Genomic DNA, 57,671 nt, shown 5'->3' with positions numbered 1-57,671 from the left:
CCGTCCTTTCTTCCAGCTCTTCGATTCTTTTCAGTACCGGCTCAAGATTTGCCCTAATAATTTCATCTCCGAAAAACTCTGTCTCGCTACTCTGAATCAAACCGAATATCTCGAGGTAATTTCTTACCGTGAAGTTCGAAAATGTCAGCTTGTTTGGATCATAATCGGCTTTTAATGATACATGAATCATGAAATAAAACGGAATTAGAATAAAAAAGCACAAAAGAAGGATCCCAAAAATAAACATTCCTCTCTTGAAGGGTGATTTTCTCTTTACCATTTCAACACCTTCTTGACGTACACGGTTATCAAGAAAAGCATTATTACCATCAGAATCGTTGCTATCGCAGCGGCTACTCCGTACTCCGGCGAAGTAGTGCCTATTACCCTTTCATAGATGAAGATTGGTAGTGTTCCCGCCCTCTTGCTTATCAGATAGACTTCATCGAATTTGTAGAAATTCCAGATCCCTCTCATTAGTGCTACCGCTCCCATCACAAAGTAGAGCTCTGGAAGTGTTATATTAGTGAACTGCTTCCAAGACGTTGCCCCATCAATTTCAGCAGCTTCATAGTAATCGTCAGGTATCGACTGAAGCCTTGATAGGAGCATCAAATAGACAAAAGGAAAGTTTCGCCAAATATTGAAGACAGAGGCCACCAAGAACGCGTTGTTCGAATTGTTCAGAAGATCGAGTTGAGGGGAAACCCACCCAAGAGTTTGACTGAACAGCTGCATAAATGGCCCATAGCTAGGATCGAAGATATACTTCCAGGAGAAGACAATTGAAATGAGCGGTGTTATGTATGGAAGCAGCACAATCGTCCTAACAATAGCTCTCCCCTTGAACTCCTTGTTGAGCATTAATGCTACAACGAGTCCCAGGAGAATGCTTCCAATCACAGTCATAAGCGTGAAACCTACAGTAATGAAGAATGACTTCCAGAAGGCGCTGTCTTTGAAGACGCGAACATAATTTTCCAGTCCTACAAATGTGGAGCTGGTTATTCCATAATCGAAGAACGAGATATAAATATTGTAACCGACTGGATAGAGTATAAGTATCATTAACAGTATTACAGTTGGTGAAACCAGTTTCCAACCCAGACTGTTTTCTTTCTTCAACATGGAAGAGGCTGCTCTCTGCATGAGATCTCCCTCCAAAAAATGAAGGCCCCGGCTCCGGGGCCTCCAATGCTAGATGATTATCTTCCTATAAGCTTCCTAATATCCTCTCTCCAGAAAGTGAGAACTTGATCTGGAGTTGCGTCGTTATCAAACATCATGACAATTCCATTTCCTATTGTGAAGGCCCCGGATATCTTGCCCATTTCAGGGAAGACCCTCCCTTCAACGTAACCGAACTTCTCGATGTTCTCCATTCCATAGATGATTGACTTGATCTTTTCAGCACCGTACCTCCTGTAAATCCCTTTTGGATCATTCAGGAATTCTTCACTTTCGGCGATAGAGGAGCGCGTTGGAAGCATACCACCAGGAGCCATATGGATGTACTTGATGTAGTTGTCCGGTTCGAAAACAAAATCCAGAAACTTGAGAACGTCAAGTTTATTCTCGGAAGACTTTATTACTGCAAGCGACAAAACCTGTCCAAAGGATGAAGATCTGCTATGAGTCATCATTGGAGCAAACTCCGTGTTCTCAACCAGTTCAGGATCAAAATTGCTGATGTATTGAGTCTGAATCTCCGCAAGGGCAAGGTCATCCATAATGTAAGTAGAGTAGAACATCATCGGTGTTTTACCTGCAAGGAAGAGCTCTCTTGCTTGCTGCCAGTAGGTATGCCCGGGGGCCGAGTACTCTCCAAGATCTTTATAGTATTGGAGTACTTCCTTCATCTCCGGAGAATTTACGATCACGTTTCCTTCCTTATCAAATATCCTGGCTCCATTTGACAAAGCGAAAATCGTGAACACCTGTTCTGCATAAGCATCGTTTGCCTTTCCCAGAACGATCCCGTACATTCCGTTCTGAGGATCATGGAAATACTTCGCAGCTTCCATGATCGCTTCCCATGTGGTCGGCTCGGCCAATCCGGCTTTTTCAAACCAATCTTTTCTGTACCAGATACCCTGAACCCATCCATGGTATGGGACCGCAAAGTATTCGTCCCCGGTTGGCGTAATAACGAATCTCGTGGCGCCGTTGTAGAAATCCCCTCCATTCTTAATGAATCTCGTTGGAATTGCAGTGTCAAGCAAACCATCCGCGCCAAGACCCAGAATGGTTTCCGCGCCAGCTTCAATCAGATCCGGAAGCGTTTCGGCAGCGGAAGCGGCCGCCAGCCGTGAAAACATCTCATTCTCTTCGATCGCGACTACGTCGACTTCGATTCCCGTTTCAATCGTGAACGACTCGATTATCTGTGCAATTACCTGCTGTCTTGATTCCTCCTCTTGAGTATGCCAGTAGACAAGTTTTGCAGTCACTGTCACTGAAAGCATCAATACGAGGAATACCACAAAGAAAATTTTTTTCACTGTCATCACCTCCGAAGGAAATTTTTTTCATCTCTATAATACCAAACTTTACATCTTTGAAAAAGAACAATCAAGATCAACCACGTGCGATCAGGCTCATTCTAGATTGTCTATAGTTAATTACGCGCAGAAAACATCGAATACCTAGAGACAATTATTCTGCCCGTCTTTCAAAAGATTTGTGGTTTAAGCTCGGGATTCTATGTTTGAGGCGGCAAGCAAAAAAAGAAGAGGTCGGTTGTCCCGACCTCTATCCGTTAAATTTATTTCATGATCGCTGTGTCAAAGGCTCTTGTGGCAGAACCACCAGTCGTAGCAACCTTCCTTGCCCTTTCTCTCTGCTGCAGTCTTGACGTCTGCTGCAGGGGGAATAATTACGTGATCGCCGATGATTTCGTTGTTTGGCCAATCGGCAGGAATCGCGACTCCGTTCTTGTCGGCAACCTGGAAGCCCTTGACCATTCTAAGTATTTCGTCCATGTTTCTTCCAAGCTCCTGCGGATAATAGAGTATTGCCCTTATTTTTCCCTTCGGATCAACAATGAATACGGCCCTGACCGTGTTTGTACCCTTCGCAGGATGGATCAAACCGAGAGTCATACCAACTTCACCCATTTCATCGGCGATTATTGGGAACTCAATCTTCACTCCCAGAGTTTCTTCTATCCATTCGGCCCACTTTATGTGAGAGAAGACTTGATCGACGCTGAGACCTATGAGTTCACAGTTGAGCTCTCTGAACTTCTGGTATCTCTTCTGAAATCCCACAAACTCAGTTGTACAAACCGGTGTAAAATCGCCCGGATGGCTGAACAAAACAAACCATTTGCCCTTATATTCTTCTGGAAGGTTGAGTACACCGTGAGTTGTCTTCACTTTCATTTCAGGAAAATCTTCACCGATCAAAGGAATTCTTTTCTCCATAAAACACCTCCTTATTTAGAACCATTCTAAGTATCAACATTTTGATTATAGTGGAGTGTTTTTATCCTGTCAACCGTACAAAAAAAAGAGGGCCCGCGGCCCTCTTTTTATGGCTTCAACAGAGTAGATAGGGTGTTTCTTCTCCATCTAGATAGATGTATGAACTAACTACTCTGTAATCTGGAAAACTCGTTTCCAGCGCTCTTGAGATCAATGATAGGTACTCGTTGATCCTTGGCACTACTTCTTCGAAAGAACACGAACCTTTGAGAGCCATGATCTGAACTTCAATCGTGTCTTCCGTCTCGGCTCTCATATTAAGCGTGTCACCTTGGGCTCCCAGAAGCAACTTTTTTGAGAGCGTCTCAAGTATCATTTTCAAAGCCTCCGTGGATCTACTTTCAGAAACAGCATACGTCAAATCACACACAATATACATGGCGCTCCCTCCTTCGTTTGGTGTCTTTGATTTTGTTCATAACTAACATAGGAAGGTACCAGATGTAGATCCTGATTTCTGGAAAAGCCGTTTTTGAAAGACCATTTGTAACTGCAACTGCAAAGTGATCAGCCCGTTCAAACAATTATACCTCAAGGACTGTCAACCTTAATTAGATCCGATATAGCATATTCTCGAGAATCACTGGTTGACATACAGAGAATGAAATGTAAATCTAACTCAAAGGGAGGTGTTCTTAATCTCCTTCATCTTGACTTCGAGTAGATTGTTTTGATGCATTAATAACATTCTCATGAGAAGATTTAATTATGATGATGAATTACGTGCTCATGGAAGTTTGCAATGTTTTACTAGCTACTTTCTTTCGAATCATTAATGTAAAATGTAAAGAACAGGGGTGAATAAGATGATTTACAGAACTTTGGGAAAGAATATGGGAGAAATTCCAGCCATAGGGCTTGGTACGTGGGAAATAGGTGGAAGAGATTTTCCCGATCTATCTAGAGACAAAGAGCACATCGATACAATATCCAGAGCAATTGAGATGGGTTATACGCACATAGACACGGCGGAATACTATGGTGGAGGCCATACCGAAGAAATAATAGGAGAGGCTATTTCGGTCTTCAGCAGAGAAGAGCTGTTCATTACTTCTAAGGTTTGGCCCATCCATCTGCGGAAGGAAGACCTTCACAGAGCTCTAGAAGGAACTCTGAGAAGACTCAGGACGGACTATCTTGATCTCTACCTTATACATTGGCCAAATCCCGATGTTCCTCTCGAAGAGACCCTGAACGCTATGAGTGAAGAAGTAGTGAATGGAAGAGTCAAGTTTATTGGCGTTTCTAACTTTGACACACCTTTATTGAAGAAGGCAGTTGCCGTTTCGAAACAACCAATAGTAAACAATCAAGTTCTCTTCAACATTGACGATAGACAGCCAATGGAAGAGCTTCTTCCTTACTGTCAGAGTCATGAAATAACTCTGACTGCCTATTCGCCGCTTAAAAGAAACTCTTTGAAACCCTCGACCGAGAAGCTGCTAAAGGATTTCGCCGTGAAGTACTCCGCAACTGTACAGCAAATAATGCTTGCTTGGTTGTTGGGCAAAGAAGGAGTTGTGGTAATTCCGAAGGCATCGAAGCTAGATCACCTGCGCCTAAATCTCGAAGCGGGGAGTATAGTCCTGGATGACGATGATACGAGGAGACTAGATTCTCTGGAATAAGGAGGTTACCTTGAACGAAATCAGAAGTAGTTTCATAGAGGCTCTAGATTCTCAGGACAAAAAGAGAGCCGTAGAAATCTGCATCGACGCCCTGGATTCTGGTAGCATTGAAGTGGTAGATCTATATCTGGAAATTCTCGGCCCTGCTCTCGGAAACTGGGAGTGCGACTATGAAAGTGACAGGATGTGCATCTGGAACGAACATATAAGAAGCTCAATCGTCAGGACCGTAATGGAATGTTGCTATCCCTACATCATAGGGAAAAGAGGCGGCAAAAGATCTGCCGAGAAAGAGGTTACCGTTGCAGTTCTCTGTCCACCGGAAGAGTATCATGAAATAGGTGCCAGGATGATCTCAGACATCTTCACGATTGCAGGATATAACTCGACGTTTGTAGGTGCAAATACCCCTCTCGACACCTTCCTCGAAGCGATGAAAGAGCTTAATCCATCCTATATTGCTATTAGTGTTTCTAATTACTACAACCTCATAAATACACGTAGGATGATTACCAAAATAAGGGAACACGGTGGAAAATCAAGAATAGTGGTTGGCGGAAAGGCCTTCGAGAAGAACCCCAATTACTGGAAGGAAGTGGGAGCCGATATTTTCCTGAAAGATCCGAGAGAAATCTTCTCATTCGGGGAGGGTGATAAGAAATGAAACTGGCATTTTCAATCGCAATGCGTTTCCTATCATCCAGCAAGGTACAGACTCTTCTCATAGTTCTAGGGATTGCAATAGGGGTATCCGTCCAGGTATTTATCGGCTCGCTCATTCAGGGACTGCAAAAGGACCTGGTCGACACCACAATCGGAAGTTCTTCACAAGTTACCATTACTTCATCGGAAGAAGACAATAGAGTAGCAGACTGGGAGAGTATAATTTCGGAGATCGATTCTCTAGATCTTCCAACGGAACTAAAGGCTCTTTCGGCGAGCGCGGATCTTCCAGTATTTATCGACAGCGGCAACAGAACCTTATCGGTTCTTCTTCGGGGTCTTCAGTTTCCCGAATCAAATGCAATATATAAGATCGATACACGTCTAGTAGATGGTAAAATCCCGGAGAATTATAGAGAGATCTTGATCGGCAAGGGTTTAAAAGAGGATCTGGAAGTGAAAATCGGTGAAAAAATAACGATATTCACTCCAGACAGAACAGTCGAAACCCTCGAAGTCGTCGGCATTTTTGATCTGGGAGTTGCAAGTCTCAATAGGAACTGGCTGATCTCAACGATCGATACTGCTCAATCCGTGGGGGATCTGGGCGATGCGGTCACTTCGATCGAAATGCAGGTGAGCGAGGTTTTCAGAGCCGATGAAAACGCTTCACTAATTTCGGAAGCTCTTCGGAATCCTAGTCTACAAGTTACAGATTGGAAGTCCCAGAATGAGGACCTCCTTTCCGGGCTGAACGGACAGAGTATTTCAAGTATAATGATTCAAGTCTTCGTAATTATTGCCGTTTCGCTTGGAATAGCAAGTGTCCTGGCAGTAACTGTAGTCCAGAAATCGAGACAGATAGGAATACTAAAAGCAATGGGTTTGAGAGATTCTACAACAAGCTTCGTCTTCCTATTTCAGGGGCTCGCACTGGGAGTTGTGGGTGCTGTTGTTGGAATAGCCTTTGGCTTATTGCTTATAATAATGTTTTCTACCTTTGCCGTTGGACCAGACGGAGAACCAATATTAAGCATCTCTCTTAACTACGGATTTGTAATGCTTTCTGCGATCATAGCCATAAGTGCTTCGACCATTGCAGCCATGGTTCCTGCAAGAAGATCCTCCAAACTCAGTCCGGTTGAGGTGATAAGAAATGGCTGATATTATAAAGCTTGAAGAGATAAAGAAAGAATACGGAACCGTTGTCAAAACCGAAGTGCTGCATGGAATAAATCTTGCGATCGAAGAATCTTCTTTCATCTCGATAGTCGGCCAATCTGGAAGCGGAAAGTCTACACTGATGAATATTATTGGAACTCTTGATAAGCCATCTAGCGGAGAAGTAACGATTTCCGGCAGGAAGACAAACAAAATGAATAAGAATGAACTCGCAAAAGTAAGAAACGAAACAATAGGATTTATCTTCCAGTTTCATTACCTCCTTCCGGAATTCACTGCTTTTGAGAACGTAATTCTCCCGTACAGAATAAAGGGTCTCAAACCAACGAAAGAAGTAGTAGAAAGAGCGAGAGAGCTTATGGATATTGTTGAAATCAGCATGGTCAGGAACAATCTTGCGCCAAATATGTCCGGAGGTCAACAGCAGAGAACGGCAATCGCGAGGGCACTCATAAATAATCCGAAAATCATCCTCGCGGACGAGCCGACAGGTAATCTCGATTCAGATACTTCGTCAAAGGTCTTCAATCTCATGCGCAGCCTTAACAAGAAATACGGAACAACCTTCGTGATCATCACTCATGACAGAAGGATCGCAGAAGAAACTGACAGAATAATCGAAATAAAAGACGGTAACATCGTTAACGACATAACGAGATGAGGGCCGAACCCTTATCTCTTTCTCGTAGTAATCCATACAGAGGTCACTTCGATTTTCTTAAAGGCGATTCTCTTCTTATTCGCAATGTATCTCTTGGCAAGAAGACTCCTTCCCTAACCTTCCGGATATCTTCAACAGACATAAACGCCTTTGGTACGCATTCTTGAGCTATTCTTTCAAACTCTGAGACTTCCTTCCTGTTTATTATACTGTAGATTATGTAAGCCTTTCCGCGAGAGCCTTGCGCATCTATCTTTGTCACCCCAAATCCCGCCTGGCAGAGTTTATTAATCAGTTCAGTCGGTTCAACTGATGTGATTAACCTTATAGAGACAGTACCCATTGCCAGTCTCTCATCTATCAAGATCCCTATGTAGCTACCGGCAGCGAAACCGCCTGCATAAGCAAGAATGTAAAGTACGTTGTCAACACTCTGGATAACCTTGCTGGCAACGAGCAACCATACAATAACTTCAAAGAAACCGATCAGGCTGGCAATTTCCTTCTTCCCTCTAGAAACCATTATGATTCTCGTTGTCCCTAGAGAGACATCAACGATTCTTGCGAAGAAGATTATGAGGGGCATTATCACCCATTTAAAGAGATCTCCACTGAGAAATTCTTCCATTAGTAACCCTCCTACCGCATTTCAAAATAATTATCTGCCCGTCCGTGCCGATTATAAGATATTAGTCGAGATGTGGGGTGATTGAGAGATTGCCAAAGTTACGGTTAACCTCCATTAACTCTCATTATTACACATAAGTCAGGAAATTTAATCCCGCTAATTGGCTTTTTCTTGCGCGAATTTGTATTTGCGTACTAATGATCCTGTTTCTTTAATCCTCACATGAGGGAGCTCATCATTACCCTTGAGTCTGGGAGTTAAATTCCACTAATTTGCTGTTTCTTGCATGAGTTTGTTTTTTGCTCCGAATGATCCCCATCTTAAATCCACCTTTGAGGGAGCAGGGCCACGTAGTGGCGGAGGGTGTGAGTCCAGCTAAATCTGGCCAACTACATAGTTTGGAAGAAGCGCTTCCGAAGGCGGAAGTTACTTCCGGCATCGGAAGTATTTTCCAGGACCTTCGTGGTCTTTCTGGACTCCGTACTTTTGCGTTGATGTTCGATCCTGTTAACTTCTTGGCTTTGTAGACCGGTTGCAAGTTCTCGGTTCCAAGTTGCTGGCTGCGGCCATGAAACCGACACAATCTGTCATCTGAACTTGTTTCAGAATCAAGTTCCTAAGAGACGCTATACGCTGAAAGACCAGTTGCAAGTTCTCGGTTCCAAGTTGCAGGTTAAAGACCCGTAGGCAAAAACGCCACAGCCCGTCATTCTGAACTTGTTTCAGAATCTAGTTCCTAAGTGCCGCTGAGCACTGTGAAGAACCGTCTTTGGATAAGATCAAAACCAAGATCCCGAAACAAGTTCGGGATGACAAAGTGAGAGAAACGCGAGAAGGCAAGACTGAAAAGACGCGAGATTTTAGCTGATTCTGCAACGAAGGGACAACATCACTGAGCTCTAGAGAAGATGATATGGCTAATGATGAACCCATTAAAGGCGAAAAGACACTAAATCTAGATCTTTGAACCTAGAACGCCTTCAGGAATCGGCTACTCTTTTCTTTCTGTTATGGTGTCTCCTGCGTCTAGATGACTACAGAGAATCGGAGACTTTGAATCGTACCTCCCGTAATTTCTATAGATCATCTTCTGGCTGAAGTTCGCGTAGCAGTAAATGCAGCGATGAAGACAGGTATTATATGAACCGATGTCAACGCTTTCAACGCATCTACATGCAGATCTTTGATATCTGTCTTTTGAGTACTGTTTGTTTCTGCCCGTAAGCCTGTTTATAAGATTGCCGTCAATACAACTGCCATGGGTTATTCCGAATTCGTCGAGGTCTTCCTCTTCAGAACACGTCTCGATATGGATCCCCGCGTCCTTTGCTTTCCCGGCAAAAAACCGAACAACATCTCTGATTCCATCTCTTTCCGGTCTTCTTAAACCTAATCTCTTTAGACCTGAAGAGATTTTCTTGTAGTAATCTAGAAAACTAATTACACACTTCTCCGTGTGCCCTTGAAGTAGATCGACCATCTTCTCGAAGGCTCTAAAATGGTAAGCTAAATTGAACTGCTCCGAAACTATAATCGGATCATATCGCCAGATTACTCTTTCACTACCGATTCTATCCGCCAGCTTCTTGAAAGTCTCAATGATGTTTCCCTTGTCGCGTAGTCCGGGCTCTACAGATCTATCATAGGGTGTGATTGTGAACTGGAAATAGTAGCAGTAGTCTTTCAAGTAAGATAGTTTGTCGAGCATGTTCTTAGGGTCTTTGGTCCAGAAAACAAGACAATCTACTGCCTCCGGATTCAAAGTTACCTTACTTACCTGTCTGGAATTGAAAGGATTCCTGACCAGAGCGAAACCGCTTCTGATTCTTTCAATAATCCAATCGGAATAGAATGCCGGGATATCCGTCCTCCTGCTCGCGCTGATTATCAATGTTGTCTCCTTTCGGGCAAAAGCTCATTTTAGACTTCCGTGAAGACTCCCACCATAATAGTTACGGCAAAATCGGCTTCATACTCGTTCGGCACTTCTATAATATAAGAAAGTAGATTGACCTGCCAAAGAAGCAAAATAACGGAGCGAGAGAAAATGAACCGTTACTTGGAAAAACGAGAGCTTTCTTCGATAGAGGAGCCGATTCATGCGAATCCCACATGAAAAACAATGTCAATGAATCCGCTGCATTCTACAGAGAAGAAGCAAGGCTAGTTCCAGTTACTACAGGAATCAGGATCCTTGATCTCGGTTGCAGGACGGGCCTGGAAATTGGCGAGATATTCAAATTGAATTCCACGGCCAGGGTAACCGGCATCGACCTATCAGAGAAGATGCTCGAAATTCTTAGAAGCAAATACAAAGACAAGAATGGAGACCTAAATTTGATTGCCGGTTCCTATTTCGAAGTCGAATTGCCGTTGGAGGGATTCGACGTTGCCATTTCGGTTCAATCGATGCACCACTTCGGACAAGAACAAAAGCTATCGCTCTACAGGAAGGTTTTCGCAGTCTAGCGGTAATGGAACATATATCGAAGCGGATTACGTTGTCGGTACTGCGATTGAGGAGATGGAGTTGCTCAACAGATAAGGTTCTCTGAAAAGTGAGAATAACTTACCTGACGGTTTCTATCACTTCGATTTGCCACTTTCCACAGATAATCAACAAGCAGTTCAAGAATAGGCTGGGTTCAGGCCTGTAAGACACCATGCAAGATACGGGAATACCAGTATTTTTGTTTCGCGAAAGCCCGTATCAAAATGAAGATGAATCTATGGAAGACAATGGAGAACAACTGGCTCTCCATTTTTGTATTCAGAACAGAATATTGTTTACTGCGTTCAAATAATTATGTTGATTATCTTGTCTTGAACGTAGATGATCTTTCTTATTGACTTTCCTTCAAGCATTTTTGAGAGTTTTTCATCAGCCATTACCGCTTCCATTGCCTCTTCCTGGGATGCGTTCTGAGGAAGCACGACTTTTCCCCTCATCTTTCCAGTGATCTGGACAGGCAATTCCGTCTTGGCCATAGATGCGTACTTCTCATAACCATATGGGAATCCATCGTCAAGAATCGTCTTCTTTTTTCCACCCTTCATACTGTAAATCTCTTCACAGACAAACGGTGCAAATGGAGAAAGAAGCTTTGCCATATCTATAACAAGCTGTCTTTCGATAGAAGCTTCTTTCGAAGCTTCATTAACAAACTCCATGATAGCGGCAATTGCCGTGTTCGGCTTGATATTCTTGATTGAATACTCTACTTTCTCTACAGTCTCTGACATCTTTATCTTCAACTCGGTAGAACTTCTCCCTTCGGGCATAGTGGCGATGTCCCATACACGATTGAGAAACCTCCTCATAGCGTCCATCCCGCTGTCCCTGAAGTCTCCTCCTTCAAGAAACGTACCCATGAACATCAGATATGTCCTGAGGGCATCTACTCCATGGCTCTCAAAATATTCGTTTGGATTGACAATGTTGCCCTTGGACTTCGACATCTTCTCGCCGTCCTTAATTATGAGTCCGTGACCTCTGAATGAGGTGAACGGCTCTTCAAAAGGAAGAAAACCCATATCGTGAAGTGCCATTGAAAGAAATCTCGAGTACATGAGGTGCAGGGTAGCATGTTCATTCCCGCCAATATACATATCTACAGGGCACCACTTTTCGACGAGCTCTCTTTCGAAGGCGAATTTGTCATTTTTTGGAGAGAGGTATCTCAGATAGTACCAAGCCGAATCAAGGAAATTGTCGGATACATCGGTCTCTCGTCTAGCCGGTCCACCGCAAACAGGGCAAATCGTGTTGACAAACTTTTCATTCTTTGCCAAAGGAGACTTCCCGCTTCCGTCCGGTATGTAATCATCGGTATTTGGTAGCGTTACCGGCAACTGATCTTCAGGCACCGGAATCGTTCCACACTTATAACAGTACACAATCGGAATTGGCGGACCCCAATAGCGTTGCCTCGAGATGCACCAATCATGAAGGTGGTAATTCACCGAACCTTTTATACTCTCGCTCACTTCATCTATCCTCTCGATGAAGTCAACGCTGAGCATGCCCGAATACTTTCCGCTGTTGATCATCTTTCCCTTCTCAGTATAGGGCAACTGTGAGGGATCACATTCGATAACCTGTTTTATCTCCAGTCCATACTTCTTCGCAAAGACATAATCTCTCTCGTCGTGTGCCGGGACGGCCATAACAGCGCCCGTTCCGTATTCTGCCAGAACGTAATCTCCTATCCATATTGGAAGCTCCTCACCTGTAAGAGGGTGAACGGCGTAAGATCCGGTGAATATTCCATTCTTGGGGCGCGAAATAGATGTTCTCGTGGCAAGATCCATGTTCTTGACTTCTTCTTTGAAGTTTTCAAAGGCCTGCAGTGTTGAGGGCGTGATTAGCTTACTGACCAGACCATATTCAGGAGCAACAACTATGTAAGTTACTCCAAATATCGTATCTGGACGGGTTGTAAAAACATCTATCTTCTCATTCATTCCGGATACTTCAAAAGAGATCGTAGCTCCGGAGGATTTGCCTATCCAGGCCCGCTGAAGATTTTTGGTCGTATCGGTCCAGTCAAGCTTCTCCAGGTTAGACAGCAGCTTCTCTGCGTACTCTGTGATTTTGAAGAACCACTGACTCATCTCACGCTTCTCAACTTCGCTGTTGCACCTTTCACAACGACCATCGATAACCTGTTCATCAGCAAGCACCGTTTTGCACGATGGACACCAGTTCACATTTGAAGAACGCTTTTCTGCGAGTCCATTCTTGAATAACTGTATGAATATCCACTGCGTCCACTTGTAGTACTCTGGAGAAGAGGTTATCACTTCGCTGTTCCAATCGAAGATATTCCCGATCTTTTTCAGCTGCTCTTCTCTGAAATACTCTATGCTCTTCGGGGTGAGTTCTGCGGGATGTCTACCAACTTTCAAAGCGTAGTTCTCGCTATGAATTCCAAAGGCATCGAAGCCGATCGGTTCAAATACATCATAGCCCTTCAGTTTCATGAACCTTCCATATACATCCGAACCTATGAAGGAAAACATATTTCCTATGTGAAGTCCGGCTGCGGAGGGATAGGGAAACATCATGAGGTTGTAGAAGGGTCGTTCGGCCTTCTCAAGGTCTATATTGAATGGTTTCTCCTTAGCGTAATATTCCTGCCATTTCTTTTCGATCGCCCTGAAATCGTACATGTGCTACCTCCCCGAATCAATGTAAAGCTTTAGAAAAGCAACTTAGATGGATTATAACATGGGAGTGTTACTGAATTTGGGATGAAGAACCCGGTTGAAAGTGAAGTAAATCTCTTCATTGAAAAGCATGTTGCCGAGTCCTTTATCGAAGTTTTTCAGAGATTTTCCGACGGTGTCAGGTAGGATCTAGACAAAGCAGAAATCATGTTTTCAAGCCATGAAAGCAGAATTGTTCACAAATGGGGTTTTCAGAATTGGCGCCTGTGAATGTATAATTGTTTGAACTCGAAATCTTTGAAAAGGGGGTAAGAAAATGAAGAAAACGTTGTTGATTACTCTTCTGCTGGGATTCATGCTATTTGTCTCCGGCTGCTTTAAGATCAACAATCCACCGGTAATATCGTTGACAGGCTCCGTTTCGGAAGGGCAGGAAATTGCTCCGATGACGCTTGTCACTTTCGAGTGGGAAGTAACTGACTTTGATGACACGGAAGTAACTTCTCAGTTCAAGCTCTACAAGGATGGGGCTGAAGTTCTGTCTGTGGTAGACACCGGCGAAGCGGTGTACGCTCTAGACGAAGAAGGAAAGTACATCGCAGAGGTTGTAGCAACCGATTCGATGGGTGCTCAATCGAAGGAGACGATTTCTTTCAAAGCCACGAATCTCAAGAGAGAACTCTTCCAGTCTGGAGCCGGATTGATGTACTTTGACTACAGCGACTACTTCCAGTATATCGAAGATGAGGCTTTCGGCATTAGATTTTACAAGACTGCTTCAGAGGAAATTGTCCCTGCCGAAGAGGTAACGGTAAGGAAGCGCCTGAACCTGCTAGACACCAATGATGATGGCAAGTATGACACATGGGAAGAAATACCGAATGACAGGCCCGATCTTCAGACATATGTGTATCTACCTGGTTATTTGATAGATTACGATACGCTATGGGTGCCTTATGGATTCGAGTATGGCGAGAAATCGATAAGGGCATACTATGCCGGTGTTGAAGGTCCTTACAGTGGATATGTCTTGTTCTACAAGTTTGCTGAAGTGGGATTTGATCTTAACACAGTTTACGCGAGATGGGTTGAGGCCCATGTATTTGGAAACACATTTAATGACTATGGAGAAGCATACAAAGCCTTCTCTCTGAGAGAAAGATACGACTCCGATGAAAAACCTGTGATCAGCCTTTCTACTCCTGATAGCGATATAGGACCCGGCGATTCATTTACTGTCGGTGTTATGACAGAGAATGTCGCAAGTTTTGCGGATCTTTACGATGTAAGGTATATTCAACTTTCTCTATGGAACTCAGAAGGCATTGTTCTTGAAAGCGTTGAGTTCGGGAATTTCATGGCTGGTTTGAAGGACGTCGGAACATTCAAGAGCAGTGATGAAGCAGTTACCCTTTACAAAGCCTTCCTGAACGGAGAAGATGAAGCTGAAGCTGCCGATAATGTCTTCGCAACTCTCACTTTTTCAGTTCCAGAGGATTATGAAGGCGAGATCATTGCCGTTGGACTGGCGTACGAAGGTTACTGGGATACATATGACATTTACCCCGATTTGCCAAATCCCGCTTTCAGAAATGTAGACAATGGTTCGGTTGACGGTTTCATAGTTGATCACGAACCGATTGTCTTCTTGGAGTAAAGGGGGGATGACCATGAAGAAAATATTGGTAGCATTACTTTCGGTTTTGTTCTTATACTCGTTTGCAACTGCTAACGTTGCAACTCAGGTAGTATCCATAGAGACGGAAATCAACTCAGCGATATCAAGAATGAATCTCAGCTGGAAAGCAGATCTAGAAGAGAGCTTCGTTGCTAAACTGGAAACAGCGAACATTGGTGACGTAGAAGCGATATTCGAGAAACTCAATGGCTACATAGACCTTCCAGATGAAGTGCGCGAGAGATTCATCGAGTATTTGAGGTTGGCATACATAGAAGAGATGGATGAATTCTCTATACAGGGAATGACAACTACTGATGATCTCATGATGTCGACTTTCGTGCTTCTGGAACCTCGCGTAGTAGCCGAGAGCAGTTTTGTAAGACTCGAACCTATAAGAGATCAGTTCATTCATGGAAGCTGCTGGTCTTTTGCCACTGTGGGCTCTTTTGAGAGCGCTTTGGCGGTGCAGTCTTTCGGAATGAACGGCAACGTTGATAACACCTTTGATTATTCGGAACGATGGGGAACTTATCACAACATAGACTGGGATATCTACAGTTTTTCACCAGACAGTTATGTTCAGGATAAGAACAGCCTTGAGGGCGGTAACAGTTATTTTGCAATGTACAACCTAATTAGGTACGGAATGATGGAAGAAGAGTATGCCCCGTATTCTGAAGTCTATTTGGACCCCAGGGAGGAAGTCCCTCTGCCTCCCTCGGCATACAATGCTCCGCTCTTGAAGTCGTCCCGAACCGTTATGATCCCTCCATCCACATCGGCAGCTGAGCTAGGGTACAGCTATGAAGACTATTTGAACATGATCAAGACAGCGCTTTCAGATTATGGATCTCTTGCCGTCTCTTTCTCAGTTCCGTATAGTTTCAACTACTATTCAAAGGGTATATATTCTCCAGTAGAAGGAGATTATAGTACGGGCGGACATGCAGTTACTCTAGTCGGATGGGCAAGTGCCACAGATCTCGACGATATTATTCTAGCTGGCAAGACAAATCCAGATGCAACTCCTATTCTGGACGAAGAGATTGAAAGCTACACATATGTCGATCCAACACAGGCGGCCTCACCGATTTTCACAACCACCACGTTCTGGATAATAAAGAACTCCTGGGCCTATGACTGGGGAGATGGTGGTTACTTCGTGATTCCGGCTATCAGTGAAGAACAATATGAAAGTGGGCAGCTGGGCTTCTGGGAAATTGAAAAAAGAGAGATGTACCTGCCAATATTCGATGATCTCGCTCATCACGAAGGTGACGATCTTGACGTCAATAGCGATGGCGTTGTTGATACGAAGGATTTCGAATATCTAGTTGAAAAGATCGGTTCTACGGAAGCAGACGACATAACCGCTTGCGACATTTCCTTCCCCAAGGACGGGAAGATCAACGGCGAAGACGCTGCTGCCTGGGTATTCTTGTTTAACAATAGGTAAGACTGTTTTGAAATCGGTTTAGAAGAACCCCTTATGGGGTTCTTCTTTTATGATAATCAGAGGCTGTGGTCTTTCTGGCATAATTGTTGTGGAGGTGACAGCTTTGCAGGAAGAAATAGTACTGGACATAATGATAGAGATTCCGAAAGGGAGCAGGAACAAGTACGAATACGACAAGAAGTTTCAAAGAATAAGATTCGACAGGACGCTGTTTTCTGCGGTCCATTATCCAATGGATTATGGCTTCATCCTCAATACGCTTGCCGAGGATGAGGACCCGCTCGATGCGATGGTTTTGCTGTGGGAGCCAACCTTTCCTGGCTGTCTAATAGAAGCGAAGCCCATAGGCGCATTCAAGATGTGGGACGAGAAGGGACCCGATGAAAAGGTCCTTTGTGTTCCGATTCATGATCCGGTCTGGAATTACATTGAGACTCTCGATGATGTTCCGCCTCATCTGCTGAAAGAGATAGAGCATTTCTTCTCCGTATACAAGGATCTCGAAAAGAAGAAAACGGGTATCGAGGGCTGGGTAAGAAGAGAAGAAACGTTGGAAATAATCGCTGCATCGAGGGTAAGATATCTTGAAGAAACTCATGATTCTTAAGATACTCGACAGGACGAAATCCCCAAAAGCGTTTATTATTGATTTAGATCCAAGAAAGGGGAAGTACTATGTATGATTACGTGATTTGGGATTTCGGAGGTACACTTTTCAATACTTATCCAGCTGCAGCAAAGGTATTTCAGGAAGTTCTCGAGAAGTATGATGTCGAAGCCTCAATAGATGAAATCCTTGAAAAGCTCAAGGAGTCGACGTCGAAAGCTGCAAGCTATTTTGTGAATAAATACAAGCTGAAAAATGGCTTCCTTGAGGATTTCTACCGCATAGAGAATCTTCTGCAACCCGAGAGACAGCCGCCATTTGATAACGCAAAGGAGATTTGTGTGAAGATCAACAGGAACGGCGGCAGCAATTTCCTTTTCAGTCATAGAAGCAACTACTCCATGACCAAACTTCTCAATTACTACAATATGCTCGATCTCTTCTCCGAAATCGTATCTGCGGATAGCGGCTTTGCGAGAAAGCCTGATCCTCAAGCAATAATGTACATAATTGACAAATACGGCCTTGAGAGAGAGAGAGTCTTGACGATAGGTGACAGAGAGATCGATATAGAGGCTGGAAAGAGAGCGGGAATAGCGACGTGCCTTTTCAATCCAGATAAGGATTTCGTAAAGACCAGCGCGGACTTCGTCTTAACCTCTTTAAGCCAGGTTCCTTCTGTCCTCCAGGTTTGCAACAGATTCAGCGGCTGTGAAGGCGATGATTGAAAATCTAATATGGGATTTCGACGGGTCGTTATTTAACACCTATCCCGCCATGGTAAGACTATTCAAGCAGTCTCTGGCAATTCACGGATACGGTGCTTCTGAAGATGAGATACTCTCGCTGATGAAAGAAACGCTGGGAAAGGCCGTAGATTTTTATCTAGATCGTGGAGTTGATTACGCTTTCTACAAAGACTTCCAAAGAATGGAGGAAGAATTGGCTCCAGTCGAACAGCCTCCATTCAGTGGTGCCCGTGAGGTATGCTCGAGAATTAAAAGAGATGGTGGAGTGAATCTAATAATTACTCATCGAGCTAGAAGGACAGCCTTCAAACTGCTAGATTACTTTGAGATGACCTCCTTATTCAGTGAAATTGTCACAAAAGAAAGCGGATTCAAAAGAAAGCCCGATCCAGATGCTTTCATAAGCGCGATTAGAAGACACAGATTAAAACCAGAATTAACCCTCTCCATTGGCGACAGAGATCTCGATGTGATGGCCGCAAGGGATGCGGGAACAAAAACCTGCTTCTTTTCGCAAGATGGGTCGAAACCTTCGATAGACGTCGACTACATAGTCGACGATCTGCTGCAGCTGGGGCGGATTATTCAAGAAGAATAATAACGAAACCGTGACGAAAACTAAAAAAGTGCATGCGTCCTCGATAACGCATGCACTCGTTCACCCTAGACAAAATCCTACTGGAGAAAGACCTTATTTTCATCTGCTTCAGAAGGATCTTTGAAATAAAACCCGAGACCATTTTCAACAATGTCCGCATGTTTCGGAGCCGAGACTTTGAAGCCGCGATCTGGATTCTTCTTCGTCCACTGAGACAAAATCTCCTGTATGACAGAAGAATGCTGTCCAACTCTTCTGTCCATAGAGAATCCGTTTTCGTCATATGGAACGAAAAGCAGTCCCTTTTCGCCGGCCTTCAGTACAAACGGGTCTATTCCGTCTATGATCAGCTCAGGAGTTTTCGCTGCCGTAATCTGATCTAAGTGCACACCAGGAGATTCCAGTAAGAAGGGGTATGCGTCTGACCAATCCCCGATCTCTCTATGAGAAAGACCCCTGTAACCCGCCGGTGAAGATTCCACATGGTTTTCGAATTTCTCCCTTCCCTTTACATAGAACGCAGCTCCTATCGCGTAGGGCATTGACTTCTCGGGAGCAACTATACAGTTTGTTACTGGATACATTGCCTCAGCCTCATGAAGATCGATAACCACGTCAATTCCTTCATTACGGATCATCTCCATTGCTGCAAAGGAAACCTTTTCCGCAAGGTAGCCATCGGGTCTTCCCGGCCAAGATCTGTTTGTGTTTCTTGCATCGATATAGGACAACAACTGGCCGTCTGGATAGTGAACATATACATCTGGATCGGGCCACTGGTCGAGTGCCTGGAAGCCTCGATCGCCCATTCTGAATTTCTTTTCGCCCCAGGGAGTATCCACGAAGTAATAGAGTGGGAAACCGCCACCGGGCTGCGGCCCCAGAGAACCACTCAGGTTGAAATGCGGAATAATATATACTGTTCCCTTTTCCACTTCAAGATTCTCAATGAAGAAATAGGCTAGTAAGGCAGCGGAGGGTTCATTTGCATGGGTTCCCGCGATTATCAACGTCTTTCCACCCTCTTCTGCTCCTTTAAGCTCGAAGACGTCGGTATCGGCAATAGTTCCTTTGATTCCGTCGAAATACTTGCTTAGCTTGAACACGTCTGTCACGCTCGGCCCGGCGACTACTTCTTCCTTGTAACTCCTCTGTATGTACAAAGGAATTCCGCCCGCCAAGACAATAAGTGCCAGAACAACCAGTATCAATAGTTTTCTCATCATAATATCCCTCCTACCTCATTCTAAGCAATCTGAGAATGAGGGGCAAGAGAGCCAGTGCATATAAGATTTCGCTGTTTATATCCTTCGTCTTTATGAAGTTCCAGATAAGCATGCCTACCACATAGGCTGTCATCACATAATACAGAAACATTATCAAAGTCATGACGACACCTCCTCCTCAACCTACCATCATCAGGAAGTTGAATTTATTTGCAAAGATAACCAGTATCATTGCAACGACAGTTATGGCTATCCAGGGCACCACGCATTCTTTCAAGAATGAGCCATATGAGCCTTTGTAACCTACTGTGCTAACCGTCAAGCGCCCAATAAGCGCAGTCGGGGGCAATCCATCCCCAAGAGGCCACAGTAAACTCAGTCCTGCCAAAACGATTACCGGGTTGATCCCGTTCGAGTTCAACATCCATATAAGAGGTATGCCAATTACCATAGCACCACCATACGTCAGGAGACCTTCCGATATTGGTATTATGAAAGGAAGGAGAATCCAGACGATCGCGAGAGGGGCAGTCACAATCCACATGGAAATCAAGCCTTTGACACCGTTAAAACTCATCACCTGTATCAGCATACCGACGACAGCGGTAGTCGCTATGAGCGGCGTCAACTGAGCGACCGTTTCTCTGCTGACCTTCAATATATTGACTCTCTTGAAGTTCATAAGCCATGCTACCAAAGCACAGATAGCAAATACCAGAGGCAATCCGAGGACCGGGAAATCAAATGGCCAGATTCTAGGAGCTCCAAGCAGGAAGATCAAGACAAGGAAAGGTACTCCAACACTCCATCCGGAGAGTCCTTTTGGATCGGGAATCTCTTTGAGAGCCTTTTCTTTGTCGATATTTCCTGCCCCGCGCCCAAAAAACAGCACGGTGAAAAGCCCAAGAATTAGGACCGGTATGAGAAGAGGCATCGTAAATCCAACGTAAGGAATGGCCGTTCCGGCACAGGTCATCATCGCCCAGATGTTAACTGGCGGAGCAGCGGCACTCAAACCCGCGACAATGAAAATCAACGCCGAGATTCTCACCTTCGAAAGTCCCATTGCGTTGAGAGCGGCCGCAACCGTTCCTCCAACAACCAAGACCGAGATGCTTCCGGCACCTGTTAGGGCTCCTGGAACAAGAATCACAAGCATGAGAAGTATCAGCATCAGTATTCTCTTGTTGTGGAAGGCACCTATTATCTTTCTTACTATGTAATTCGTTCCACCCGATTCCTTGATGATGTTCATAAATATCGTTGCAAACACGAAAATTAGTCCAATGTCGAGGTAGGTTACCGATCCTTCGGCAATATGTCTGAAAGTATCAAATCCCGCTCCCCCGGCAATGGCACCACCGATTACTGCGACAAACATACATAGTTCGGTTGAAAATTTCAGAAACTTCCCGACGGCATAGGCTCCAACCATAACTATTCCTGCTATGATCGTTTGCATGTATATTGCATCAGCTGACAATCTGATTACCCCCTTTAATTGGAGCCGGCGCGGTAGATAAAACTATTGCGCCGGCCACCAAGAAACTACAAGCCAAATACCTGTGTAAAAGTATCGAGAAGATCAAATGCAGAATCGATCTCTACTATCGGAACGTTTCTGGCTTGCGCCGCCTTCGTGAACTTCCCATCGCCATTTGAATCCTTTGTAACTATGAATACGTCAGCATGGGGAACGACGGTGTCGATAATAACTTCGATCGGACTTCCTGGAAGACCTCTTTGAATCTCTCCTCCAATAGCAACTGCAATAATCTTTATTTTGTTTGCCTTCGCATATTCTATAAGGTCCTTGAGTCTGTCAACTTCAGTTTCAACAGAGAGACCGGAAGCACCCATGCCTTTAAGGCTGGCGCCAAGAACGAGTAACAGAGACTGGAACTTAGTACCTTCAGGATCGGGAGAAAGCGTCGTAACGTGCTTTCCTATTGCTGACTTGGCTCCACCGAGTCCAACTCCAGCAGCAAGTTCATCCTTGGAAAGAACGTCACAGTAATCATACTTTAGGCCGACTTCATCGGCAACATAGTTGACTGTTTCAACCTCTGCGCTCTGACCTGCAGAAGTTATTACGACAGGCAAACCGAGTTTTACTTCGGGTTCGGCAAACGCAAAAACACTGACAAGAGAAACTACAATCAGAACTAACAAAAATCTTCTCATGTTAGTAACCTCCTCATTCGAAATCTTCAACACTATATATGAATCAAGAATCGTCTACAAGGTTTGAAATACAAGAAAGAGCAAAACCCGCCCCACTTTGGGGGCGGGTAAGTCGATTACTTAGCTTTGTAGCCGTCTTCGCCGAAAATATGGCCTTCGTCGTATCCTACTGCATCAAGCCACCAGTCGGGGTATCCTGCAGACGAACCAACGTTCGGAATGTTTATGTATCCGTCTCTGTACTTCGTAATAAGGTATTCGTTGAAATCCCACACTTCTGCCATTACTCTGTCAGTGACGTCGGCAACGTAATCAGTAAGGAATTCCTTACACAGTTCTGGATCTGTTTCGTAAAGCTGTGCAGCTGCCGCTTCGATCGCTGGCTGTACTGCAAAGAGCTTTCCTTCGATCTTCTTCTGAAGTTCCTGAATCTCCGGGTACATGTAGCTCCACTTCAGTTCCGCCCAGTTACCCATGAAGTTGAATGCCCAAGATGCGACATCGTAGTCGAATTCCTGAAGGCTACCACTGTCATAAGCATAAGGAACGTCCGTTATTCCACAGTACATCGGCACAAGAATCGTTTCGTGAGGTGCAGCTGCTCCCCACCACACTACTCCACCTACAGGATCAGGAAGCCAGTCTCTAACCTGAGAAACGAAAACGTACTCACATCTGAAGATAGAAAGGGCTCTTTCCCAGCTTCCCTTTATTAGCTTACTGGAACCTGCATAGCGATTAGGATTGCCAAAAGGTCCTGCGGCAAGTCCTTCAGTCAAATCGAACTCTGTTCCCTGGTAATGATCCCTGAAGAGGTCGATAACATCGGCCACAGACAGTTTCTTGTCAGGCACGATAGAGAATGGGTAGTCTTTTGTAAAACTGTCTTCTACCCAGGGAGAAAGTCCAAGAGATGGGGAGACTCTGTCGAGAACTCTCCATGTTCTTCTAAGACTGTAGTAAGGCATGGAGTACTCGCCTGTGCTTACAGTTGCCATCCAGTCGATAGGACCTGTGCTGGGATCGTACCAGCCGGCTTCTGTTGCAACATCGATAAGATTCGGTGAGAACATATTGTCAGGGCTTTCAGGATCGAGTTCTCTTATCCTGAACATGTTTGATTCCACGAAGACTTCTCCATCTGGAACCTTCTTTGCCGCCCAAAGTGCGCTCTTCTTGTCAGGCGTTGCACAGATTTCGAAGACCCATGCTTCATTAGGGTCTGTTACTGTGAGTGTTTCTCCCCAACCGTAGTAACCGTACTCAACGGCAAGTGCGCCCATCAGTTCAACGGCTTCTCTTGCGGTTGTACATCTCTCCATAGCAACTCTGGAAAGAGCGGCTACGTCAAATATGCATTCTCCGGCCTTTGGCTGAGCATAGACCTTTGCGGAACAAGTACATTCGCCAATGGCAAGCTGGTGCTCGTTGATCACACCATAGACTGCATCAAAGTAGCCATATGTGTGCTCGACCTGATCGATGTAACCCAGAGGCTCAGTAGCCGGAAGGTCCGGATCGTTGTAGGTCGGACCCATATCCGCACCGACATAACGTGGATATGGCTCAACGAATGGATAAACTGCTCTCTTTGCTCCCGCTTCATAGTCTGCGGGTGGAACATAGACGTACCTGAAATCACAGAGGCCGCAGTCAGCTGAATGACTCGTCATTACCGAACCGTCAACAGACGCACCCTTAGTTACGATGATCGTGGTACATGCAAAGCCGATGCTAACTATTGCTGCAGCCACAATCAGGACCAACAGGATCTTACGCAATTGAAACCCCTCCCAACTTGATTTTATTGGGGATTAACCCCAGTTTAAGGTCGCTAGACCTTATCTATTTTCCTAACGTAATCAACCAGATGTCTTTTTTACCCTTGTTGCTTTCCAGGTCTCCGTCAGATGACGTTGAACAACCACATAAAATGTACTTTTCACCGTAATTGACACCCGAAAGAATGAAATCGTCAGCCGAGCCACCTACCGACAACGATTCGACAAGCTCACCGTTTTCATTAACAACGATTATCCACCCATCTGTCATCCCGAGCGGATCTTCAATGTCAATATCCTGCGAAGTTGTATGACCTGCAACAAGAAAGTGACCGTTCCCGAATGGCTGAACCACTCGTGCGACATCCGCGAATGTTCCTCCATAGTTCTTCGCCCAAATTTCTTGCCCAGCTCTGTCCACTGTTACAATGTAGAAGTCTTTTCCTCCGAGTCCGCCGGAAAACATAGACACTCCAGCATCCTGTTCACCGACTATAAGGATTTTGTCTCCAGATGCAAGTACATCGTAACCGTCTTCAAGATACATGCCTCCAAAACCGTAATAAGAAGAAATGCCTTCAGCATCAATAACGGCAAGAGCTGCCTGCTCATTCACATAGTTACAGCTGACACCTACATCTTTATATGCGGTGTATCCCGTAATCAAAATATCTCCCTTTTCAGTTACGAACAGCTTTCTTGCAAGATCCTCGTTGTTGTTTCCTCCATCGATAACCCATTGCTTCAAAAGTTGGCCGGATGACGAAATCTCGACTATCCAGAAATCTTCGCCCCATACATGTCCTTCGATGTCTCCATCGGGCGACCTTGTGTAGCCAGCCACGAGAATATTTCCTGAAGGGCTTTCCACTACGTCATAAGCATGATCCTGGCTGCTTCCCCCGAAGGTTTTCTCCCAGAGGAGCTTCCCTGTGGACGAGAGCTTGATAACCCAAAAATCGCCAAGCCTATCGCTTTCAGAAACATCACCATCAGATGATTCCGTCAATCCGGTAACTACTATTTCTCCGTCGGATGTTTCGAGAACCGCTTCGGCAATGTCACGCCCGCTTCCTCCATATGTCTTTGACCATATTATGCGTAACCTCTCATCTAACTTAAGAATCAGGAAATCCTCTTCTCCTTTAGAACTTCCAAGCTCCCCAGTCGAAGAAGTCGTGTAGCCTACCAGTATTAATGTTCCGTCGTTCAACACTAAAACGTCGTTTGCTACATCGTCACCTTCGCCCCCAAAAGCAAGTGAGTTTTCCAACTGAATCTGAGATAGTGCGAATGCGCCAATCAAAATCATCGTAATCAAGAGAACTCTCTTCATATTTCCTCCAATCAATCGCAGCATCTGCCGCCCCCAAAGTCCCTTTCGAAAATCGAAACGAGGTCTACAACCACGGGTAACTCAACAACTATAGGAGTCTCTCCTTCCAAGAAAGACAGATACTCTCCAACTGGCCTTTCAGCTACAATCAGAACATCTAGATACTGCACCAATCTTTGAGCAAATTCCTGCTTCAGTGGATCATCTCCCGATCCTTCAACATCTATATCGATTACCATCACTAATCCATTTGAAGACTTCACTGAGGAAGCAAGCTCTTCAATTCTCTCTATGTCTGCTCTCGACTCTGGCAAAGAACTCCCGGCAATTATCACAAGTGTGCGGTAAGGTGTCCCTGAAACATAAAATGGATGGAAAGATTCTCCTGAAAGCTCTTCTTCAATCCTGAATCCGGCGCCTTCACACAGATCTTCGATACTTGCACCCGGTGAATAATCACGTGCAACTTGAAGACTATCACAGAAATAGTTTATGTTTTGAAGCTCTATGCTCTCACCCCAAACTGTAAAAAGCACTGGATCTTCAATTACGGGGAGCGGTTCGATAGACAGCGAGCAAAGAACTGAACTCGCAATAAGAATCAAAAAGATCGTAGCAATTTTCAAAAGTGACATCCCCAAGCAATAAACTCTGTAGATACTAAAAAATCAACATAAGTAAGGTTCGAGAACTTTCTATATTCATTATAGCAAAGGGTCCCAAGAATATGCCTCCTTCCTTCAATCGATACACAAGTGTTAAATAGGAGGAAAAAGCTCCAGTTAGCTTCGGAAAGACTCAAACCCTTTCAGGGATTCGAAAATCAATCCAGGAAGAGTAGGTTTTATCTTTCGAATATGCAACGCATTGAGAATTAGCTGATTTGAGCACACTTGCACTCACTGGATGTTTTTCGCGGATCACTCCATCTATAGCTTTAAAAAAGGGCGGAATAATATCCGCCCTTACAAATAAACGATCAGTATCTATCTTGCAGTTGTATCTCCATAACCAACAGCTTCGAGCCACCACGTCGGATAACCCACAGTCTTACCATCAACATACCCATCGTTCAGGGTGTAAATTAGCTCATCGGCCAGCTTCCACCATCTATCGACAACTCTGTTTGCTAGCCCGTTGCCGTAATTAGTAATGAAATCGATAGCCGCTTCGGGATTCTCTGCATAGAGATCCAGCGCAACCTTTTCGATCAGCGGCTGATTTGCGAGGAACTCAGTCTCAAACTTCGTGTATTCCTCTTTGATTATCTCTATTGCGACATTATATCTCAGATCGGCTAGGTTTGACACGTGGTTGAATGCCCACCAAGCAGAGCTTCTGTCGAAGAAATCCCTTGCTCCTTGACTGAACGACTCGGGAACACTGGTCGCACCTGCGTAGAATGGAATATAAACTGTCGAGTGAGGTGCATCCTCTCCGAACCACACAACTCCACCGATCGCATCTGGCATCCAGTTTCTTGCCTGCCCAACTATGACATATGAGCATCTGAACATAGATATAGCTCTCTCCCAACCGTCATAGTTTATGCCTTCCGGTCTAGCACTGGCAGGGGTAGCATACCTATTGGGATTACCAAAAGGACCTGCGGCAAGGCCAACAGTGAGATCGAATTCGGTTCCTTCATAATGGTCACGCTTAATCATCATAAGATCCTGCGCAGACACTTTCTTATCTGGCTTGACAGACAACGGATATCTTTCTGCCCATGGATCGAGCTCTAGAGACGGGGCAAGAAGGTCCAGAACCCTCCATTCACGTCTCGTGTTATAAAAGGCATTCTTTGGCCCGTAAGCTGCATAGAAAAGGAATGGTTCCTGTCCGTCCCACAGCTCGAGTTCCAGTGCCGTTGAGTATACATTGGGTGATGCCATGAAATAATCTGTGTTCTCAAGATCGATTTCGCCAATTCTAGATCTATTTGCATGGACAAGGACGTGGTCATCGGGAATTCTCTGCGCAACCCATACTGCTCCGGGTTCTTCGCTTCCAGGAGACCAGAAAGGACCGGGGCCACAGATCTCAAACAACCAGGCTTCGTCTCCATCAATTACTGTAAGCCCCTCGCCGCCGTCACCATAACCATATTTCTCAGCAAGTTCACCCATTATCTGAATGACTTCTCTGGCTGTCTTTCCTCTCTGCAAACCCAGCACCTGGAGCTGCTCGATTGTCATCCAACCCTGGGAGTTTCTGAGCGCTCTTTCTCCACTCCAGGTTGTTTCTCCGATAATTACCTGATGTTCGTTCATAAACGGGTAGCCGGTGTGGAAGTAGGTGTAAGTTTCGGGAACCTGTGGAATCTCTCCAACATACTGAACCGTTCTACCTGGAATACCCGCCTGGCACAAACCCTTGTAGATACTTACCGTCTCGCCTTCTTCATGTACTCCACCGGGAATCACCTGTAACCTGGCATCGTAACTGCCGTCGCAAGTATGTGTCACCATAGTAGAACCATCGACAGATGCGTCTTTTCCGACAAGTATCGAAGTACATGCCATTGCTGTTACTCCATAACCGACAATGAGGACTAGCATAACAATAAGTGCACGTCTCATTTCTTTCACTCCCCTTTCAAAGTAATGGACCGGCATCAACCGGCCCAAAGTCAATTACTTAGTCTATCTTAGTTAACAAGACCTCTGAAAGATCATACCAGAGTTCTTCTGCTTCTCTCATCTTTCTCGCCGTGTAGGATGAGAGGAGTCTAAGAACAAGCTCGGGATTATCTTCGTAAAGGGTCATTGCCATTTCATCAAGATCCTTCTGTTCTTCGAACATCTCCGTTTGGAAAGGTACTCTTACTTCCTCTATCAAAGGCATAAGAGCCCCAAGCCTCTGATTAGAGATCTTATCGACAAGATCAAAGGCCCAATAAGAGCAGCTCCTGTCAAGCTCATCCCTGTTTAAGGTCACCCAAGACTCCGGGAGCGTATTGGGAAGAGTCCCTACATAAACGGGAATCCAGGCTCCCTTTCTCGGGTTGTCAAGTCCGAACCAGAGAAGTCCGCCTATCTTGTCGGGCATCCAGTCCCTTGCCTGCGAAACAAAATAGTACGAACAACCGTTCTTTGCTATTGTTCTTGTGTAAGGAATGCCAAGAAGATTTCTCATAGGAGTGTTGGGCTCAGAACTTGCCAGCGGACTCTTAACCATCTCGCCTCCACTTTCATAGTACCATGCCTCGTTATCGCCCATGTCGTAAGGTGTACCTTCGGAAACGTCCCTATAAAGCTCAATTATGTCGTACACGGATACCTTCTCATCCGGCTTAACTGAGAATGGATATTCCCATGTGTTGTCCAACGACCAGTTCCCCGAAGGATTGAGAACAGAGAAGACTCTCCAGAGTCTGTCGCTCTTCTTCCCCTCAATGTCTCCAAATATGTACTTCCAGACAAAGGGTTCTCCACTGGCCGGATCATACAGGCCAAGATCCGTTGCCACCTGAACATAGTCTTCACTGATCATGAAGTCCCCTGCAGATACGTTCGGGGGCCTGTTTGTCTCAAGATCGATCTCACCAATCATGCTGTAATTCACGACGGTAGTAATATGATCGTCGGGCACGCGCTGGGCAGCCCAAACAGCGCCAGGTCCCATACCTGGTTCCCATAGGGGACCGGTCCCGTAAACTTCGAAGACCCAAACTTCGTTCGGATCGGAAATTGTAATGCATTCGCCTAACCAGCACGATTCTCGGTAACCATACTCTTCTGCAAGAGCGCCTATAAGTTTTATAGCGTCTCTGGCGTTAGTTGTTCTCTGTAGAGCGAAGATCTCCAGCTGTTCGATTGTCATTATCGCCTTATCGCTGTTGGCAGTCTCTCTGGCTCCACCAAGTGTCGTCTCTCCTATTATCAGCTGGTGTTCATTTGCCATAGGATAAGCAACGTTGAAGTACTGGTAGGTATGTGCTACCTGTGGAATCTCTCCAAGCTTCACCAGATCCATTCGATCGGCGTAGACTATCCACTCATAAACTGGGGCCATAGCTCCCTCTTCGTGATCCATAGCCGGTACGACAACCAGTCTGGAGTCATAACGACCATCACATGTATGAGATGTGATAACGGAACCATCTACAGTGGCTTGTTTTGCCGCTAAGATATCCGTACATGCTACAGCACTCACATAGAACAGTGAGACTATCAGTATTGCAGTCAATAACAGTTTCTTCACCCTCACTCCCCTCCTTTGTGATTATCAATCACAAATGTTCTTGGTTACTCGTAATAAATGTCCTGTGTTCTAGCTTTTGAAGGATCATGGAAATAATAGCCTGTTCCATTGCTTACTACCTCGTCATACCTTGGAACTCCTTCGATCACAACCTCCTTTCCAGGATTGAAATCACCCCATAGTTCAATAACCATAAGAGTTGAAGAACAGTGTCTGCCAACCCTTACGTCGATCGGCCAACCATTTTCGTCAATTTTCTCGTAGAGCAAACCGAACTTACCTGCCGTCATAACGAATTCATCCTTACCCGTTAAGAGAAGAGCCTCATCGGTGATTCCCCTGACTCTGTCAAGAAAAGGTTCCGGCGTTTCAAACAACAGAGATATGGCGTAGGAATGGTCACCGACCTCTCTGTGAGAAAGTCCGTGCAGGCTAGGAGGTGAGAACTCCATACCAATTCTGAATTCAGTTGAGGTAAGTATCATTGAAGCCAGTCCGGCAATATCGGCCGCCTTTTGATGGGCAACTATAGTGCTTATAACAGGGTACTCCAGCTCGGCTTCGTGTAAATCGATAAATATGTCTACATTCTCTTCTCTTATCAAGTTCATAAAGGCGTAGTTTGTCTGTTCGGTGATCATCCCATTTTCTCTTCCGGGCCACGTTCTGTTGAAATTACGAATATCCATATAAGCCAGGAGTTGACCACTAGGATAGTGAACATACGCTTCGGGATCCGGCCATGAGTCAAGCGGGTTGGACCATCGATCTCCCATCCTGAACTTGCTCTCTCCCCATGGAGTCTCTATTGTGTAGTACATAGGATATGCATCCCCAGGTCTGGTAACCCTTGAAGCGCTCTGATTAGCTGTAATAACAACTATGAGTCTTCCCTTGGTAAGTTTCGCGTTTTCGACGAAGATCTTGGCAGCCAGATTCGTTGCGGGTTCCTCGGGATGCGACCTGCCTATCAACATAGCCGTCCCACCCGGTACACCGCTATCAATTATGTAGATGTTCGTATCGTTTATCGTTCCTTTCAACGGAGCGAAGTAGTCACCTAACTTTTTGACTTCAGTGACTCCCGATCCAACAACGACGGGTTCCTTGAAATTCCTGTGATTGTAGAACTCTACACCGGAAATAATTAGGGCAATTCCAACTAAAACACATGATACTATTTTGACTATCGCCAGATTTCTGTCAGTCATCGCAGCACCCCCTACTTGATTCTCAAAAGTCGCAGGATGAACGGCATGAGCATGACAGAAAACAGGATTGCTTCTTGGAAATTCTTCGTCTTCACCAAGCTTCTAGCTATAACAAAGATGATAAAAGCCGTTATCAAGTAGTAGCAGACACTGATTATCGTGTACAAAATAGCCATCAAAAACACTTCCTTTCACTCATGACATCACCCGCCAACTAAAAAGGAGAGTTCATTACTGAAAATCAGGAACAAAGTAGCAATTAGAAGAATGAACCCCATCGGTATGAGCGAAGTCTTCAAGAAATCCCTGTAATAATGGCCTTTGAACTTCAGTTCCATCACTGTCGCTCTTCCAACAACCGCCGTGGGAGGAAGGATATCTCCCACAGGCCACATAACAGCCATTGCAGAGAGTGCAATTATGGCATCCATTCCCTTCATGTTGAAAAGAAGAATTAAGGGCACTCCTAGAAGCGGTGCAACCGCGTATTGGAGTAATCCCTCTGACACTGGAAGAATAAGCCACAGCGCTGCAAATAAAACCCACATGGGCAACGTTACTACCGCAAGAGAGATCAATCCCCTTGCGCCGCTCAAAGCCATAATCTGAATCAGGATACCTACAACGATCATGATGCCTACAAGAGGGATCAATGTATTGATGGTATCCGATGCGATTCTAAGGATCTCTAGCTTCTTTGGGCTAAGTATAATTGCAAATATTGATGCGACAACGAACATGAACGGAAGTCCCAGAGTGGGGATTGAGTGGGGCCAAATCCTTCCGGCCATTATCAGGAAAATGAGAACAACAAATGGCATTCCTACCCTTATCCAGTTCATCTTAGCAGGTGGTTCAGGAAGCTCTTTCAGAGCTTCATCAAGCTCTACTTTCTTACCCTTTCCCCCAAGGAAGAACATTGCAAATAGAGAACCGGCTAGCGACAATACCAGCAGTGGGATGAAGAAACCCACGTAAGGCATGTTAGATCCGGCCGCAGCCATCATTGCCCAGAGGTTTACTGGCGGTGCAGCGGCACTCATCGCAGCGCAAACAAAGATTATCGCCGCCACCCGCTTCTCAGATATTCCCATATAGGTGAGGACCGTTCCCACCAGTGTACCAACCGTGAGAACTGTGGTGGCACCCGATCCAGTAAGGGCCCCAGGAATCAACAACAGCAAAGTAAGAAAGAAAAGACACAGTACTCTGCTCTTGTGAAAGGCCGTGACAATACCTCTTACAAGAAAAGCGACTCCACCGGACTCTTTAATCAGGTTCATGAAAAACGTTGCGGTAATAAAGATAAGACAGACATCAAGATAAGTGAAGGAGCCTTCCACAAGATGACGTACCGGAATCGCTCCACCCGAGTGGACAATAGCGGCTGCAAGCGCGGCAACAAGCATCGACAGTTCGACACTTAGCTTAAGTGCCTTTGCAACTCCAAACGATACTGCTATAACGAAAAGTATCAGACCAGCATGGAAGTACACCAGGACACTCCCCCTTTAGAATCGACCTAAAGGTCGACAGATAAGAAGATCATTGTTATGCTCTACTCTTGGAATAGTTTTTTGAGAGCCGGCCCGATTTCCAAGGATTCTTTCACCTTTACAAGAGGAATTCCAGTCTCATTCGAAAAGTTTGTGAAGAATCCATCTGAATCGCTGTCTTCTATTACGAGAATCAAATCAGATTTAGGCATCACTGTGTTTATTGACTTCTCGTCAGTAGAATCTACACGGCGCGCCATTCCCTCAATGTGTGCACCGATAATCGTCATTCCGAGTTCTTTAGCCTTGGAAATAAGAGCTTCAACCCTTTTCACCTCGAAATTCATATCAATACCGGCAGCTCCCATTCCTTTGAGACTCGTTCCTGTGGTTATGACCAATGTCTTTGGAGCATTTTCTCCTGCCGCCATCTCGGCAAGCTGTTCGGCAGTCAAGAGATCTTCCTGAACACAGGCAATTTGATTTCTGACACAGACCAGTCTGAACATCAAAGCACCCGGGCTCTGACCCAGAGTAGTGACAACCATTGGAGGCTGGACAACAGGCATCTCAATCTCTTCCGAGAAGAGCATGGTGCAAGGAACAGCTAGAATGAGCAGTAAAAGAAATCCCAAAGCTATCTTTCTCATAAAACACCCTCCTTTATTAACCAATAAACAGGCTTATAGACCCATTTTCAATTGTCTACAGTAAATAATGCTGATGATAACTTAGTTCAAATGCTTCTCTTGCAGACTGCCGAAGGAATAAGATATAAATTGTGAAATAAGTACGTAATCCTTATTGTTTACAAATTCATTCTACCATCTACTATGTTTCTGACAAACTATTGTCTGCCGACATGGTACCCGATAGGATCCAACTATTGGCAATTATCAACTCATAGTTGATTGAGATGCGATTGATTGAGTGCCCCTATTCATCAATTAATTCTTTGCTTTCATTTCCTTTCGATTCAGTTAACTTCATTGGCTTTCATCAAGTCTTCTTCTCCACATTCTTTGTCTATGCGTGTTACGATGGAGACTGCAAATCTCTCTCGGCAGGCATTTGATAAAAAGATGGAAGACCTAAGAAGGTTATGAATATATGTCCCTGAAGCCAAACGGGTAGAAGGACCTCAGAAACACCAAAAGATACTACGACTCTAAGAAGAAATATGTTGAGGTCAGATTTTGAAAAAGAAGAACGAACTTGGACAACTCAAGCTTACATGATTATCTAAGGGCACATGTGTTCATATTCACGTTCTGGACTATTATTAGGCCTGTTGAGTACATTATCATGAAGAGAAGAAAATAGACGCCAAGTGGAATCAATACTCTTAGAAAACGGTTCGACGTTCTTCCGTTTAGTTTTACGATAAGGGTGTTCACTGCGAGTATGATTACTACAACAACTATATACTCCATACCAAAAAGAAAGAACGGCAAGTCGTTGATCTGATTTACGCTGAAATAAGCTTGGCCAACGTTTTCCCAGAACGGCCAGGGAGTGAAGATAAGGTGACTAACAAGATATATAGCCCACGTGCCTAGGACAACGGGGAGGCTTTTTGAAGTTTTCAGATGGTATTTCGAAAACAGATACGCTCCCATCACCACCCCTGAAAGATGAACTAAATCATACATCACTTGAAGCAAGTACACGTGGTCGGAGAGGTTTAGCGTCGAGAGCGCCGCAACAAAAGAAATTCCCATGGTAGCCATCGCTCCCTGTTTAGCCCACTCAAGGTCAAAAAGCAAACCCAGCCAACCGATCAAGAAGACGAGATAACAAAGATATATCAAGTTGTGAAGATTGTTCGTAGACAAGTAAGTGATCTCATTATCTGGGGAGAGCGAATACTGCATGTCGGTAATGTCAAGATCGAAGTGCTGACTAGGACCGCTGTAGCCACAGTCGCGCCACTCGTACAGCCATCCATCCCAGGTGAGGTAGAAGAACATGATTAAGATCCACAATACCATGAAGAAGATTCCCAGCCTTCTCTCGAATAAATCCTTGTTAAGCCTCATATAAGTCTCCCATCTACGTAACTGAAGATAATCCCGATTTTATCATGCTACTATCCTTATTAGCTTTCGCTCCGGGGGTGATGTTTTGTCTCTCGTCTGGATAGATGTGGACAATTTGAATATTAGACCCCTGCTTCTTCTTGAAAAGCACAACGTTAGTCATCTTGTAAGAGAGTTCAAAGGCGTCGGTAGACTGCCATTTGCCGCTACTGATAGAGGAGCCTCATTGGTGTGTGCAGTTCAGCCAATGAGGAGTTTAAGACGCCTAAAATAAAAAGCATGCGAGAAAGAAGTCGGAATCTCTTCGTTGTCAATGGCCTAATCAAGGACATTCTCTTCGAAGACGCATTCGGTGATGTTCTCATTTCCGGTCATGTCTTTGGGGATTTCGTTAACGAGTTTAGCGAAATGCTCAGAGTTGTCGAGAACGACGGCACTATGCTTCTCTTTCCAACGAAATGTAACTCTGCTAACAATATACACAGGTCTCTTACGGGAAAGGGATTTGAACGCATAAGGTTTGAACAACCGGGAGCCGGCTTTGTTAGGTGAGATCTACCTAAAGCGAACAAAGCATCAATCTAGATGCTTGTCTTTCATAAACTCCCATATCAACTCACTTGCCTTGATGTTCGCCTGTGAAGAGCTGCTGAGAGCATCTATTCCCTTCTCTCTTCCAGGCCAGGTATGATCTCCATCGGTTATCGCGTAGAAATGAACTAGACTTCTCTCGTCTTCTCCAGTGTATTCTCTGAGTAAAACCAAACCGTTCTCGAGTGATTTCTCGCTCATATTGACTGCGCCCATTTTCTCCGCCCAAAGTTTCACAGACTCCTCTATCGAGGGAAAATAGATACCATTTGCTTCAGAACTACTGGAAAAACCGCCATCAAAAGGAATAATAGGATCTTTCATACCGTGAAACACTATGAGCGGAATGGCGGTATCTGGAGGTTCTATCATTACAACGCTGTCCTCACTGGCTCCGCCGGCTGGAGAAGATGAAACAATCGCACAGGCAGCGAAGAGATCGGGGTAACTTGACATGAGCCTGTATACGAGCATCCCTCCGTTGGAAAGTCCAATGAGATAGACTCTCTTTTCGTCAATGGGATAAACACTTTCTAATCTTCCAAGGAGCTCCGCTATGTATGAGACATCATCGACATCATTTTCCATTGCGTAACCACAACAGAAACCTGAATTCCAGCTCAAAAGAACGCTGTTCAATGTTCCGGTTCCCTCGGGATACACGGTAATAAACCCTTCTCTGTCTCCCACTTCAGTCATTCCGTACGTATTCTTTGTGTAGTTACTGTTGCCAAAAAGACCGTGAAATACCAGCACTACAGGTAGCTTATCATCTTGAATCATCGGAGGCAGGTGAACAATACTCTGTCTTATTCTGCCATCGTGTTCAATCGTCACGATCTCATCTATTCCTTTCTTTGTTCCATTGATGAAATAGAAACTCATAGCCAGAAGAGTCCCGATCACCACCATCGTCTTGAGCAATTAGAATTCCTCCATTCGAAGCCGCTTGTCTCAGCATTCCACACAATCTATATTATCATCATTCGCTCAAACTAAACTGACCTTCGAACTTTATCTAGATAGTCAAATACGTTGTCTGAATGAACCCTGGTCTTAACTCTAACTGAAGCGCAACTGGAATTAGCGAGAATCATTTTTGCATAATTTAGTGATCGGATCTCCATGGCGCGGAAAATTATTTCTGAAGCTGTACTTGGTTTGTCAGTAGAAAGATTCCTTAGATTCAGAATTACAATATCACCTTCTGAAAGGAACGAAACAGGAATTTGGCTTAGATAAGTCGTAGTAACATAAACATCATTGTAAGGAGCGAAAAGTCCCGGGATGGAAATACAGGCGGCTGCAACTTCTCTCATATCATCGCGGATGAGCTCAACCTTCCTAGTTTCAAGATTGAACACTTCAGCACTAAGCTCTGTCTCCCCCGCAATTCCATCGAGATAAGAATCCCTTGCGGCTATCCCGTAGATATGGTTACTCTTGGACCAAATGCAGCAGTGGCGAATTCGTTCTAATTTGCCGCTCACTATCTTTTTTGAAGAAAGTGCGCCACTATCCATCACTTCCAACGTGACGAAAAACTCATCCACAAACTTTGAAAGCCTATACAAGGCTTCCTTCTTGCCCATTGCTCTCTCAACCGCTACATAATAGCCCGCCAGTCCGTTCAAAACCATTCTGCTTTCGCTCTCGAAATCTCCAAGGTACTCGATAGAGGCAAGTCCCTGAAAACCATAACCACCAAAATGTATCTTCACTGGCTTGCTCCAATTAGATCGAACTTCAATGTTTCTTCATAAGATTCATTCATGAGTTCAATACATGATGAGAAGTCAAGCAAACCAATATTCCTTTTGTTCAATGGTGAAATGACAACATCGGCAAGAGCCAGTTCCTTCCTTTGAAACTCTTCGACTTTGTACACATCGATTATTTCCAGTATCGAATTTGAAGTATCGATCCCAACCTTTCTATTATTTGAAGAAAGATCCACGGCCAACACTAGAGTACAGCCCTCTTCCTTAGCTATGCTGACAGGAATATTATTCACAATCCCTCCATCAGCAAGAGAGAAGCCTTTGTGACTAAAAGGCGAGATAATTCCAGGAATTGCCATGGAAGCTCTAAGCGCTTCGAAAATACTTCCTTCTTCATGAACGAATAACTCGCCTGAATCCATTATGGTTGAAACGCACTTGAAGGGAATTCTTGTGTCAGAGAATCTGTACCCTTTCAGACGCTTCTTGAGCGCGTTTAAGTACAATCCAAAAGGCAGCGCTTTAAAAGTGTTTATGTGAAAACAAGTGGCTGCATTGAATAACAAGCCTCTATTTTCTCTTGCAGCTGAATTTGCAAAGCGAAGCAGCTTTTTACCCTTCCTACAGATTTCAAGAGAGATCTCCCAAAGCCTCTTCGAATCTGAGAGTAAAGCATACCCGGCCCCTACAAGTGCGCCGGCACTTACCCCTATGATCAGATCCGGCACAAAACCCTTTTCTTCTAGCGCTCGAATAACTCCGACGTGAGCAAAACCTTTTGCCCCACCTCCACCAAGAACTAGCGCCTTAATCATCTAAACACCTCGAAATAATGTCCCTGCGGTCCCTATTCTTATAGATGAAACGCAATCTGAAGAAATCCCTTCAGTAATAATCGTGAGGATCTGATTCTTAAGATTCCCACTAGTTGCATGATTCTTCCTTTGACTGATTTTACCCGAGCATGCCACAACCGCAGTCTTTATATAGTACCGCCGATGTCCACTCCTAGAGCTTTCATCTACTTACTTCTTAAATTGACACTTGGCACAAGCAGCGAAATCTGTTTCATAAACCCTCCTGCGGAGATTAATTTTACCGGAATCGAGCGAAACGCGAGCACGACTCCAGCCTTTTTGAGTTTCTCCAGATAGATCATCTTCAAAATCTCCAAATCGAATGAACCCCTCAGAAGTCCACCACGCCTGTGAAGACCGTAAAGCACTTCTTTGAAAATCCGCGAGACAAACGACTCATTCCCAAGCCAGAATCTTATGAAGGGACTGCAAAGACCGGCGGTTGAAAGATCTCCAACAGAACCGTTCCTTTCTACAAGCAGAACATCAAGGCCTCTTCTTGGTGCGGCAATGGCGGCAAGGATTCCCGCAATTCCTGCACCCATGACAATCAGGTCTTTACCTGCAAGTTTCAAGATCATCACTCTCTCTGAAATCACTGTTCTTCTTAAATGTTTCCAGGCAATCATTGAATCTCTTGGTGATGAGCTGAGGTCTAGTGATTACACTCCCTAGAGAAACTGAAAAAGCTTCTGCCTCAAACGCCATGATCATCCGGTTTGGCTCCAAGTAGTTCCCTTCGGCATCACCGGGTAGTCGAATTCTTTCACAAGCATAGAGACAAGGTCAATATCTGGCTTAAGTCTTTGTGAAGTATCTGTGGTGTACGCTGAAAGGGTTGTCGTAATCTTGTCCGGCATGAGCCTATCGACCACACGTACATTTTCCACATTAGAAATGTCTGCCATTATCAGTCTATCCGGAAAGAATCTTCTCACTTTTCGAAAATCATGTGAACAGGCTCTGGCCTATCTCTTAGAGTACAGTCAATCGCTACCGCATCTGCTCCGGATTGAAGGACATCGATTGCATCTTCCGATGTAATGGTAATACACGGGGAAACTTTCACTTTGCCTCTTGATCAGACCAACTAAAAGGATCTCAAATTTGGCCTTTATCTCTCTTATGTCCTCAACTCCATTTGCTCTAATCGCAGAAGCTCCGCCCATTATTGCCGACTGTGCCATTCTGGTCATGATTCCAGTTCCCTGTAGTGGTTCATTTTCGAGCGCCTGACAGGAGACGTTGATTCTTCCTTTAATCATACTTAAGAACTCTCTTTTTAGCGGCACTACATTAGATCCTTTCTTTCTCTTAATGAAATACCGATTTCGAAGATTCTGTGCCTGGGAAAGAAGACTCTTTCTATTTTTCGAAATCAAGATCCATAGAACTCTTCACTCTTTCGCAGTAGCTTCCCATTTTCTCAATCACAAAATCCTCTATCCATTTCTCCAAAGGAATAAGATTCACTGGATTCAAACCGCTCTTTCCAACTGAGACTTGAGAATCTTCCTTATTTTCGACTTATATGCCCAATGTTCAAGGAAGATAATTATCTGAAGGTGCTTCATCTTCACTTTGTCTAGGGACAAGAAATTTTTCATTACTAGAAGTTGAACTACTGAATGTGCACTGACAGTACCAATGGTGTTACCGGCCGTATTCCATCCCGAATAATTCGTTGAATTCCAGTCAAAATTATGAATTTCCATAATTGCTTCTATGATCTTGTTTTCGGAACCATTTGAATACTTGACATCTGCAATGACTGTAACTTCACTCACAAACCTCTTGAGGAGAGTGAAAACTCTTTCGAAGGAAGTTGACTTCCCTTGATTCCCCGGTTGATCCTCTGCATTCATCATGTCGGTGGGGTTATTCACAATTAGCGGTATCTCATCGCTTCCTTTCTCTAACACTCCTCCGACGGCCTCACAAAGGAGAAGAAAGTAATCCCTTGTGCATAAACGTTCATCTACTGGTAGAAAAACGACTCTTTTAGAAAACATTACACACCATTTCCCCCAAAAAACTATTTACACTTTTTGCAGGAAGCAAGTTCTTAAGAAATAGAGTTTTACCATAATGAAGAAATACAAAAAATCACCCACGGTATTGCGGGTAGCTCAGACAACTACACCCTAAACTTTCACAAACCTTCCCAGAGAATTAGTTTCTATTAGAGCGCTCCAAGGGATAAATCATTTTTAGATGGCAATTCGAAACAAAGTGATATAAATGACTTGTGATTAGATTATGGAAAAACCGCTAAATAGGTTCTACATCATCAAATCGTATCGCCCATTCAAATAGACCAGATAACTGCCCCATGAAAAGAAATAAGGTCTTTCTCCTTTCGGAATCTTGTACTGATTGCAGGTGGTTTCAACAACTGAAACGCAAATCCCGGAAATATAGCGATTCGTCTTCTTTGACCACGATCGTCGTAAGAATATAATTGTCACGTCCAAATCATACCTTATTCTATTCTTACATTATCTTTGCAAGATCTCAGGGGAGGCGATTTAATGAAACGGATAGTTGTTTTCTTGTTAGTTGCTGTGTCTATCTTTGTCATTTCCGGATGCTACTTGGTGCTAAACTGTGTTGATTTCGAGGGATCAACCGTTGGGACAAAGTACCACAATGGCGATACCCTGTTTGAGCAGACAACTCGAATGGATATGAAGCCATTCGTATGGTCAAATGGCACACCGACTTCCAATGGTGTGATGACTGTTACCAACGGCGGGTTGGCAGGTCATTCAGGGAAGGACGTTAACCTGAACAACATCACCGTTTCCTTCAAGTTCCCGGTAAAACCATCCGCTCTGATTCTCTACTACGGTGAATATGGAGGCAACATCAATGTCGAGATAAACGGCATTCTCGAAAACGTCCAGGACTTCTCAGACATCGACGGTAAGGTAATCGGCGGGGTCACCGTAACCCTTACAAGCGTGAGCGGTCCTAAAGGAGTACTCAATCTCCAGGGAAGGATAACGTCTTTTTCGATAGGAGGTCAGGAACTCTGGATAGACCATATCTGTCCAAGAAAATAAAAGTCATCGAAGCTCTGCGCTCTTGACACCCTTCAGTGTGGAAAGACCCACCATAATGTTTTTTACCTTTATGGCATCTCCTTTGCTCACCTCAACTAAGAGACTAAGGACTTCATCGTCCTCTTCAATTTCCATTGACTCAACCGTCAATCCATTGTCCTTGAACCATTCGGATACCTTTCTAGACGTTTCTTGACTGTTTTCAGCAACTATCAAAACTTTGGGAAGATTTCTCCCTCCGATAAACAACTCAATCCTTTTAAGGAAAAGAACTATAAGCAACGCGAAGACCGTCACTACTACCGAGAGCAAGTATTCCCCGCTGCCGAAACCCATCCCGACAGCAGCCGTTACCCAGAGTGTGGCGGCCGTGGTCAAGCCTTTGACGGAAAAACCTTTCTTCAGGATTGTTCCAGCTCCTAGGAATCCTATGCCCGAGACAATCTGTGCCGCTACTCTTCCCGGATCACCATGCTCGGCGGTGACAAAGACAGTTGTGGAGAGGACAGTTATAAAGGCGGCTCCAACACATATCAAAGAGTGAGTTCTGAGACCGGCAGGTTTATAGATCCTTTCCCTTGTGGCACCTATAAGCGCTCCTGCAACGAGAGCACAAAACAATCTTAAGGACAAATCCAGATACTCCACCAAACCTCAACCTCCCTTAAGTTAAGATTATAACCTTTCCTAATTGGTAATGGGTCGCCTAAGTCCGCCACTTTTTTCAGTGATGTCATCATTAGAATAAATAGAATCTCTTTCATAGAATTAATGCAAGGCCGACTCAAAGAGAATTCTAGACATAACACTTGGCAAAACCCTTACAAAGAAAAAGGACGCAAATATTCATCACAAGATGGAAGTGTTATCATAATTAGGAAGGAGGGATTATAGTGTTAGTTCCTGTGATTCTCGCCGCTGGAAAAGGCAAGAGACTGAAGTCTGAGGTTCCCAAGCCATTAGTAAAAATAAAGGGAAAACCTATGATAATTCACATCTTGAACAAGGTTTCGGCTTTTTGTGAAAGCAAATGCTCAATTGTTGTAATTAATCCTGACTTTGAAAAGGAATTCAGAGAAGTGCTCGGTGAAAATACTCTTTTAGCTTATCAGGACTCGCCCAAAGGAACCGCTGACGCTTTGAAGAGGAGCCTTCACCTGATCCCAGACAACTCAGACATTCTAGTGATGTACTCTGATCTCGTTCTTATAGCAAAGGAGTCTTTGAAATCTCTGGTAGAGCTTCACAGGAACGGTGACTGTGATATTACTTTTCTCTCTGGAATCACCCAGGAAAAGTTTCCCTATGCACTGGTCGAGAGAAATGAAAATGGTAAAGTCGTCTCCTTCGAAGAAAGAAAGATCCCTGACTTCCCACCTCCCTGGGAGTTTTATATCGGTCCGATTATCATCAAAAAGGAGATTGTTCAGGAGTACATCGGTCAGCTTGTGCCAAACAAGGAGACTGGAGAAATTTACATTGCAGATATTGTTGCTTTGGCATTGTCGGACAACAAGTCTGTATGCGGATTTTCAACAAGCAACAAAGAGGAATTTCTGGGGGTCAACACTCCTGAGGATCTTCAAACAGCTGAAAAACTTCTTACCGACTGAACCTTTTTCTCGGGTATCAAGTCTGATTATCAGAGACCAGAGAAACCACAGGCACAACCCCTTTAAAATGTAAGACAAACGAAGGCGACATGGATTACCCCTGAGTTAAGGAGACCGGGACAATGTCCCGGTCTTTCCTTATATTTCAAGTAAATCCAAATCAGTACTTGTCTAGGTCCGTAAACTTATCCCATTCTTCCAAATGGCTGAATTCAGGGGATTCGGTCCAATCGAGGCCCTTTCTAACAAAATCCATGAGATTCTCTAAAATTATCTGGTGTTTGTTTTCCTCCGCAGCCAGCTTCAATAATATCTCTTTTTCGGATGGTTCACTTGTTTGCTTTGCCTGATCAAGATAAAGCTTAACACTTTCTTTTTCCATTTCAACTGCGTGCTCATAAGCTTCAAGATTCGTAGCATCAATCTCAAAGCATTTCTTATCATTGAGCATTTCGGAAAACATATTTCTAGTGGTCTTGAAAGTATATGTGCCTTTGTAGTTGTAATTCTTGTCTTTGAATCCACTTATGATCTCATAATGCCTCTGTTCATCATTTGCGAGCATTTCAAACAATTTCTTAAGCTGAATGTCCTCCGAACACTGGGCTTGTTTAGTGTAGTAAGCCTCACCGTCTTTTTCTAGTTTCAGTGCATAATCAATTGCGTTCATTCGAAACCTCCTTCAGTAAATCTGGGCACACATGGCTAGTGCGTTTTGCAAGAAACGGGTGGCTAATCACCACCCGCCCATTTAGAATCCTCTATTCAGAGGCAAGCTTTCTATAAATCTCGTATCTCTCCTTAGCATCACTTTCGGCCTTTTTGAACAACTCATCGGCGATGTCCGGGAAGGTTGATTTCAGAGCGCTGTATCTAACCTCGCTCATCAAGAAATCGATAAATGATTCTTTCGGTTCCTTTGAATCGAGAATGAAGGGATTCTTGCCCTGTTCTTTCAAGAGAGGATTGTATCTGTAAAGATGCCAGTAACCTGAAGCTACCGCTCTCTTCTCCTGCTCTTGAGTCTTACCCATTCCAATCTTGATACCGTGGTTTATACAGGGAGAATATGCAATGATCAGAGATGGCCCAGGATATTTCTCAGCTTCTATAATGGCCTTGACAACTTGATTCTTGTCTGCACCCATTGCAACTTGTGCTACATAGATGTATCCGTAGGTCATTGCCATTCTACCAAGATCCTTCTTCTTAGTCTTCTTTCCCGAAGCAGCAAACTTCGCTACCGCACCTGTCGGAGTGGACTTCGAAGACTGACCACCGGTATTGGAGTAGACTTCGGTATCAAAGAGGAGAACGTTTACATCCTCTCCGGACGCAAGTACGTGATCGAGACCGCCGTAACCTATGTCGTAGCCCCATCCATCTCCACCAAAGATCCATACAGATTTATTAATCAAGAGATCCTTTCTCTCCTCAATTTCCTTCAAGAGCGTACTTGCCCTTTCATTTTTACAACCCTTTGAAATTGCATTGAGGATGCCCATTGTGGCCGCCTTTGAAGCCTTAGCATCATCCTTACCTTTCAGCCAGGCCTCGAATGGTTCCTTCATATCTTCCGGAATGTCTTGTTCTAAGAGCTCTTCCATAATCTTTGCAAGCTTGTTTCTACCGTGGTTGACTGCCATAGCCATACCGAATCCGTACTCAGCGTTGTCTTCAAACAGTGAATTCGCCCATGCAGGTCCCTTGCCTTCGCCGTTCATACAATAAGGAGTCGAAGGAGCCGAGGCTCCCCAGATAGAAGAACATCCCGTCGCGTTGGCTATAAGCATTCTGTCACCGAAGAGCTGTGTTACTAACTGTGCATAAGGGGTCTCGCCACATCCCGCACATGCCCCGGAAAATTCCAGGAGAGGTTTGGAGAATTGACTACCCTTCAATGTTTCGACGTTCATGACATCCTTTTTCTCAGAAATGGTAGTAGAGAATTCCCAATTTGGGACCTCTTTCTCAACCTGCGATTCAAGTGGTTTCATTAAGAGAGCATTTTTCGGAGCCGGACAAATATCTGCGCAGTTTCCACAACCTGTACAGTCAAGAGGGGAAACCTGAATCCTGTACTTCAGTCCTTCGAAAGACTTCCCTCCGAGTGCTTTAATTGATTCAAAGGCAACGGGAGCCTTCTTTTCTTCTTCTTCGTTTATGAGGAAGGGCCTGATCGCTGCGTGTGGACAGACAAGAGAACACTGATTGCACTGAATGCAGTTGTCGGGCTGCCATTCAGGTATCAGTACAGCAATACCGCGTTTTTCGAATGCAGCCGTTCCATTGGGAAATTCTCCGTTCTCCCTTCCCAAGAAAGCAGAAACAGGAAGTTTGTCTCCCTGCTGTCTGTTCATAACATCTGCAACTTTCCTCACAAATTCAGGTCTTTCGGAGTCTTCTTCCTTTTTCTCATCTTGTGCCTTTGCCCATGATTCCGGAATATCTATTTTCTTCAACGCATCTATTCCACTATCAACTGCTTTGTAGTTCATCTGTACCACTTTTTCGCCTTTGGTACCGTAAGACTTGACTATTGCTTCTTTCAGATACTTGATAGCTTCTTCTATAGGTATTACATTAGCCAGCTTGAAGAAGGCAGATTGCATTATCGTATTGATTCTCGTTCCAAGACCGATCTCCATGGCAATTTTCGTGGCATCGATCGTGTAGAAATTAATATTGTTGTCTGCAAGGTACTTTTTCATGTTACCGGGAAGATTCCTGTCAAGCTCTTCAGAATCCCAGCTGGTGTTAAGGACAAACGTTCCACCCTTCTTAAGTCCTTCCAACAACTCGTACTGATTCACATATGACTGCTTGTGGCAGGCAACATAATCGGCTTCATCGATCAGGTAGGTCGACTTTATCGGCTTCTTGCCGAATCTAAGATGCGATATGGTTACTCCACCGGACTTCTTTGAATCATAAGCGAAATATCCCTGGGCATACATGTCGGTGTGATCACCGATTATCTTTATCGCGTCCTTGTTAGCTCCCACCGTACCGTCGGAACCAAGTCCCCAGAACTTGCAACGAATAGTACCTTCTGGAGCGGTATTGATCTTCTCCTTGATCTCGAGAGAAGTATTGGTGACATCATCGACTATACCTATCGTAAAGTGGTCCTTTGGTGTCGAAAGCTTAAGATTGTCATAGACAGCTTTAATCTGAGAAGGTGTGGTATCCTTTGAACCCAGTCCGTATCTGCCGCCATAGACTTCTGGAGCATTCTTATCTCCATAGAAGAGAGTCTTCACATCTTCGTATAGAGGTTCCCCAAGAGAGCCCGGCTCTTTTGTTCTGTCTAGAGTAGAAATCCTCTTGACTGAATTTGGAAGAACCTCAAAGAAGTGTTTTGCAGAGAATGGTCTGTAGAGGTGTACCTTTATTACACCGACCTTCTCACCCTTTTTCATTAGGTAGTCGACTGTCTCCTCGATTGTATCGGTAACTGAACCCATCGCGACAATTACGTGTTCCGCTTCTGGATCACCATAGTAGACGAAAGGCTTGTACTCCCTGCCTGTTATCTTCGAAATCTCCTTCATGTAATCGGCTACGATTTCTGGAACTGCATCATAGAATCTGTTCGAAGCTTCCTTCGCCTGGAAGAAGATATCGGGATTCTGGGCCGTTCCCATTGTTTTGGGATGCTCTGGATTGAGGGCCCTGTCTCTGAATTCCTTAAGCGCCTTATAATCGACAAGTTCTTTGAGATCATCATAGTCCATAACTTCGATCTTCTGAATTTCGCTCGAAGTTCTGAATCCATCGAAGAAATGAAGGAATGGGATTCTGGATTTGATTGCCGACAGGTGAGCAACGGATCCGAGATCCATTACTTCCTGGACACTTCCAGAAGCAAGCAACGCAAATCCCGTCTGTCTTGTCGCCATCACATCTGAATGGTCACCAAAAATCGAAAGGGCATGAGCCGCAATAGCCCTTGCGCTGACGTGAAAAACCCCAGGCAAAAGCTCTCCTGCAATTTTATACATGTTGGGAATCATCAGCAACAACCCCTGTGATGCAGTAAATGTAGTTGTTAGGGCCCCTGCTACAAGTGATCCGTGGACCGCTCCGGCTGCTCCGCCTTCCGATTGCATTTCTATTACATCAACTGGTCGCCCGAAAATGTTTTTCCTTCCATTTGCCGCCCAAGCGTCTGCAAGCTCGGCCATGGATGATGAAGGAGTAATGGGATAAATCGCCGCAACCTCCGTGAATGCGTAAGCAACATGGGCGGCAGCAGTATTACCGTCCATAGTTTTCATTACTCGTGCCATTCTAAACCTCCTGTAGTCCTCGAATTATTTTTGATCTATCTAGTAAAACATAGAAAAAGAGGAAATTTTGCTTGTCATCAGTTACATTATAGAACATCTTTTCCCTGCTTTCACAGAGATTTCTCTCAGTTCGCAAAAATGAAAACGATTATTATCGGCTTATGAAGATTTTTCAGATTATTGCTGCTGGCAGTCAATAGTAAATGAGTTAAATAGATCATTTGAAGTCATCTATCTCGAACAAAATACTTATTTTTCTTCGCACTGGGTTATAAAACCCACGTGCAGAAAACCGACCGATTCTAATAGTTTGCAGTGTTCTAGAACACAAATTTGGTCATAAATAGACTCCAGATGATTATTTTGATCGGATGAGATATGTGGTCTCTAAGCTGACGGATTAAATGAAGTCAGTTATCCCAAGCCAGTTAATGATGTCATCCCGTTCGATGTATCTAGGAAGGTTGTTAAGAGCTTTTAAAATACTTGATCTGGAGAATTCAATATTCTTAAGCCCGCGTCTCAGTTCCTCAATGAAATCTACGTCCATTGAATCAGAATATACTGTCACATCCACGATTTTTCCCTTTCTGGATGTAAACAGGAGTTCAATACCTCCCCACTGAAACCTTTTGCTTGCTCTGAAATTGAATTCAGGATTTCTCCCCAAAAGCCATTCCTTTGAAGAATATTTCTCATAAAGGCCTCCAATATCTTCCGACTCAATTACCCTTTCAAAGTCTAGAACATTGTCTATCTGGCCGTACTCCTCAATGAAACCTCTATACATTGCCTTTTTCATTGTGTCAATGGTTAAATCCGGTTTCATTTCCTTGAGATTGACAACTCTCGACACAACTGATTTAACTCCCTTGGATTCGATCTTTTCCTTTGAGACATTTAGATATTCGGAAAGCTTTCCGGTGTCTACGTCTATCAAAATTGTTCCATGGTGATAGGAGGCAAATTGCCCATGATAGAAAGCATTTCCTGAGAACTTCTTTCCGCCCGCCAAAATATCGTTTCTACCACTGAAATGTGCTTCAATTCCTAGTTCCTTTACAGCATCTACAATTACAGAAAGTTGCCTGTGGAGGTTGTATTCCTTTCTCGGCATGAGAAACGTAAAGTTGAGGTTTCCAAGATCATGATAGACAGCCCCACCGCCAGACAATCTTCTTGCCAGTCTTCCACCATCCCTTTCAAGATTGCCGAGTCTGCATTCCTGCCATGCATTCTGATTTCTGCCGATTACCACCGTTTTTTCGTTCTGCCACAGATACAGCACGCTGCTATCGCGGGCGTACGAATTCAAAAGGTACTCTTCAATGGCAAGATTCAACCAGGGATCAAAAGAGTTTGATTCAACGTATACTGTGTTTGTAATTCTATCTACCCCCAACGCCAAGGCTATCTGCTTCTCTTCTAACGTACATGTAGTTTATACCTGTAAGATAACTTCTTGGATTCCTGCATTGATCATTGGAATCGATAATCTCGAAATGCAGATGAGGTCCCGTAGCTCTCCCGGTTTCTCCCACTCTACCGATTAACTCTCCCCTCAGCACTCTCTGACCAACATATACACTGATATGATTCAGGTGTGAATATCTTGTTTTGCTGCCGTCATAATGTTGGATTATTATGTTCAGTCCATACCCACCGCTTTCCTGCGCCTCCATTACCATTCCATCCTTGGAGGCAAAAACGGGCGCATCTTTTTGAACTGCAATATCTATTCCGGAATGAAAGGTAGAAACTCCGGTAAAGGGATCCTTTCGCCAACCAAATTCCGAAGAGATCTTTCCATATACCGGCCAGGTAAACTGCGTACCAGGATTAATACTTCCGCAGACATTTATTGATTCAAGCGGGATAAACAGCCTTTGTCCAGGATAAATTACCGAGGTACATTTCAAACCATTTGCAGCCATGATTTCTTCGGCGAGAGCAAAGAAAAGCTTCGCGATGAAGTCAATTGAATCACCATACTGAACTTCATAAAAGAAACCGTCTCCAGTTGGAAGATTTATGAATTCCCCAGGTTCAAGCTGACGAGGATTGGCGATGCAGTTCAGGTCGAGTACTGTACTGATTCTCAGATTATAGTCTCTGATGATGTTGAACAGTCTATCGCCCGGCCTAACCAGGTATCTTATAGAACCTACTCCGCAAGCGTTCACAAAAATAAACAAGACATAAAGAATCAAAGCAAACTTGGCTTTCATGAGAACCCCCAAACCGTATTTTTGTCCGCAACTAAGAAATCAACTAATATAAGATGTTGTAATAATCTTAATAATATCACAGTGTGTATCGTCAGAAGAAGCTGCAAAGGAACCTCTTTTATTTGGAGAAATATCGACCACTTCTGACCAACATAAAACTGAACATATTTTGATCTTCTTAATGGCTCAAGTTAGGATGAGACCTAATTCAAGAGAGTCATTCAATCTCCTCAATAAAAGGAATGTCTCCAAGATAATCGCCCGTTTTTTCCAAACCGTCGACTCTTATGAAAACTCCCTTGTCAGTTTCAATCTTTCTAAGTTGCCCTCCTCTTTTCCAGTTTCCCTTCGCGTCTTTTGTTATAAGGCAAAACACAAATACGTCGCACTTATCGATTATTTCTTCTCGCGTCCATTCTTCCCCATAGTCGTGAGACTCTCCAATATTCGGATGAATCAGCGCTGCCTCGAGTAGCCATGTACCATTTCTATCCGAATAGCTCGCAGCTGAAACCCAGTAGTCTATTTTCTCGAACATGGCAAAATACCTCCTTACCTAAGGATACAAAAGTGTGACCGTTTTCTGCTACTCTTGACAAGAGAGGATCTTCTTTGGAGGTGAGAACAGTGACATTCGTGAATGACACGTCACGGTCACCAAGAGCGCAAGTAAGGCCCCTGGCTATCGAGAAAGTGGAACTACAGGGGTTTGTCGGAAGATATCAGGGACTCATGAAGTCTACCAGTTTGCCTATGCAATACGAGTATCTGGAGTCAACTGGAAGAATAGACAACTTTCGAAAGGCAGCAGGGAGTATGGAAGGGAGCTTCACCGGCTGGTTTTTCAATGATTCCGATGTTTATAAGTGGATAGAGGCGGCGTCTTACTCTCTTTCATATAACGAGGACCCCGAAATCCGTGCCAGAATTGAGTCTTTGATAACTCTTATAGAAAAGGCACAGGAGATAAGCGGTGACGGTTATATCAACACTTACTTTGTTGGCCAGAAGGCGGCGGAAAGATGGAAAGATTTGAAGAACATGCACGAACTCTACTGTGCGGGCCATCTTATCCAGGCAGGTATAGCCAACAAGAGAGCCTCTGGTGACGAGACGCTGTTCAAGGTTTGCGTAAGTGCTGCCGACAATATTCTTGACAGCTTTAGAGATGACGACTGCAAAGTGTCCACAGGCCATCCTGAGTTAGAAATGGCAATGATCGAACTACACAGAGAAACAGGCAATCGCGACTATTTGAAATTTGCTCAGAAGCTTATCGACAATCGCGGTAGAGGTTATGTTGGTGGCGATGAGTATCACATAGATCATGTACCGTTCAGAGAACTAAAAGAGCTTACCGGTCATGCGGTTAGGATGCTGTACTTGCTGGCGGGAGCGGCAGACGTATTTCTTGAAACTGGAGACGAGACCCTGCTGGCAGTCCTTGAAAGACTCTGGATCGATCTCACAGCAAGGAAGATGTACGTTACTGGTGGCGCCGGCTCAAGATACGAGGGAGAATCCTTTGGAGAAGAGTTCGAATTACCCAGCAGAAGAGCTTATGCGGAAACATGTGCTGCAGTTGGAAATGTCTTCTGGAACTGGCGCATGTATATGATATCTGGTGATGCCAAATACCTGGACCTATTCGAGCAGTCTTTCTATAATGGAGTGTTGTCGGGAATTTCGCTTGACGGTAAACGCTACTTCTATGTCAATCCTCTGGAAGACGCAGGTAAACGCGAGCGAGAGGAATGGTTTGAATGCGCGTGCTGTCCTCCAAACATCGCTAGATTGCTGACCTCTTTCGGAGGTTATATCTATGGAACAACTCTGAACGAAATCAGGGTCAATTTCTACGAAGAGAGCAAAGCCACAATTCCTTTTAGAGACGGAGAAGTCTCCATTATTCAGAAAACTTCTTATCCACACTCTGAAGAGGTGCAGTTAACTATTGCTACTGATCTGGATACTGAGCTCTCTATTCTACTAAGAATTCCTGAATGGGCCGAAGGAGAATTCGAAGTGCAGGTAGATGGCGTAAAACAAAAACTCCGTCCAGAGAAGGGATTTGTGCGGCTGGAAGGCAACTGGAAGGGAAAGACTGAAGTATATCTGGCCCTTCCGATGCGCATTCGATTGATGACCGCCAACCCTCTTCTTAGGGAAAACACCGACAAAGTCTCGGTCCAAAGGGGGCCTCTCGTTTACTGTGCAGAAGGTGTTGACAACCCGGATTTCGATGTAAGAACCTTGTCAGTACCTTCAAGAAAGAACTTCGAAGTCACACAGAGTGATGCACTGCCAGGAAACCCAGTAATTCTTAGTGGGAAGGGAGTCGCCTTTGATCTGGATGGATGGGAAAAGAAGCTATACAACCCCCTTGGATCAGTGAAGAGCAAGGGCAACAATGTTAGATTTTCTCTTGTTCCATACTACGCCTGGAATAACAGGGGAAAATCGACAATGTGTGTATGGTTGCATGTTCACTAGGGAAAGCTCCGTCTATTATTCTTTGGGAACTCAATGCTGTGAATTCAAGCAACCAATAAAATCCATAGACGGACTTTTCAAAATCGCGAGTTCATTAAAAGGAGCGTTCTTACATCTGTTTTGTGGCAGGAGAGTGTCTTATTTGCGTACTTTCTTTGTGATCATAATATTAGCTTTTTCAGCGATCTGTCTAGCTTATGAAGGGCAGATTCTATTTAGCGGAAACGAAATCCATTATGAAGTCGAAGAAGCCGATGGAGAAGTGGTTATCCTGATAGGCGACGGTCCAGGCTTCAGCAGTTCTTACATGAAAGGAATACTCAGTGGAAGGAAGACTTTGAGATACGATCAGCTTGGAAGTGGGAGTTCAAAGAATCACTCGGATGTAGCTATTGATTTTCAATACTTTGTTGCTGAACTCGCTTCGCTCATTTTTTCGCTCGAAATAGACTCTTTTCATCTTCTTGGCCATGGATTTGGATCAGCAATCGCCGTTGGATTTGCCCTTACAAATCCCGAAGGACTGCTCAGTCTCGTAATGATAAATCCAAGATTGAACCTCCCTGCAATCGATTCCGCATTATCCGATCTAGCCGATGGTGAATCGTCTCAGAGTTTCGACAAGTTCCATTATTTGTTTGGGGATGGTCCCACATCTGAACTGAAGCCGGTACTTTCCAGAGATATTATAAACGAGGAAATCTATAACCTGTTTTGGGGAGAAACCCCTACCTTCATAAGTGGAATTCTTAGAGGACATGATTTTTCCTCAGGACTTTTAGACATTAACGTACCGATTCTTATCTGCTCTGGATTAAACAGCTTTCCCGGCGTCAAGAATCTCTTAACGTTTCAAGAGGGGTCTCCAAATATAGAATTTGTAACCTTCATGAACAGCGGACATCTACCTATGCTTGAAGAGAAGAAAGCCTTCAAAACCATTGTGGAAGATTTCCTTCAAAGAGCCGAAGAAAACTTTAGTCATCAAGGACAACAGGAAATGAATCTTGATGACATGTCGGAAGTTCCAGGAGATATGGTATTCGGATGGGAAGATCTTGAGAAAGTTCACGAACTTCACGTTGGAGATGATTTTTCCGTGAAGCTTCCTTCAAATCGAGGTGCAGGCTACTTCTGGAAAGTCAAGAGTTTAGACGAAAACTCGATAAGACTGATTTCGGATCCATACTACGAAGAGCTTAAGGAATCAGGCGGTGGACGCGACGTCTTCGATTTCCGGGTAGTTGGATCTGGGAAGTCTTCCATTGAGTTTTCCTTTGGTTCATTGTGGGAGGAAACTTCAATAAGGACGTCTTCATTTTCTATTAATGTAGAAAAACCCAACATAGATCCGATAATTATTGATTCTTCAGATGTGGGAAAAACTATTGTAGTCGGTCTCAATGAACCTATAGAGGTTATTCTCGATTCCCCTATTGATTCCGGATTAAGATGGCGTATCTCTGCCACCACTCCTGAAGTACTCCGACAGCCAAGAGAAAATGAAGTGAAAATTACGGAGCCATCGCCGTATTCAGCCGGGAAAGTTGCACAAACCTTCTACTTTGAAGGCATGAATTACGGGCAGGCTAGGCTTAGGTTTGATTATGGCAGTCTGTGGGAAGATGTCGCTCCAGAGAAAACCTTTGAGGCTACAATAGTCGTTGCAGAACCCGTTAGGGAATATGTTTTTGTTCAGGATTCCGACTATGGAAGAACGATTTCAATAAGGATCGATCAAACGGTCTTGGTTAGATTGAAGAAAGGCAACGAAGAAGATTGCGAATGGCAACTTTCTTCATATTCGGCAGTAGAACCTGTTGGTGACATCACTGAAGTAGAGTATATGGGTGTAAGGTATTCAGTGTTTCGATTAAAACCCACAGACTCAGGAGATTCTATGCTTGAATTTCTCTATTTTGAAGGCGAAAAAAGAAGGGAACAGGTTGATGCCTTCAAAATAGGCTTGGTAATAACTGAAGAATCTGGTCAAGAAATGTCGCCCGATCAAAAATAGATAACCTCACTTCCGGCGGAGAAGGCTAAATTACCGGATCAGTCTCGGATCTCCTTGATATCCTTCGAGAGGGCTATCTGCAGTTCAAGGAGATTTCATCGAAGACTACTCTGTAGCCACTTCCTCTTGGACTACAGCAATAAGCCCCCACCATAACTGGAAGTTTGCAGTCGTCTTCTATTAGTCTTGCCAGCCGGAGTTGAACCCACTCATCCTGCCAAGCAAAAACTGAGTAGTCAGATCCCTTTCTGTCGACTTTAACTCTTAGGCTCCTTGTTTCGCAAGATACATCTTGAGTCGACCAGTCTGAATAGCCAGAGTTAGTAACAACGGCACCTAGTTTGGATGGGGCACTTCCTTCAAACTCAATAGAGCTCTTCAACCAGCAGGAAGGTGAGACCCTCACCATGACTCCGGCCTGATCGTATTGATTGACCGGGAAGAACTTCGCGCCAAGGACAAACGAGAAATCTTCCATTAATGGGACAAAAAGAAAATGGCCGTTGTCGTTTCTAAATCCGTAATGCGTTCTTTGCCAGAAATCGGTAGATTCTTCTGATTCCACTATCAGGTTACCATCCTGCAATTCCCAGCGCTTCGGTTCATTCAGCCATGTGAAATGCTTAATTGTTCCCTCGCCAAATGAAGAAAGCTGCATGACATTTCCTCCCTTAGTCTCTTGAACTATACCGTGCAACACAACTGATTATTTAACAGTGAGTATATAATTGTTATGTACCGTAACCCATCATATCTATTTGCATTTGTCGGCAGAACTATTTGTTATCATTGTTTATGTTGTGTTGTGGGTGTGATTTACCTCTGACCACTGTGTTTTCAATCGATTCACAACACCAATGAACTTTTCTCATAGGCGAGATCTTTTCGGCTATGAAAGCTCGTAGACTTAATAAGGATAACATATTCTTTCTACTCGTCATTTGTTTTTGGGAAATACACGTTTTTGAATCCCAATAGAGATCGAACAGAATTTTGCTTGTTGATCGAGGTGAATTATGTACTGGAAGTATGCAATTAAGAGAGTGCTCTATGGGACACTTATGTACGCGATCTTGGTTTTCATTTTCTCTGCTCTGTTCAATACGGTAATGGAACAGACCCTAAGAGCGCAAATTGAAGAACAGATCAGAGGAGAGACTATGCGGATGACCAGTCTGAACGAGAGTCAGCTGGAAGACTACGTTATTAATCGAAGAAACGATCTGTACTCACTGTACCGCCTAACAAGACCAGTAGCCGAAAGAATTCTCTGGCGAACCTGGGACACCCTCACTTTGAATCTTGGTAATTCGACAATCATTAGATCCTCCAATGGAAGCAGAAACGTATGGGATGTCGTTTCAGAAGCTATACCGAAGACCATTCTTCTCTTCTCTGTTGCAATGCTGGTGGACATTGTTCTCGGCCTTCTTCTGGGACTGAAAAAGGCACAAAAGGCCGGAGGACTACTGGACAAAAGCACTTCAGTTGGAACCATGGTGGTCTTCGGCATGCCGTCGTGGTGGCTGGGCATGATTATGATCATGTTCTTCGCCTATGGAGTAAAGATCTTTCCCTCCGGTGGACTACACTCGACTCCACCGCCAGAGGGAATTTCGTACTTCTTCGATCTTCTGTATCACCTCGCGCTCCCAGTACTTACGCTTGTTGTTATCGGTTTCTGGGGAAGGGCCTTTCTTACCAGAAACATCGTTCTCGGAGTACTTCAGGAAGACTACATAATGGCGGCAAGAGCAAGAGGCATCCCTGAAAGGAAGGTTCTCTACGGACACACTATGAGAACTTCTGCACCGCCGATTGTTACAATGTCTCTGCTGGCATTGCTGGCTTCTGTTGGAGGAAACATTGTCTACGAGGGAATTTTCTCCTGGCCAGGAATGGGAAACCTTTACTGGATAGCTTTGCAGCAGAATGATGTTCCAGTTCTTATGGGAAACCTCGCGATAACTACCGGCTTATATATCTGTGGTCTAGTCCTTCTAGATCTCATTTATGGCCTACTTGATCCAAGAATCAAGGTAGGTGGTAAACAATGACTATGAGTGATTTAAGAAGATCGGCAAGCGATTTCTGGAAGGAATTCAGAAAGGTTAGGTCGGGAATGATTGGTCTCATATTTCTCGTAGTATTTATCTGCATCCTAATCTTTGAACCTATCATCGTACCATATCCCGAAGTCAACGAGAAGTGGAGAGATATTACCTATTGGCAGGATCTTCCTTCCAGTGCACCTCCTTCGTGGATTAATCTCTTTACCTCAAAGAAGCGCGCGGTATCGGAGACTATCGAGAAGTATACCTTTTCCGAAACCCTTGCCGGTGCAATGAGAATACAGGAGTATGTTTTTGAATATGATTACTCCGCGTCTGTTGCTCCCTCGGATGTCGTGTTTCATGCTTCTGGAGTCGGCAAGCCAACTGTGGTTATCTCTATCGAAAGACCGGACGGCCTTTCAGTTGATTTGTACAGAAAACAGCTTGAAACCTCTCCAAGTCAAGATGCCAGGGTCTCAATCGATAGATCGGCCCAAACATCGGCGATGAATTTCGGCAAGAAATACTCCCCTTCTGAAGGAGTCCCTCTCCAAACAATCAAGACTACCGATGTGTTATTCTCGAAAGCCCAGGAGGGAATATTCAGAAATCCTGAGCCGCTCGTTGGAACATACAGACTCAAAGTAACACTTCTACTGCAAAAGCCAGACGAGAGGATCGACAATGTCTTTATCAGCATTGCGGGCAGGGTGCATGGAATTCTTGGAACGGACAACTCGAAGAGAGATATCTGGAGTGGAGTAATAGCTGGAGTGAAATGGGCCATGCTCATCGGGCTCCTCACGGCTCTTGTTTCGGTTTCCATAGGTGTCGTTTACGGTGTCATCAGTGCTTATGTTGGAGGCTGGAAGGATTCTTTAATGCAACGGATATTCGAGATATTCATAAGCGTTCCCATGCTTCCCGTACTCATTGTCATGAGTGCTGTCTTTAAGCCTAATATCTGGGTGATGATTGGAATAATGTGCATCTTCTACTGGGTAGGACCGGTTAAGACCGTCAGGAGCATGGGACTCCAGATCAAGGAAGAGACATATATTGAGGCCTCCAGGGCTCTCGGAGCCTCTAATACGAGAATAATCTTCAAGCATATGGTTCCTCTGCTCATCCCCTACGCCTTCGCTTCAATGGCCCTCAACGTACCGGGCGCAATTGTCGTAGAAGCCACGATAAGTCTTTTGGGCCTTGGAGATGCGACGATCGTAACCTGGGGGCAGATATTACAGGCTGCTAACAGCGGAGGCGCTATGCTAAGCGGGATGTGGTGGTGGGTAGTACCGCCGGGACTGGCGATAGCCTTCATGGGGATGACATTCGCATTTGTCGGGTTCGCAATGGACAAGATACTTAACCCGAAACTGAAGACGAGGTAATGAGTATGGATAACATATTGACCGTAGAAAATCTCAAGCTTTACTACTACACGAGCAAAGGTGTCGTGAAGGCAGTTGACGACATCTCCTTCACACTGAAGAAGGGGGAGACTCTTGGCCTCGTTGGAGAGTCGGGCTGCGGAAAGACAACTACAGGTTTCGCCCTTCTCAAGATGCCCACTCCCCCGGGTAAGATTGTCGGAGGAAGGATAGAGGTAGACGGTATCGACATCACTCCCCTGCGTGAGAATGAAATGAGAAGGAATATACGCTGGGAGAAGATTTCCATGGTATTCCAGGGCGCAATGAATACCCTCACTCCCGTATACACAATAGGCAAACAGATGATGGAGACCCTCCAGGAACACAGAGAGATGGAGAGAGACGAGGCGAGAAAGAGAATAGAGAAGTATCTCAACCTGGTCGGTCTCTCCAGCGATATAGTGAAGAGATATCCCCATGAACTATCTGGAGGAATGAAACAGAGAATCGCCATCGCTACCGCCCTCTTTCTGGAACCCAAGGTTATAATCTGTGATGAACCCACGACCGCTCTGGATGTTATTGTACAGGCCCAGATAATAAACCTTCTAAAAGACTTAAAGGAAAAACTCGACCTTTCATTCATCTTCATAACTCACGACCTTGCAACAGAGGCAGAGGTTTCAGACAGGATAGCGGTGATGTATGCCGGAAAGATAGTGGAGATAGGAACAAATCAACAGATATACGGAGAACAGGGTCCCTGTCATCCATATACGAAAAACTTGCTCGCCGCTACTCCAAGACTACATGAAAGGGTGAGCGAACTCTCGTTCATCCCGGGTGCTCCTCCGGACTTGCTAGAGCCTCCTTCTGGCTGTAGATTCCATCCCAGATGTTCCCTGGCCATGGATAAGTGCAAAGAAGAAGAACCACCCCTAATAGAGATAGAAGATGAACACATGGTGGCCTGCTGGAGGTGTGAGAAGAGATGAACGAAAACATAATTGAAGTCAAGGACCTTCAGAAATGGTTCCCCATAAGAAGAAACATATCCCAGTTCTTCAAGGGAGAACACAATTACGTCAAGGCAGTTGACGGAGTATCCTTCTCAATAAAGAGGGGCGAGATATTCGGTCTAGTTGGAGAGTCCGGTTGTGGAAAGACCACTACGGGAAAACTAATCATGAAACTCCTAGAACCCACAGGCGGGACAATGTTTCTAAACGGAAAGGATGTAACTCATATAGAGAAAGATGAACTGAAGATATACAGAAGGAATGTACAGATGATCTTTCAGGACCCATACGCTTCAATGAACCCGCGATTCAAGATAAGGGATGTCATGGAGGAGCCTTTAATAATACACAAACTCGGA

54 protein-coding genes and 1 pseudogene (1 of these 55 running past the window's edge) are annotated in these 57,671 nt (G+C 44.5%); 20 read left to right on the top strand and 35 right to left on the bottom strand.

Going from position 1 to position 57,671, the window contains the following annotated elements; translation table 11 throughout:
• The 5 genes from Y696_RS09435 to Y696_RS09415 form a co-directional block, all read right to left on the bottom strand.
• Window positions 1–280, bottom strand: the 5' end (the start) of a protein-coding gene (locus tag Y696_RS09435) for a carbohydrate ABC transporter permease (protein ID WP_006488057.1). It extends 1,016 nt beyond the left edge of the window; 280 of the gene's 1,296 nt are visible here — the first part of the coding sequence; it begins with the start codon at window positions 278–280; its stop codon lies beyond the left edge, outside the window.
• Entirely contained in the window at window positions 274–1,149 is an 876-nt protein-coding gene (locus Y696_RS09430) for a carbohydrate ABC transporter permease (protein ID WP_006488058.1), read from the bottom strand. Before Y696_RS09430 ends, Y696_RS09435 begins: the two co-directional genes overlap by 7 nt.
• 56 nt (window positions 1,150–1,205) lie before the next feature.
• A complete protein-coding gene (locus Y696_RS09425; RefSeq protein WP_259459909.1) occupies window positions 1,206–2,507 on the bottom strand; it encodes an ABC transporter substrate-binding protein in 1,302 nt (433 codons plus the stop codon).
• Between the two features lie 276 nt (window positions 2,508–2,783).
• Entirely contained in the window at window positions 2,784–3,425 is a 642-nt protein-coding gene (locus tag Y696_RS09420) for a peroxiredoxin (protein WP_006488060.1), read from the bottom strand.
• A 115-nt stretch (window positions 3,426–3,540) separates the two neighbouring features.
• Window positions 3,541–3,864, bottom strand: a complete 324-nt coding sequence (locus Y696_RS09415) for a hypothetical protein (RefSeq protein WP_006488061.1) — start codon at window positions 3,862–3,864, stop codon at window positions 3,541–3,543.
• Between the two features lie 427 nt (window positions 3,865–4,291).
• On the opposite strand from Y696_RS09415, the gene Y696_RS09410 reads away from it, so the two are divergent.
• From Y696_RS09410 to Y696_RS09395, 4 genes are read left to right on the top strand one after another with little or no spacing between them, the layout of a single operon-like run.
• Entirely contained in the window at window positions 4,292–5,113 is an 822-nt protein-coding gene (locus Y696_RS09410; RefSeq protein ID WP_121510351.1) for an aldo/keto reductase, read from the top strand.
• Between the two features lie 10 nt (window positions 5,114–5,123).
• Window positions 5,124–5,777, top strand: a complete 654-nt coding sequence (locus tag Y696_RS09405; RefSeq protein WP_006488063.1) for a B12-binding domain-containing protein — start codon at window positions 5,124–5,126, stop codon at window positions 5,775–5,777.
• The gene (locus Y696_RS09400; protein WP_121510350.1) at window positions 5,774–6,940 is read left to right on the top strand and encodes an ABC transporter permease; all 1,167 of its coding nucleotides are present in this window, start codon (window positions 5,774–5,776) and stop codon (window positions 6,938–6,940) included. The genes Y696_RS09405 and Y696_RS09400 overlap by 4 nt, the downstream gene beginning before the upstream one ends.
• Window positions 6,933–7,619, top strand: a complete 687-nt coding sequence (locus tag Y696_RS09395) for an ABC transporter ATP-binding protein (RefSeq protein WP_006488065.1) — start codon at window positions 6,933–6,935, stop codon at window positions 7,617–7,619. Before Y696_RS09400 ends, Y696_RS09395 begins: the two co-directional genes overlap by 8 nt.
• 43 nt (window positions 7,620–7,662) lie before the next feature.
• Here Y696_RS09395 and Y696_RS09390 read toward each other — a convergent pair whose 3' ends face one another.
• Both Y696_RS09390 and Y696_RS09385 read right to left on the bottom strand, forming a co-directional pair.
• Complete coding sequence (locus tag Y696_RS09390; RefSeq protein WP_006488067.1) at window positions 7,663–8,247, bottom strand: DUF2179 domain-containing protein; 585 nt, start codon at window positions 8,245–8,247, stop codon at window positions 7,663–7,665.
• A 991-nt stretch (window positions 8,248–9,238) separates the two neighbouring features.
• Window positions 9,239–10,138 (bottom strand): DUF1848 domain-containing protein, encoded by a 900-nt coding sequence (locus tag Y696_RS09385; RefSeq protein WP_006488069.1) that lies wholly within the window; start codon window positions 10,136–10,138, stop codon window positions 9,239–9,241.
• A 221-nt stretch (window positions 10,139–10,359) separates the two neighbouring features.
• Here Y696_RS09385 and Y696_RS09380 point away from each other — a divergent pair, with 221 nt between their 5' ends.
• Window positions 10,360–10,716, top strand: coding sequence for a class I SAM-dependent methyltransferase (locus tag Y696_RS09380; protein WP_006488071.1), 357 nt, complete (start codon window positions 10,360–10,362; stop codon window positions 10,714–10,716).
• A gap of 327 nt (window positions 10,717–11,043) precedes the next feature.
• On the opposite strand, the gene leuS is transcribed toward Y696_RS09380, so the two are convergent.
• Entirely contained in the window at window positions 11,044–13,419 is a 2,376-nt protein-coding gene (gene leuS / locus Y696_RS09375) for a leucine--tRNA ligase (protein ID WP_006488075.1), read from the bottom strand.
• Between the two features lie 313 nt (window positions 13,420–13,732).
• On the opposite strand from leuS, the gene Y696_RS09370 reads away from it, so the two are divergent.
• The 5 genes from Y696_RS09370 to Y696_RS09350 all read left to right on the top strand — a co-directional run bounded on the left by Y696_RS09370 (window position 13,733) and on the right by Y696_RS09350 (window position 18,507).
• The gene (locus Y696_RS09370; RefSeq protein WP_121510349.1) at window positions 13,733–15,073 is read left to right on the top strand and encodes a hypothetical protein; all 1,341 of its coding nucleotides are present in this window, start codon (window positions 13,733–13,735) and stop codon (window positions 15,071–15,073) included.
• Between the two features lie 13 nt (window positions 15,074–15,086).
• Window positions 15,087–16,553 (top strand): C1 family peptidase, encoded by a 1,467-nt coding sequence (locus tag Y696_RS09365; RefSeq protein ID WP_183084207.1) that lies wholly within the window; start codon window positions 15,087–15,089, stop codon window positions 16,551–16,553.
• Window positions 16,554–16,602: 49 nt separating this feature from the next.
• Window positions 16,603–17,160, top strand: coding sequence for an inorganic diphosphatase (locus tag Y696_RS09360; RefSeq protein ID WP_259459651.1), 558 nt, complete (start codon window positions 16,603–16,605; stop codon window positions 17,158–17,160).
• 68 nt (window positions 17,161–17,228) lie between these two features.
• Window positions 17,229–17,888 (top strand): HAD-IA family hydrolase, encoded by a 660-nt coding sequence (locus Y696_RS09355; RefSeq protein WP_006488082.1) that lies wholly within the window; start codon window positions 17,229–17,231, stop codon window positions 17,886–17,888.
• Window positions 17,881–18,507, top strand: a complete 627-nt coding sequence (locus tag Y696_RS09350) for an HAD hydrolase-like protein (RefSeq protein WP_006488084.1) — start codon at window positions 17,881–17,883, stop codon at window positions 18,505–18,507. Before Y696_RS09355 ends, Y696_RS09350 begins: the two co-directional genes overlap by 8 nt.
• A 77-nt stretch (window positions 18,508–18,584) precedes the next feature.
• On the opposite strand, the gene Y696_RS09345 is transcribed toward Y696_RS09350, so the two are convergent.
• From Y696_RS09345 to Y696_RS09290, 14 genes are all read right to left on the bottom strand, one after another.
• Window positions 18,585–19,730, bottom strand: coding sequence for a succinylglutamate desuccinylase (locus Y696_RS09345; RefSeq protein ID WP_259459908.1), 1,146 nt, complete (start codon window positions 19,728–19,730; stop codon window positions 18,585–18,587).
• A gap of 13 nt (window positions 19,731–19,743) precedes the next feature.
• On the bottom strand, window positions 19,744–19,896 hold the full coding sequence (locus Y696_RS14060; protein ID WP_006488088.1) for a hypothetical protein: 153 nt from the start codon (window positions 19,894–19,896) through the stop codon (window positions 19,744–19,746).
• 15 nt (window positions 19,897–19,911) lie between these two features.
• Complete coding sequence (locus Y696_RS09340; protein ID WP_006488090.1) at window positions 19,912–21,216, bottom strand: hypothetical protein; 1,305 nt, start codon at window positions 21,214–21,216, stop codon at window positions 19,912–19,914.
• Between the two features lie 65 nt (window positions 21,217–21,281).
• Entirely contained in the window at window positions 21,282–21,917 is a 636-nt protein-coding gene (locus Y696_RS09335) for a DUF6305 family protein (protein WP_006488092.1), read from the bottom strand.
• Window positions 21,918–22,033: 116 nt separating this feature from the next.
• Window positions 22,034–23,698: a dipeptidase gene (locus tag Y696_RS09330; protein ID WP_121510347.1), complete on the bottom strand. Its 1,665-nt coding sequence runs from the start codon at window positions 23,696–23,698 to the stop codon at window positions 22,034–22,036.
• Window positions 23,699–23,762: 64 nt separating this feature from the next.
• Window positions 23,763–25,058 (bottom strand): hypothetical protein, encoded by a 1,296-nt coding sequence (locus tag Y696_RS09325; RefSeq protein WP_006488096.1) that lies wholly within the window; start codon window positions 25,056–25,058, stop codon window positions 23,763–23,765.
• The gene (locus Y696_RS09320; RefSeq protein WP_259459910.1) at window positions 25,046–25,669 is read right to left on the bottom strand and encodes a DUF6305 family protein; all 624 of its coding nucleotides are present in this window, start codon (window positions 25,667–25,669) and stop codon (window positions 25,046–25,048) included. The genes Y696_RS09325 and Y696_RS09320 overlap by 13 nt, the downstream gene beginning before the upstream one ends.
• A 351-nt stretch (window positions 25,670–26,020) precedes the next feature.
• Window positions 26,021–27,616 (bottom strand): dipeptidase, encoded by a 1,596-nt coding sequence (locus tag Y696_RS09315; protein WP_183084206.1) that lies wholly within the window; start codon window positions 27,614–27,616, stop codon window positions 26,021–26,023.
• A gap of 58 nt (window positions 27,617–27,674) precedes the next feature.
• Window positions 27,675–29,240 carry a dipeptidase gene (locus Y696_RS09310; protein ID WP_006488104.1) on the bottom strand — a complete coding sequence of 522 codons (1,566 nt, stop codon included), beginning with the start codon at window positions 29,238–29,240 and terminating at the stop codon, window positions 27,675–27,677.
• Between the two features lie 44 nt (window positions 29,241–29,284).
• Window positions 29,285–30,451, bottom strand: coding sequence for a succinylglutamate desuccinylase/aspartoacylase family protein (locus Y696_RS09305; protein ID WP_121510345.1), 1,167 nt, complete (start codon window positions 30,449–30,451; stop codon window positions 29,285–29,287).
• A gap of 11 nt (window positions 30,452–30,462) precedes the next feature.
• Entirely contained in the window at window positions 30,463–30,627 is a 165-nt protein-coding gene (locus tag Y696_RS14055) for a hypothetical protein (protein ID WP_014731404.1), read from the bottom strand.
• A gap of 27 nt (window positions 30,628–30,654) precedes the next feature.
• Window positions 30,655–31,947: a C4-dicarboxylate ABC transporter gene (locus Y696_RS09300; protein WP_121510344.1), complete on the bottom strand. Its 1,293-nt coding sequence runs from the start codon at window positions 31,945–31,947 to the stop codon at window positions 30,655–30,657.
• Window positions 31,948–32,009: 62 nt separating this feature from the next.
• On the bottom strand, window positions 32,010–32,597 hold the full coding sequence (locus Y696_RS09295; RefSeq protein ID WP_121510343.1) for a DUF6305 family protein: 588 nt from the start codon (window positions 32,595–32,597) through the stop codon (window positions 32,010–32,012).
• A 588-nt stretch (window positions 32,598–33,185) separates the two neighbouring features.
• A complete protein-coding gene (locus Y696_RS09290; RefSeq protein ID WP_121510342.1) occupies window positions 33,186–33,986 on the bottom strand; it encodes a hypothetical protein in 801 nt (266 codons plus the stop codon).
• 85 nt (window positions 33,987–34,071) lie between these two features.
• Here Y696_RS09290 and Y696_RS09285 point away from each other — a divergent pair, with 85 nt between their 5' ends.
• Complete coding sequence (locus tag Y696_RS09285) at window positions 34,072–34,260, top strand: hypothetical protein (protein ID WP_121510341.1); 189 nt, start codon at window positions 34,072–34,074, stop codon at window positions 34,258–34,260.
• 5 nt (window positions 34,261–34,265) lie between these two features.
• On the top strand, window positions 34,266–34,538 hold the full coding sequence (locus tag Y696_RS14315; RefSeq protein WP_259459907.1) for a hypothetical protein: 273 nt from the start codon (window positions 34,266–34,268) through the stop codon (window positions 34,536–34,538).
• A 24-nt stretch (window positions 34,539–34,562) separates the two neighbouring features.
• Here the strand turns inward: Y696_RS14315 and Y696_RS09275 are convergent, their stop codons facing one another.
• From Y696_RS09275 to Y696_RS09240, 6 genes and pseudogenes are all read right to left on the bottom strand, one after another.
• Complete coding sequence (locus tag Y696_RS09275; protein ID WP_121510340.1) at window positions 34,563–35,501, bottom strand: PHB depolymerase family esterase; 939 nt, start codon at window positions 35,499–35,501, stop codon at window positions 34,563–34,565.
• A gap of 71 nt (window positions 35,502–35,572) precedes the next feature.
• Window positions 35,573–36,298, bottom strand: coding sequence for a hypothetical protein (locus Y696_RS09270; RefSeq protein WP_121510339.1), 726 nt, complete (start codon window positions 36,296–36,298; stop codon window positions 35,573–35,575).
• On the bottom strand, window positions 36,295–37,113 hold the full coding sequence (locus Y696_RS09265) for a patatin-like phospholipase family protein (RefSeq protein WP_121510338.1): 819 nt from the start codon (window positions 37,111–37,113) through the stop codon (window positions 36,295–36,297). Before Y696_RS09265 ends, Y696_RS09270 begins: the two co-directional genes overlap by 4 nt.
• A 206-nt stretch (window positions 37,114–37,319) precedes the next feature.
• Window positions 37,320–37,736: an FAD-dependent oxidoreductase gene (locus tag Y696_RS09260; protein ID WP_183084205.1), complete on the bottom strand. Its 417-nt coding sequence runs from the start codon at window positions 37,734–37,736 to the stop codon at window positions 37,320–37,322.
• Window positions 37,737–37,865: 129 nt separating this feature from the next.
• A pseudogene (locus tag Y696_RS14420) lies at window positions 37,866–38,342 on the bottom strand (hypothetical protein).
• A 291-nt stretch (window positions 38,343–38,633) separates the two neighbouring features.
• Window positions 38,634–39,167: a DUF4127 family protein gene (locus Y696_RS09240; RefSeq protein WP_121510334.1), complete on the bottom strand. Its 534-nt coding sequence runs from the start codon at window positions 39,165–39,167 to the stop codon at window positions 38,634–38,636.
• A 519-nt stretch (window positions 39,168–39,686) separates the two neighbouring features.
• Here Y696_RS09240 and Y696_RS09235 point away from each other — a divergent pair.
• The gene (locus Y696_RS09235) at window positions 39,687–40,220 is read left to right on the top strand and encodes a hypothetical protein (protein ID WP_259459906.1); all 534 of its coding nucleotides are present in this window, start codon (window positions 39,687–39,689) and stop codon (window positions 40,218–40,220) included.
• A 3-nt stretch (window positions 40,221–40,223) separates the two neighbouring features.
• Here the strand turns inward: Y696_RS09235 and Y696_RS09230 are convergent, their stop codons facing one another.
• Window positions 40,224–40,868 (bottom strand): MgtC/SapB family protein, encoded by a 645-nt coding sequence (locus Y696_RS09230; protein ID WP_121510357.1) that lies wholly within the window; start codon window positions 40,866–40,868, stop codon window positions 40,224–40,226.
• A gap of 245 nt (window positions 40,869–41,113) precedes the next feature.
• Between Y696_RS09230 and Y696_RS09225 the strand changes: the two genes are divergently transcribed.
• Window positions 41,114–41,833 (top strand): sugar phosphate nucleotidyltransferase, encoded by a 720-nt coding sequence (locus tag Y696_RS09225; RefSeq protein WP_121510333.1) that lies wholly within the window; start codon window positions 41,114–41,116, stop codon window positions 41,831–41,833.
• A gap of 160 nt (window positions 41,834–41,993) precedes the next feature.
• Here Y696_RS09225 and Y696_RS09220 read toward each other — a convergent pair whose 3' ends face one another.
• From Y696_RS09220 to Y696_RS09200, 5 genes are all read right to left on the bottom strand, one after another.
• Complete coding sequence (locus Y696_RS09220; protein WP_006488151.1) at window positions 41,994–42,503, bottom strand: ferritin family protein; 510 nt, start codon at window positions 42,501–42,503, stop codon at window positions 41,994–41,996.
• A 91-nt stretch (window positions 42,504–42,594) separates the two neighbouring features.
• Window positions 42,595–46,125: a pyruvate:ferredoxin (flavodoxin) oxidoreductase gene (gene nifJ, locus Y696_RS09215; protein WP_121510332.1), complete on the bottom strand. Its 3,531-nt coding sequence runs from the start codon at window positions 46,123–46,125 to the stop codon at window positions 42,595–42,597.
• Between the two features lie 400 nt (window positions 46,126–46,525).
• Window positions 46,526–47,533 carry a lipoate--protein ligase gene (locus Y696_RS09210; protein WP_121510331.1) on the bottom strand — a complete coding sequence of 336 codons (1,008 nt, stop codon included), beginning with the start codon at window positions 47,531–47,533 and terminating at the stop codon, window positions 46,526–46,528.
• Complete coding sequence (locus Y696_RS09205) at window positions 47,514–48,353, bottom strand: M23 family metallopeptidase (RefSeq protein WP_121510330.1); 840 nt, start codon at window positions 48,351–48,353, stop codon at window positions 47,514–47,516. The genes Y696_RS09210 and Y696_RS09205 overlap by 20 nt, the downstream gene beginning before the upstream one ends.
• A 217-nt stretch (window positions 48,354–48,570) precedes the next feature.
• Complete coding sequence (locus tag Y696_RS09200) at window positions 48,571–48,891, bottom strand: hypothetical protein (RefSeq protein WP_006488159.1); 321 nt, start codon at window positions 48,889–48,891, stop codon at window positions 48,571–48,573.
• Between the two features lie 89 nt (window positions 48,892–48,980).
• On the opposite strand from Y696_RS09200, the gene Y696_RS09195 reads away from it, so the two are divergent.
• The gene (locus Y696_RS09195; protein WP_121510329.1) at window positions 48,981–50,846 is read left to right on the top strand and encodes a glycoside hydrolase family 127 protein; all 1,866 of its coding nucleotides are present in this window, start codon (window positions 48,981–48,983) and stop codon (window positions 50,844–50,846) included.
• A 142-nt stretch (window positions 50,847–50,988) separates the two neighbouring features.
• The gene (locus tag Y696_RS09190) at window positions 50,989–52,863 is read left to right on the top strand and encodes an alpha/beta fold hydrolase (RefSeq protein ID WP_121510328.1); all 1,875 of its coding nucleotides are present in this window, start codon (window positions 50,989–50,991) and stop codon (window positions 52,861–52,863) included.
• 73 nt (window positions 52,864–52,936) lie between these two features.
• Here the strand turns inward: Y696_RS09190 and Y696_RS09185 are convergent, their stop codons facing one another.
• Window positions 52,937–53,521, bottom strand: coding sequence for a DUF1349 domain-containing protein (locus Y696_RS09185; RefSeq protein ID WP_006488162.1), 585 nt, complete (start codon window positions 53,519–53,521; stop codon window positions 52,937–52,939).
• A gap of 358 nt (window positions 53,522–53,879) precedes the next feature.
• Between Y696_RS09185 and Y696_RS09180 the strand changes: the two genes are divergently transcribed.
• The 4 genes from Y696_RS09180 to Y696_RS09165 all read left to right on the top strand — a co-directional run.
• Window positions 53,880–54,920, top strand: coding sequence for an ABC transporter permease (locus Y696_RS09180; protein ID WP_121510327.1), 1,041 nt, complete (start codon window positions 53,880–53,882; stop codon window positions 54,918–54,920).
• A 2-nt stretch (window positions 54,921–54,922) separates the two neighbouring features.
• Entirely contained in the window at window positions 54,923–56,311 is a 1,389-nt protein-coding gene (locus Y696_RS09175; RefSeq protein ID WP_236609142.1) for an ABC transporter permease, read from the top strand.
• Window positions 56,312–56,316: 5 nt separating this feature from the next.
• Entirely contained in the window at window positions 56,317–57,288 is a 972-nt protein-coding gene (locus Y696_RS09170; protein WP_121510326.1) for an ABC transporter ATP-binding protein, read from the top strand.
• Window positions 57,285–57,671, top strand: a 387-nt coding sequence (locus tag Y696_RS09165) for an ATP-binding cassette domain-containing protein (RefSeq protein ID WP_121510325.1), incomplete at its 3' end; no start/stop codon positions are given. The genes Y696_RS09170 and Y696_RS09165, both read left to right, overlap by 4 nt.

The organism is Mesotoga sp. H07pep.5.4, from assembly GCF_003664935.1.
In the GTDB taxonomy this organism is placed as follows: Bacteria; Thermotogota; Thermotogae; order Petrotogales; family Kosmotogaceae; genus Mesotoga; species Mesotoga prima.
Note: the sequence above shows the minus strand (reverse complement) of the source record. Positions and strands in the feature narration are given on the sequence as shown.

Excerpts from the sequence above, each read along its gene's own strand:
- Y696_RS09430 (WP_006488058.1), bottom strand. The coding sequence starts at position 1,149 with ATGCAGAGAGCAGCCTCTTCCATGTTGAAGAAAGAAAACAGTCTGGGT.
- Y696_RS09425 (WP_259459909.1), bottom strand. The coding sequence starts at position 2,507 with ATGACAGTGAAAAAAATTTTCTTTGTGGTATTCCTCGTATTGATGCTT.
- Y696_RS09420 (WP_006488060.1), bottom strand. The coding sequence starts at position 3,425 with ATGGAGAAAAGAATTCCTTTGATCGGTGAAGATTTTCCTGAAATGAAA.
- Y696_RS09415 (WP_006488061.1), bottom strand. The coding sequence starts at position 3,864 with ATGTATATTGTGTGTGATTTGACGTATGCTGTTTCTGAAAGTAGATCC.
- Y696_RS09410 (WP_121510351.1), top strand. The coding sequence starts at position 4,292 with ATGATTTACAGAACTTTGGGAAAGAATATGGGAGAAATTCCAGCCATA.
- Y696_RS09400 (WP_121510350.1), top strand. The coding sequence starts at position 5,774 with ATGAAACTGGCATTTTCAATCGCAATGCGTTTCCTATCATCCAGCAAG.
- Y696_RS09395 (WP_006488065.1), top strand. The coding sequence starts at position 6,933 with ATGGCTGATATTATAAAGCTTGAAGAGATAAAGAAAGAATACGGAACC.
- Y696_RS09390 (WP_006488067.1), bottom strand. The coding sequence starts at position 8,247 with ATGGAAGAATTTCTCAGTGGAGATCTCTTTAAATGGGTGATAATGCCC.
- Y696_RS09380 (WP_006488071.1), top strand. The coding sequence starts at position 10,360 with ATGAAAAACAATGTCAATGAATCCGCTGCATTCTACAGAGAAGAAGCA.
- leuS (WP_006488075.1), bottom strand. The coding sequence starts at position 13,419 with ATGTACGATTTCAGGGCGATCGAAAAGAAATGGCAGGAATATTACGCT.
- Y696_RS09370 (WP_121510349.1), top strand. The coding sequence starts at position 13,733 with ATGAAGAAAACGTTGTTGATTACTCTTCTGCTGGGATTCATGCTATTT.
- Y696_RS09365 (WP_183084207.1), top strand. The coding sequence starts at position 15,087 with ATGAAGAAAATATTGGTAGCATTACTTTCGGTTTTGTTCTTATACTCG.
- Y696_RS09360 (WP_259459651.1), top strand. The coding sequence starts at position 16,603 with ATGATAATCAGAGGCTGTGGTCTTTCTGGCATAATTGTTGTGGAGGTG.
- Y696_RS09355 (WP_006488082.1), top strand. The coding sequence starts at position 17,229 with ATGTATGATTACGTGATTTGGGATTTCGGAGGTACACTTTTCAATACT.
- Y696_RS09350 (WP_006488084.1), top strand. The coding sequence starts at position 17,881 with ATGATTGAAAATCTAATATGGGATTTCGACGGGTCGTTATTTAACACC.
- Y696_RS09345 (WP_259459908.1), bottom strand. The coding sequence starts at position 19,730 with ATGAGAAAACTATTGATACTGGTTGTTCTGGCACTTATTGTCTTGGCG.
- Y696_RS14060 (WP_006488088.1), bottom strand. The coding sequence starts at position 19,896 with ATGACTTTGATAATGTTTCTGTATTATGTGATGACAGCCTATGTGGTA.
- Y696_RS09335 (WP_006488092.1), bottom strand. The coding sequence starts at position 21,917 with ATGAGAAGATTTTTGTTAGTTCTGATTGTAGTTTCTCTTGTCAGTGTT.
- Y696_RS09325 (WP_006488096.1), bottom strand. The coding sequence starts at position 25,058 with ATGCTGCGATTGATTGGAGGAAATATGAAGAGAGTTCTCTTGATTACG.
- Y696_RS09320 (WP_259459910.1), bottom strand. The coding sequence starts at position 25,669 with ATGTCACTTTTGAAAATTGCTACGATCTTTTTGATTCTTATTGCGAGT.
- Y696_RS09315 (WP_183084206.1), bottom strand. The coding sequence starts at position 27,616 with ATGAGACGTGCACTTATTGTTATGCTAGTCCTCATTGTCGGTTATGGA.
- Y696_RS09305 (WP_121510345.1), bottom strand. The coding sequence starts at position 30,451 with ATGACTGACAGAAATCTGGCGATAGTCAAAATAGTATCATGTGTTTTA.
- Y696_RS14055 (WP_014731404.1), bottom strand. The coding sequence starts at position 30,627 with ATGGCTATTTTGTACACGATAATCAGTGTCTGCTACTACTTGATAACG.
- Y696_RS09295 (WP_121510343.1), bottom strand. The coding sequence starts at position 32,597 with ATGAGAAAGATAGCTTTGGGATTTCTTTTACTGCTCATTCTAGCTGTT.
- Y696_RS09290 (WP_121510342.1), bottom strand. The coding sequence starts at position 33,986 with ATGAGGCTTAACAAGGATTTATTCGAGAGAAGGCTGGGAATCTTCTTC.
- Y696_RS14315 (WP_259459907.1), top strand. The coding sequence starts at position 34,266 with ATGCGAGAAAGAAGTCGGAATCTCTTCGTTGTCAATGGCCTAATCAAG.
- Y696_RS09265 (WP_121510338.1), bottom strand. The coding sequence starts at position 37,113 with ATGATTAAGGCGCTAGTTCTTGGTGGAGGTGGGGCAAAAGGTTTTGCT.
- Y696_RS09260 (WP_183084205.1), bottom strand. The coding sequence starts at position 37,736 with ATGATCTTGAAACTTGCAGGTAAAGACCTGATTGTCATGGGTGCAGGA.
- Y696_RS09240 (WP_121510334.1), bottom strand. The coding sequence starts at position 39,167 with ATGTTTTCTAAAAGAGTCGTTTTTCTACCAGTAGATGAACGTTTATGC.
- Y696_RS09235 (WP_259459906.1), top strand. The coding sequence starts at position 39,687 with ATGAAACGGATAGTTGTTTTCTTGTTAGTTGCTGTGTCTATCTTTGTC.
- Y696_RS09220 (WP_006488151.1), bottom strand. The coding sequence starts at position 42,503 with ATGAACGCAATTGATTATGCACTGAAACTAGAAAAAGACGGTGAGGCT.
- nifJ (WP_121510332.1), bottom strand. The coding sequence starts at position 46,125 with ATGGCACGAGTAATGAAAACTATGGACGGTAATACTGCTGCCGCCCAT.
- Y696_RS09205 (WP_121510330.1), bottom strand. The coding sequence starts at position 48,353 with ATGAAAGCCAAGTTTGCTTTGATTCTTTATGTCTTGTTTATTTTTGTG.
- Y696_RS09200 (WP_006488159.1), bottom strand. The coding sequence starts at position 48,891 with ATGTTCGAGAAAATAGACTACTGGGTTTCAGCTGCGAGCTATTCGGAT.
- Y696_RS09185 (WP_006488162.1), bottom strand. The coding sequence starts at position 53,521 with ATGCAGCTTTCTTCATTTGGCGAGGGAACAATTAAGCATTTCACATGG.
- Y696_RS09180 (WP_121510327.1), top strand. The coding sequence starts at position 53,880 with ATGTACTGGAAGTATGCAATTAAGAGAGTGCTCTATGGGACACTTATG.
- Y696_RS09175 (WP_236609142.1), top strand. The coding sequence starts at position 54,923 with ATGAGTGATTTAAGAAGATCGGCAAGCGATTTCTGGAAGGAATTCAGA.
- Y696_RS09170 (WP_121510326.1), top strand. The coding sequence starts at position 56,317 with ATGGATAACATATTGACCGTAGAAAATCTCAAGCTTTACTACTACACG.